Raw genomic sequence first — 55683 nt, forward strand, 5'->3', positions numbered from 1 at the left:
CGAGCAACCCCGGATGAGCCGCCGCGGGGCGACCACGCCGGAGCGCCCGGACCAGCCGCCCGGATGCAGTCCGCACCTCCCTCGGGAATTACGGATCAAGTCTTAGCTTCCGGCGCCATGACACCTGTGCGAAAGACACGACGCACGATGCCGACGAGGCTGGTGGGGGCGGCGCTTGCGCTGACCCCCACGACCCCCGCTCCCAGGCATGGGACCGGCTGGCATCTCACCCCGACCGGGACCGACGTCCGCATCCGGGGACTGGCCGCGGTGGGCCGCCGCACCGCCTGGGCGGCCGGCTCCCAGGGCACCGTTCTGCGCACCATCGCCACGGCCTCGCCCTGAGCGACCCCGTCGACGGAAGGTTCCGGATCCTCGCCACCCGCGACGGCGGCCGCTCCTGGGAGGTCCTGCCGGACTCCGGGATGCCGGCGGCCCTCCCCGGTGAGGCCGGTTTCGCCGCGAGCGGCCAGTGCCTGGTCTCCGCCGGGCCGCGGGAGGTCCGCTTCGCGACCGGCGGCGGGGCCACCGCCCGGGTGTTCCGCTCCGCCGACCGGGGCCGCACCTGGACCGTCACCGACACCCCGGTGCCGGCCGGCGAGCCGGCCCGCGGCGTCTTCGCCCTCGCCTTCCGCGACCGCGACCGCGACCACGGTCTCGCCGTCGGCGGCGACTACCGGACCGGACAGCCCTCGCCTCAGGCCGCCGCCGTCACCGCCGACGGCGGCCGCACCTGGACCCCGGCCGGCACGCCCCCGCCCGCCTACCGCTCCGGCGTCGCCTGGCTCCCGCACACCCGGGCCGCCGCCCTGGCCGTCGGCCCCACCGGCACCGACCTCACCCTGGACGGCGGCCGCACCTGGCGGACCGTGGACACCGGCTCGTACGACTCCGTGGACTGCGCGCCGGACGGCGGCTGCTGGGCCTCGGGCGAGAAGGGCAGGGTCGCGCGGCTCGCCCGCGGGTGAGGCGGGCGCCGGGTCAGGCCGGCGGCTGCTCGCGGTAGCCGGCCAGGCCCTCGACGGTCTTCGAGGCGTAGAACTCGGTGATCCGGTACGCGCACACGCCCTCGGCGCTGAAGGGGTCGGCCGCCGCGATCCGCTCGATCTCGGCCCGGTCGACCCCGGCCGCCAGGATCACCCCGCCGTCCCGCGGGTTCTTCCGCCCGGACGCGAGGAAGACGCCCGCGGCGTACTGCTCGTCGAGCCAGGCGATGTGCGCGTCCATCAGGGCGTCCGCCCGCTCGACGGGCGCGGTGTAGGTCAATTCCAGTACGAACATGGGCGCAAGGCTAACCGGCGGCGGGCGGAAGGGGGATGCCGCCCGCCGCCGTAGGGTGGCCCCATGGGGATCATCGGGGTTCCGGCGGGGTGGCCCGCCGACGAGGAGACGGCGCTGGACGTCCAACGGCGGCTGCGGGGGCGGCTCGTGCTCGGCGAGGAGGGGCCGCCGCCGGGGGAGGGGCACGTCACCGGGCTCGACGTGGCGTACGACGACGAGCGGGACCTGGTCGCCGCGGCGGCCGTGGTCCTCGACGCCGGGACCCTGGAGGTCGTGGAGGAGGCGACGGCCGTCGGCCGGGTCTCCTTCCCCTACGTGCCGGGGCTGCTCGCCTTCCGGGAGATCCCGACCGTGCTCGCCGCCCTGGACGCGCTCGCCGCCGACCCCGGGCTGCTGGTCTGCGACGGGTACGGCCTGGCCCATCCGCGCCGCTTCGGCCTCGCCGCCCACCTCGGCGTGCTCACCGGACGGCCCTCGATCGGCGTCGCCAAGAACCCCTTCACCTTCTCCTACGAGCAACCCGGCCAGGACCGGGGCGCGTTCGCACCGCTGCTCGCCGACGGCGAGGAGGTCGGCAGGGCGCTGCGCACCCGGAGCGGGATCAAACCGGTCTTCGTCTCCGTCGGGCACCGGATCTCCCTCCCCAACGCCTGCGCGCACACCCTCGTCCTCTCCCCGCGCTACCGGATCCCGGAGACCACCCGACACGCCGACGCCCTCTGCCGCCGCGCGCTCAAGGAGGCCCTGGGCGGCTGAACGGCGACCGGACGCCGGGGCCCCGCCGCGCGGAGGCCCGTTGTCAGACCCCCACGGCACAGTGGATCCCATGACAACCCCCGTCACCACGCCCTCGCGGCGCTCCTCCGCCGGCCGCGCACTGCCCGTCGTCCTCGCCGTCGCCGCGCTCTCCGCGCTCGCCTGGACCTGCGCCATCCTGTACGTCCTCGCCGACTGGGCCACCGGATGACCGGCCGCCCGCGAGGGCCCTCCCGCTCCAGGATTCGACCGCCCCGCGAGGCGGGAAGGAAGAGGAGATGGACCTGTACGCGACCCACCGAAAGCTCGTCTCCTCCGGCTCCCCGCTGGAACCGGAGATCGGCTTCTCCCGCGCGGTACGGCACGGCCCGTACGTCTCCGTCGCCGGCACCGCCCCGATCGCGCCCGACGGCACCACCACCGCGCCCGGCGACGTCTACGCCCAGACCGTGCGCTGCCTCGACATCGCCGAGGCCGCCCTGCGCGAGGCGGGCGCCCGCCCGGAGGACGTGGTCCGCACCCGCGTGATGCTCACCGACGTCACCACCTGGCGGGAGGCGGCCCGCGCCCACGGCGAGCGGTTCGCCGCCGTCCGCCCCGCCTGCACCTTCGTCGAGGTGTCCCGCTTCATCGACCCCGAGTGGCTGGTCGAGATCGAGATCGACGCGATCGTGGCCGACCACACCGCGCCCGACATGATCGGCTGGTGACCGCCGCACCCCGGCGGGCCTCCCTCACTCCGTGTGCGCCACCCGGAAGCGCAGCCCCGCCGCCCGCAGCCGGGTGATGAGCGCGTCGCCCATCGCCACCGCCGTCGTGACCTGGCCCGCCGTCGCCGGCAGCGGGTCCAGGGCGAGGCAGAGCGCCGACTCGGCGAGCATCTTCGCCGTCTCGTCGTAGCCGGGATCACCGCCCGCGACCTCGGTGAAGACCCGCCGCCCGCCGCCCTCGCCGACGAACCGGACCGTGAACCAGCTGCGGGCCCGGCGTTCGGCGGACGGGCCAGAGCCCGACTTGTAACGGCCCATCAACCATCGGCGTACGACTGGCACTTGGGCCGCCGTGACGGCCCCGCCGATCGCCGCCGTGCCGCCGATCGCCATCGGCAGGGTCTTCACCGAGGCGTAGTGGCGGTAGCGGAAGTCGGGGCCGTACCGTTCGAGGGCGGCGGCCGACCGGGCCACCACCTGGGGGTCCAGGGTGGGCAGCGGGAGAGCCCAGGTGCCCGTCTCGGTGCTGAACCGGGGCGCGCCGAGCGGCGCGTGGGCCCTCCGGCCGACCAACCGGGGCGCGTGCAGGCGCCGTTCGCGGGCCGCCCGCAGGATCTGCCGGCCGCGCCCGAAAGCGGTCAGCGCGGAGGCGAAGGTGCCGCCGGAGAAGACGGCTCCGGCGCGGACGAAGCCGTCGATCCGCAGCGGTACGCCCTCCGGGAGCTGCTCCACCGTGAACAGCACGCCGAGGTCGTGCGGGACGGAGTCGAAGCCGCAGGCGTGCACGATCCGGGCACCGGTCTCGCGGGCGCGGGCGTCGTGCCGGACATAGGTCCGGTCGACGAACTCGGCCTCGCCGGTGAGGTCCAGGTAGTCGGTGCCGGCCTCCGCGCAGGCGGCGACCAGGCCGTCGCCGTACCAGACGTAGGGGCCGACGGTGCTCGCCACCACCCGGGCCGACTCGGCGAGCGTCCGCAGCGAGGCGGGGTCGCCGGAGTCGGCGAGCAGCAGCGGCAGGCCGGCGCAGTGCGGCCGGCGGGCGGCGAGCCGGTCCCGCAGCGCCTCCAGTCTGGCGTGCGAGCGGCCGGCGAGGGCCCAGCGGAACCCGGCTGGGGCGTGCTCGGCCAGATACTCCGCGGTGAGCTCGCCCACGAACCCGGTCGCCCCGTAGAGGACCAGGTCGTACGGCCGCGCCGCCGTGTCCCGGCCGGGCCCCCGCCCCGTGACCGCCGCTGTCTCCATCGCGCCCCACTCCCGTCCCGCCCTGTCGCCGAGGCCCTTGAAGCCGCCGAAGCCGCCGAAGCCGCCGCAGCCGCCGAAGCCGCCGAAGCCGCCGAAGCCGCCGCAGCCGCCGAAGCCGCCGAAGCCGCCGAAGCCGCCGAAGCCGCCGAAGCCGTCGAAGCCGTCGAAGTCCTCGACGCCGTCGGCGGAGGATAGCGGACCCGCTCGGATCCTCGAATTTCCAAGCGCTTGCTCGGCCCGGGGCTTGTGCCGAGTGGAACACGTTCCTAGCATCGTCGGTGTTACATCATTGGTGTCACACACTCTGGGGGCTCGATGGAGACGAGGCAGACCGAGCGGACGGGCCCGCTCGCCGGGGTCCGGGTCGTGGAGCTCGCCGGCATCGGCCCCGGCCCCTTCGCCGCCATGCTCCTCGCCGACCTCGGCGCCGACGTCGTCCGCGTCGACCGGCCCGGCGGCCCCGGCCTCGGCGTCGACCCGGCCAAGGACCTCACCAACCGCAACAAGCGCTCGGTCCTCGTCGACCTCAAGGCCCCCGGAGGCCCGGCCGCCGTCCTCGACCTCGTGGAGCGCGCCGACGTCCTGATCGAGGGGTACCGCCCCGGCGTCGCCGAGCGCCTCGGCGTCGGCCCCGACGCCTGCCTCGCCCGCAACCCCCGGCTCGCCTACGGCCGGATGACCGGTTGGGGTCAGGAAGGACCGCTCGCCCCCACCGCGGGACACGACATCGGCTACATCGCCGTCACCGGCGCCCTCGGCATGATCGGCCCCGACCCGGACGGCCCGCCGACCGTCCCCGTCAACCTGCTCGGCGACTACGCGGGCGGCTCGCTCTACCTCGTCATCGGCGTCCTCGCCGCCCTCCAGCACGCCCGCGCCCACGGCGAGGGCCAGGTCGTGGACGCCGCCATCGTCGACGGCACCGCCCACCTCACCACCATGATCCACGCCATGCTCACGGCCGGCGGCTGGCAGGACCGGCGCGGGGTCAACCTCCTCGACGGCGGCTGCCCCTTCTACGGCGTCTACGCGACCTCCGACGGCGGCCACATGGCCGTCGGCGCGCTGGAAGAACGCTTCTACGACGAGTTCGCCCGCCTCCTCGGCCTCGACGAGGCCACCGCCCTGCGCCGCGACCTCGCCCGCTGGCCCGAGCTGCGCGAGGCCGTCGCCGCGCGCTTCCGGAGCCGTACCCGGACCGAGTGGACCGAGGTCTTCGAGGGCACCGACGCCTGCGTCGCCCCCGTCCTCTCGCTCCGTGAGGCCCCCGCCCACCCGCACCTCGCGGCCCGCGCCACCTTCGCCGAGCACGGCGGACTCGTCCAGCCCGCGCCCGCGCCCCGCTTCTCCGCCACCCCCGGCACGCTCCGCACCGGCCCCGCCCTGCCGGGCGCCGACACCGCCGAGGTCGCCCGCGACTGGGCCGTCCCCGCCCTGAACGCCCCGTCCCCCCAGGAGTCGAAGACCGCATGAAGCGCACCCTCTACACCGACGACCACGAGGCCTTCCGGGCGGTCGTCCGCACCTTCCTGGAGAAGGAGGTGCTGCCCCACTACGCGCAGTGGGAGAAGGACGGCATCGTCTCCCGCGAGGCGTGGCTCGCCGCCGGACGGCAGGGCCTCCTCGGCATCGCCGTCGACGAGGAGTACGGCGGTGGCGGCAACCCCGACTTCCGGTACGCCTCCGTCCTCGCCGAGGAGTTCACCAGGGCCGCCGCCCCCGGCCTCGCCATCGGCCTGCACAACGACATCATCGGCCCGTACCTCACCAAGCTCGCCACCGACGAGCAGAAGCGGCGCTGGCTGCCCGGCTTCTGCTCCGGCGAGACCGTCACCGCCATCGCGATGACCGAGCCCGGCGCCGGCTCCGACCTCCAGGGCATCCGCACCACCGCCGAGGACCGCGGCGACCACTGGGTGCTCAACGGCTCCAAGACCTTCATCTCCAACGGCATCCTCGCCGACCTGGTGATCGTCGTCGCCAGGACCACCCCCGAGGGCGGCGCCCACGGCCTCTCCCTCCTCGTCGTCGAACGCGGCATGGAAGGCTTCGAACGCGGCCGCAACCTCGACAAGATCGGCCAGAAGGCGCAGGACACCGCCGAACTCTTCTTCGAGGACGTCCGCGTCCCCAAGGAGAACCTCCTCGGCGAGCTCAACGGCGCCTTCGTCCACCTGATGACCAACCTCGCACAGGAGCGGCTCGCCATCGCCGTCGCGGGCATCGCCGGCGCCGAGCACCTCCTGGAGCTCACCACGCGGTACGTGAAGGAGCGCGAGGCCTTCGGCCGCCCGCTCGCCAAGCTCCAGCACGTGCGCTTCGAGATCGCCGAGATGGCCACCGAGTGCGCCGTGACACGGGCCTTCGTCGACCGGTGCATCGCCGAGCATGCCAATCCAGAGGGCTTCGGCCTCGACCCGGTCAACGCCTCCATGGCCAAGTGGTGGGCGACCGAGCTCCAGAAGCGGGTCGCCGACCGCTGTCTGCAACTGCACGGGGGATACGGCTACATGAGCGAATTCCCGGTGGCCCGCGCCTTCACCGACGGCCGCATCCAGACCATCTACGGCGGCACGACGGAGATCATGAAGGAGATCATCGGCCGGTCGCTGCTCGGCTGACCCAGACCCCGGCTTACCGAAAAACCCTCACCGCGAAAGGCTTCCCGTGAGCACCGAAGCGTACGTGTACGACGCGATCCGCACCCCGCGCGGACGCGGCAAGGCCAACGGCTCCCTGCACGGCACCAAGCCCATCGACCTCGTCACCGGCCTGATCCGCGAGATCCAGACCCGCAACCCCGGCCTGGACCCGGCCGCCATCGACGACATCGTCCTCGGCGTCGTCGGCCCGGTCGGCGACCAGGGCTCCGACATCGCCCGGATCGCCGCCATCGCCGCCGGACTGCCCGACACCGTCGCCGGCGTCCAGGAGAACCGCTTCTGCGCCTCCGGCCTCGAAGCGGTCAACATGGCCGCCATGAAGGTCCGCTCCGGCTGGGAGGACCTGGTCCTGGCCGGCGGCGTCGAGTCCATGTCCCGGGTGCCGATGGCCTCCGACGGCGGCGCCTGGTTCGCCGACCCGATGACCAACCTGGCGACCAACTTCGTCCCCCAGGGCATCGGCGCCGACCTCATCGCCACCATCGAGGGCTTCACCCGCCGCGACGTCGACGAGTACGCCGCCCTCTCCCAGGAGCGTGCCGCCACCGCCTGGAAGGAGGGCCGCTTCGCCCGCTCCGTCGTCCCCGTCGTCGACCGGGCGGGCCTGACCGTCCTCGACCACGACGAGCACATGCGCCCCGGCACCACCGCCGACTCCCTCGCCAGGCTCAAGCCGTCCTTCGCGGACATCGGCGAGCTCGGCGGCTTCGACGCCGTCGCGCTGCAGAAGTACCACTGGATCGAGGAGATCGACCACGTCCACCACGCCGGCAACTCCTCCGGCATCGTCGACGGCGCCTCCCTCGTCGCCATCGGCTCCAAGGAGACCGGCGAGCGGTACGGGCTCGCGCCGCGCGCCCGGATCGTCGCCGCGGCCGTCTCCGGATCCGAGCCCACCATCATGCTCACCGGCCCCGCCCCGGCCGCCCGCAAGGCGCTCGCCAAGGCCGGTCTCACCATCGACGACATCGACCTCATCGAGATCAACGAGGCCTTCGCCGCGGTCGTCCTCCGCTTCGCCAAGGACATGGGCGTCTCCCTGGACAAGGTCAACGTCAACGGCGGCGCCATCGCGCTCGGCCACCCGCTCGGCGCCACCGGCGCGATGATCCTCGGCACCCTCGTCGACGAGCTGGAGCGCCAGGACAAGCGCTACGGCCTCGCCACCCTCTGCGTCGGCGGCGGCATGGGCATCGCCACCATCGTCGAGCGCGTCTGACCTCCCCGTCCGCACCCCTCAACCGGAGAAGCAGCAGTCATGAGCGAGAGCACCACCATCCGCTGGGAGCAGGACGAGACGGGGATCGTCACCCTCGTCCTCGACGACCCGAACCAGTCCGCCAACACCATGAACCAGGCCTTCCGGGCGTCCATCGCGGCCGTCGCCGACCGCCTGGAGGCCGAGAAGGACTCGATCCGCGGCGTCATCTACACCTCCGCGAAGAAGACCTTCTTCGCCGGCGGCGACCTCAAGGACATGATCCAGGCGGGCCCCGAGCACGCGCAGCCCATCTTCGAGGCCGCCATGGAGATGAAGCGCGCCCTGCGCCGCATCGAGACCCTCGGCAAGCCGGTCGTCGCCGCGATCAACGGCGCGGCCCTGGGCGGCGGTTACGAGATCGCGCTCGCCTCCCACCACCGGATCGCGCTCGACGCGCCCGGTTCCAAGCTCGGCCTGCCCGAGGTCACCCTCGGCCTGCTGCCCGGCGGTGGCGGCGTCACCCGCACCGTACGGCTCATGGGCATCACCGACGCCCTCCTGAAGGTCCTCCTCCAGGGCACCCAGTACACCCCGAAGCGCGCCCTCGACAGCGGCCTCGTCCACGAACTGGCCGCCACCCCCGAGGAGATGATGGCCAAGGCCATCGCCTTCATCGACGCCCACCCCGAGTCGCGGCAGCCCTGGGACGTCCCCGGCTACCGCATCCCCGGCGGCACCCCGTCGAACCCGAAGTTCGCCGCCAACCTGCCGGCCTTCCCCGCCAACCTGCGCAAGCAGCTGAACGGCGCCCCCTACCCGGCGCCGCGCAACATCATGGCCGCCGCCGTCGAGGGCTCCCAGGTCGACTTCGAGACCGCGCAGGTCATCGAGTCCCGCTACTTCACCGAGCTGGTCACCGGCCAGACCGCGAAGAACATGATCCAGGCGTTCTTCTTCGACCTCCAGGCCGTCAACTCCGGCGCCAGCCGCCCCAGGGGCGTCGAGAAGCGCCAGGTCCGCAAGGCCGCCGTCCTCGGCGCCGGCATGATGGGCGCCGGCATCGCCTACTCCTGCGCCCGCGCCGGCATCGAGGTCGTCCTCAAGGACGTCACCGAGGAGGCCGCCGCCAAGGGCAAGGCGTACTCGGAGAAGCTCTGCGCCAAGGCCGTCGCCCGGGGCCGTACCACCCAGGAGAAGGCCGACGCCCTGCTCGCCCGCATCACTCCCACCGCCGACCCGCAGGCCCTGGCCGACTGCGACGCGGTCATCGAGGCCGTCTTCGAGGACACCGCCCTCAAGCACAAGGTCTTCCAGGAGATCCAGCACGTCGTCGCCCCCGACGCTCCCCCAAACTCCGTCCGGGGGTACCCCCTGCTCTGCTCCAACACCTCCACCCTCCCGATCACCGTCCTCGCCGAAGGCGTCGAGCGCCAGGACGACTTCATCGGCCTGCACTTCTTCTCGCCGGTCGACAAGATGCCGCTGGTCGAGATCATCAAGGGCGAGCGCACCGGCGACGAGGCCCTGGCCCGCGCCTTCGACCTGGTCCGCCAGATCAACAAGACGCCGATCGTCGTCAACGACTCGCGCGGCTTCTTCACCTCCCGCGTCATCGGTCATTTCCTCAACGAGGGCGTGGCGATGGTCGGCGAGGGCATCGAGCCCGCCTCGGTCGAGCAGGCCGCCGCACAGGCCGGCTACCCGGCGAAGGTCCTCTCCCTCATGGACGAGCTGACCCTCACACTGCCGCGCAAGATCCGCAACGAGACGAGGAAGGCGGTCGAGGAAGCGGGCGGCACCTGGACCACCCACCCCGGCGAGGCCGTCATCGACCGCATGGTCGACGAGTTCGACCGCCCGGGCCGCAGCGGCGGTGCCGGCTTCTACGAGTACGGCGAGGACGGCAAGCGCGGCAGGCTGTGGCCGGGCCTGCGCGAGCACTTCACGAAGCCCGGGTACGAGATCCCGTTCCGCGACATGCAGGAGCGGATGCTCTTCGCGGAGGCCCTGGATACCGTCCGCCTCCTGGAGGAGGGCGTCCTGACCTCGGTCGCCGACGCCAACATCGGCTCCATCATGGGCATCGGCTTCCCGGCGTGGACCGGCGGCATCCTCCAGTACGTCAACGGGTATGAAGGCGGCGTCGCCGGCTTCGTGGCCCGTGCCCGCGAGTTGGCGGAGACGTACGGCGAGCGCTTCGCCCCGCCGGCGCTGCTCGTGGCGAAGGCGGAGCGCGGCGAGACCTTCACGGACGCCTGAAGGCGGACCGCAACTCCTCGCTCAGGGACCGCTGAAAGGCGGTGACGAGGGCCTGGACCACCATCGGCTGCATGTGCGCCGAGAGCGACTTCATCGCGGTCAGGTGGTCCGGGTCCTCCCCGCTCTCCCGGTACGGGTTCCACACCTGCTCCTGGAAGAGCCGGGCCAACTCCTGTGCCGCGGACCGCGCGTGGTCGAGCAGCACGGTCCGCGAGGCCAGGATGGTGTCGTGCTCGATGGGCACGTCGAGCAGCTCGACCCCGAGCCGCAGCAGCGCCCCGTCGAGCCGGAACACATCGGCGTCGCCGGTCGCCTCCAACACCCCGAGGGCGACGAGCCGTTCGACGTCGCGGTCGGTCAACTCCCGCCCGGCGCGCCGCTCCAGCTCCCGCCGGGTGATCGTCTCGGCGGACTCCGGCGCCCAGGACGCCACGAGCGCCCGGTGCACCGCGAGGTCCTGCGCGCTCAGGTCGGCCGGCAGCTGCTCCAGGTACCGCTCGATCGCGGCGAGCGTCATGCCCTGCCGCTGCAGCTCCTCGATGAGCGCGAGCCGCGCCAGATGCTCCGCTCCGTACCGCCCCACCCGCCGGGGCCCGATCACCGGCGGCGGCAGCAGCCCCCGCGTCCCGTAGAACCGCACGGTCCGCACCGTGACCCCGGCCCGCGCGGCCAGCTCGTCGACGGTGTACCCGGGTCCCAGTTCCTCGCCGCTCGCGTCCTCCATGGTCCAACAGTATTGCTGTCTCACCACTGCTGTAAAAGCTGGAGGAGGGTCCGTCTCACGTGGCGCGGGCGAGAGCCGTGTCGACGGAGGAGAAGGTGACGCCGTGGTCGGCCAGGGTCTCGGCGACGACCCCGCCGGTGGTGGTGAGGGCCAGCAGGAGGTGCTCGTCGCCGATCTCGCGGTCCTTGCGGGCCAGGGCCACGCGGAGGGACTTCTCCAGGACGGTCTTCGCCTCGCGGGAGAAGGTGCGGCGGCCGGACGTCCTGCGGGTCCCGGCGAGGGCCCCGGCGCCGTGGGTCTCCTCGACGCGCTCGACGATCGCCCCGACGTCGATCCCGAGCCCCGCCAGAGCCTCCGCGTCCGCCCGCGAAAGACCGGCCCGGCGCCGCGCGTCGGCCAGCGCGGAGACGAGGGAGGGCCGACGCTCCGGCGGACACAACCGCCCGAGCACCACCGCCGCGCGGGTGCCCTCCCGATCGAGCAGGGCGAGGAGAAGGTGCTCAGGCGTGACGACCCCCGCCCCACCCCGCTCCGCGTGCTCGGTGGCCCCCCTCACCGTGGCGCGCGCCGCCTTGGTGAACCGTTCGAACATCACTGCCTCCCATGCTTCTTGTGGACGGCCTGCCGGCTGACCCCCAGCTCGGTGGCGATCTCCCGCCACGACCACCCCTGGTCACGCGCACTGCGCACCTGAACGGCCTCCAGCTGTTCCAACAGCCGCCGCAGAGCGGAAACGGCCCGGAGCCCCACCCGGGGGTCCCGGTCACCGGCCCGAGCGGCGAGATCGGTCGCATCGGTCATGTTGTCAATGTAGGTTGACGGGCGAAAGGTGTCAACTCTGGTTGACGAGGGGTAGTGGTGCTGCCGCCCTCGGCCCGCGCGTGCGAATCTCGTTGTCAGACCCACTCCTTACGGTGGCGGCATGAGCGAGATCGCGTATGTGCGGGGCGACGCCACCGCGCCGCAGGGGCGGGGTGTCCGGATCGTGGCCCATGTCTGCAACGACCTGGGCGGGTGGGGCAAGGGCTTCGTGCTGGCCGTCTCACGGCGCTGGCCGGAGCCCGAAGCGGCCTACCGCCGCTGGCACCGGGAGCGGGCGGCCAACGACTTCGGGCTCGGCGCCGCGCAGTTCGTCCAGGTCGCCCCGTACCTCTGGGTGGCGAACCTGGTGGGTCAGCGGGGGATCCGCACCGGCCGGAGCAGCGGTGTGCCCGTGCGGTACGAGGCGATCGACACGGCCCTCGGGCTGCTCGCGGACAAGGCCGTCGGGCTCGGGGCCTCGGTGCACATGCCCCGGATCGGCTGCGGTCTCGCCGGTGGCCGCTGGGAGCGGGTGGAGCCGCTGGTCCGGAAGCGGCTGGTGGAGCGGGGGATACCGGTCACCGTGTACGACTTCGGCGCGTAACGGGCGGTGGGCGGGGGTGTGTCCGGGGAAGGTGCGGGGTGGGGGTTAGAGTCGGCGGCCGGCTCGTGTCGGCGGGCGGGAACGAGGGGGAGGGCGGGATGTACGGGCAACTCAGGGAGACGGCCACGGAGCTGGCCGGAGTCCTGTGGCGGGAGCACACGGTGTACCGGGAGCGGGGCGGCGGTGTCGTGATCCGGGGGGAGCACGTGCGCCGCTGGATCAGCCTCGCGCCGACGGGCGGCAAGGACCAGGCGCTGCTGCGGGCCGGGCGGCTCCTCGACGGGGGGACCACGGCCCCGGCCCGTACCGAGGTGGTGGTGGACCTGACGGCGCCGGTCTCCGAGCTGGCCACCGTCTGCCGGCGGATGCTCGCCGAGGTCGCCGCGGCGGCCGAGCCCGCCACCGGACCCGGCGCCGGGCCGTCCCGGGCCGGGCGGCCCCCGAAAGAGCCGAAGAGGCGGAAGGGGCCGAAGAGACGGAAGGGGCCGAAGGCGCCGAAGGCCAGGAGCCGGCACACGGGTGCCGGCTCCTGGATGGTGCTGGTGCTGGTCGGCATAGCCGTGGCCGCCTGGGTCTACAGCGTCTTCGGCGGCCCCGGCTACTGACCGGCCCGGCTCCTGGTCAAGCGGTCAGAAGCCCGTCACCGGGTAGTGGTCCGACAGGTTGGTGTACGTGTACGACGTGCCCCAGCTGGAGACCGTCCACGGCGCGGTCGACTCCAGGACCACGTGGTTCGTCCAGTTCGCCGGGCGGGCGTTGCCGGCCCGGTACAGGACGTAGTCCAGGTCCTCGCGCGGATCGGTCGGGTAGCGGTCCGCCGCGATCGAGTTCAGCGCGGTGTCGAAGGAGTACGGGTGCCCGGTGCGCGCGTCGGCGCCGGCCAGGCCCGCGTCGGCGAGCATCGTGGCGTACTCGGGGGTCCGGGAGTCGACGTTCATGTCGCCCGCGACGATCACCTGCTCGCCCGCCGGGATGTTCTTCGCGTCGAGGAAGGCGTCCATCGCCTTGAACTGGCGGCTGCGCATCTGCGCCGCCTCGCCCGCCGAGCAGCCCGGGTCGGTCGACTGGGCGTGGGTGCCGACGACGTGCACGCGGGTGCCGTTCACATCGAGGACCACGTAGGCGAAGCCCTTGTTGGAGTACCAGTCCGCGCCGCAGGCGTCCTTGTAGACGTACTGCTCCTTGCGGACGATCGGCCACTTGCTGAGGATCGTCACCCCGCCGTCCTCGGGGGTCATCGTCGAGTAGGCCCCGCCCGTGGCGTCCCAGCCGCTCTTCGAGCGGCCCACGACGGGCGTCTGGTACGGGTAGGCGGCGGCGGCCTTCGCCTTGAGCGCGTCCGAGGAGGAGTTGTCGAAGGCCTCCTGGAGCACCACCACGTCCTGGCCCTGGAAGAACGGGGCCGCGGGGATCGTCCGGGCCCGGTGGTCCTGCCCCCAGTTCGGGTACAGGGTCTTCGAGAAAAGGAAGACGTTGTAGGTGAGCACCTTCAGTCGGGGTGCCTCCGAAGGGGCCGCGGAGGCGGCGGGCGCGGTCGCGGCCAGGGTGGCGGCGGCGAGCGCGAGGGACACGGCGGCGCCGGAGATACGGCGGAACGCGCTGAGGGACACGTGAACTCCCGTCGAGGGGTGGGGGGTTGGACTCGGCGCGGGACATACAATCAGCCGCGGTTACCTTCCGGTAGCCTTTGGGTGCCGGGAATCTTGCCCGCGTCGTACAAGCGCGCCAACGATCACCGGGGTGTACGATTCGCCGCTTCCGGGACCAGGTAGAATGCGCGCCATGACCCTCGCGAACTCGAAGATCTTCGACATGGACCTCGGTCCGCTCAACCCCGTCTGGGCCGAGCTCATCCTCGGCTTCGCCGTCTTCTTCCTCACCTTCTTCTTCATGGCGAAGGTGATCCTCCCGAAGATCAAGCGCACCATCGAGCAGCGCGAGGACGCCATCGAGGGCGGCACCGAGCGCGCCGACGACCTCCGCTCCGAGGCCGCCGACATCCGCGCCCAGTACGAGGCCGAGCTCGCCGAGGCCCGCCACGAGGCCGCCCGCATCCGCGCCAAGGCCGTCGAGGAGGGCTCCGCCGCCATCGCCGCCGCCCGCGCCGAGGGTCAGGCCGAGCGCGATGCCATCCTCGCCGCCGGCACCGCGAAGATCGCCGCCGAGCGCGAGGCCGCCGAGCGCGAGCTCAACGCCGACGTCGACGCCTGGGCCCGCGCCCTCGCCGACCGCATCGTCGGCGAGCCGGTCGGCGCCGACCGCGGCTGACCGCGCGCGACCCGCACACCACCACGTCGGGGCCGTTCCCGGGGCGAGAGCCCACGGGGACGGCCCCGACGTCGTCCGCCCGCCCGTCCCGGGGTGCACCCTGGAGGGGCGACGACCGAGACGAGAGGCAGGGGGACCTCCGTATGACCACCAGAAGCAGCGAAGCCAAGGGAAACCCGACAGGACCGGCAGGACAGGCGGGGCCGCCCGGCCCCGCGGAGCCTGCGCGACCCCTCCGGGCGCCCGCCGATCCCGCCCCGCCGCCCGTCGGCGGCGTCCTGTGGAGCGTCGCCGGCGACGTCCGCGCGCTGCTCATGCTGCCCGCCGCCCTCACCATGCAGGTCGCCCACCCCGCGATCGGCGCCGGTGTCGACGACCACTCCGTCTTCCGTACCGACCCCTGGGGCCGCGGCGAACGCTCGCTCCGCTCCGTCCAGCTCTGGGTGTACGGAGGGGAGCAGGCCGCCGCCGAAGGGCGCCGGCTGCGCGCGCTCCACCGGGACATCCAGGGCACCGACGCGCACGGGCGCCGCTACCACGCCCTCACCCCCGCCTACTACTCCTGGGTCCACGCCACCGGCTACCCCGTCTACCGGCACGGCCTCGCCCTGCTCCACCGGCCCCTCACCGAGGCCCAGGACCGCCGGCTCTACGCCGAATGGCTCCAGGTCGGCCGGATCCTCGGCATCCACGACCGGGACATGCCGCAGACCGTCGAGGAGTTCTGGCCTTACTACCGCAAGGTCCTCGCCGAGGAGCTGGAGGCGACCGTCGTCGTCCGCGAGCTCCTCGACCCCGACGCCCCCGTCCCCGCGCCCGACCGGGGCCCGCTGCTCCTCCGGCTCGCCCTCCGCCCCCTCTGGCCGCTGCTGCGCCGCCCCTTCCAGCGGGTGCGCGCCTTCCTCACCGTGGGCCTGATGCCGCCGGACGCCCGCGCCGCCATCGGCCTGGAGTGGACGCCGGAGCAGGAGCGCCGGCTGCGCCGTCTCGCGCGGATCGTGCGCGCCGTCGTCCCCGTCCTCCCCGAGCGGCTGCGCTACCTGCCGATCGCCCGCCGCGCCCGGCAGGCCGCCCGGAGCGCCGCACACTGACGGGCGGCGCCGACGGACGGCCCCCGGGGCGCGCGGCTCAGTGGTCCCGGTGCTCGTGGACCGTGTTCGTCGCCGCGATCTTCTCCCAGGACTTCGGCCGTACGGGCTCCGCCGTCGCCGCCCGCGTGAAAGCGGCCGCGGCGGGCCCGGTCGCCGGCTTGGACGGCTGGTAGAGCCAGGTGTCGAAGAGCTCCGCGAGCGGCTCGCCGGAGACCTGCTCCGCGTACCGGACGAAGTCCGCGACCCCCGCGTCGCCGTCCGCGAACCGTTGCGGCCAGCCCTTGAGGATCGCGAAGAAGTCCTCGTCGCCGATCTCGTTCCGCAGCTCTTGCAGCGCCATCGCTCCCCGGTCGTACACGGCGATGTGGAACTGGTTGTCCGGACCCGGGTCGCCCGGCTTCACCGTCCAGAACGGGTCCTCGGCCTTCCGCAGGGCGTACACGTAGTCCGCCAGCTCCTGGGCCGTGCCCTCGCCCTCCTTCTCCGACCACAGCCACTGGCTGTAGCGGGCGAAGCCCTCGTTGATCCAGATGTCCTTCCAGTCGTGCACCGAGACGCTGTCGCCGTACCACTGGTGGGCCAGCTCGTGCACGACCACCGACACGTTCGCGCCGTTCGCGAACTGGCGCGGGCTGTAGAACGGCCGGGTCTGCGTCTCAAGGGCGTAGCCGCTGGTCACATTGGGCACATAGCCGCCGAGCGCGTTGAACGGGTACGGTCCGAAGATCCCCTCCAGCCACTCCGCGACCTCGGAGCTCCGCTCGACCGAGGCGCGGGCCGCGCCCGCGTTGCCGCCGAGGTCCTTGCTGTACGCGTTGAGGACGGGCAGCCCGTTCGCGGTCGTGTCCGTCGTGATGTCGAACTTCCCGACCGCGAGCGTGGCCAGATACGTCGCCTGCGGCTTGTCGGAACGCCAGTGGAAGCGTGTCCGGCCGAGCAGGGACGACTGCGACCGGAGCACGCCGTTGCTGATCGCCTGGGTGCCGTCGGGCACCGAGACCGACACGTCGAAGGTGGCCTTGTCGCGCGGGTGGTCGTTGGACGGGAACCACCAGGCCGCCGCGTCCGGTTCCTGTGCGGCGACGCCGCCGTCCGGGGTGCGGTGCCAGGCGGACCAGCCGTCGACCTTGAACTCGGACGGTTTGCCCGCGTAGCGGACGACCACCGTGATCCGCTTGTTCTTCGGCAGCGGCACCGCCGGGGTGACCTCCAGCTCGTGCGCCCCGGTGGCGGCGAACCGCGCGAGCCGGCCGTCGACCCGTACCTCGCTCACCCGCAGACCCAGGTCCAGGTTGAACCGGGAGAGGTTCTGCGTGGTCGTGGCCAGGATCGTCGCCGTCCCCTCCAGGAGGTCCGTCGACGGCTCGTACCGCAGACGCAGGTCGTAGTGGGAGACGTCGTAGCCTCCGTTGCCGCTGGCGGGGTAGTAGGAGTCGCCGATGCCCGGCGCGCCCGGGGCGTAGTCGGCCGCCGATGCCGGGATCGCCAGCAGCAGAGAGGCCGCGAGGGCGCTCGGAACGATGATTCTGCGGTGCACGGGTGCTCCCCAAGTCGTAAGAAACGTCGGACGCGTGCGTGGGCGTCGATCTCTGTTCGTACGCTTTCGGACTCCATGAAGCACGCGACACAGCGTCACGTAAAGAGCGCGCCCTGTCACACCGGCGCCATTCGGCCGCCCTGGAACCACCGGTTCACCCGTTTCCCTCACGCGGTCTTCCGCCCCGCCCGGCACGGCGAGTACGTTCCCGCCCATGCCGACGCGATTCCGTGCCGCGCGCCGCGCCCTGGCCCTCGCCGCCGGGGCCGCCGTGCTCGGGCTGCCCCTCGTCACCTCCCCGGCGAAGGCGGAGGGCCCCGGCGGGCCGCACGCCCCGCCGCGTACCGGCTTCGAGACGAGCGGCGGCGCGCACTGGACGAGCGAGGCGGAGGAACGGGACTTCCTCGCCGCCGTCGAAGCCGCCGGGGAACGGGGCGGCGGCCGGGTCACGGTCACCGCCCTCGGCGCCACCGCGCAGGGCCGGCCGCTGCGGCTCGTCGCCCTCGGCCCCGCGCACGGCGCCGCCACCACCGTCCTGCTCGTCTGCGGCCAGCACGGCGACGAACCCGCCGGTCGCGAGGCCTGCCTCAGCACCGTCCGCGACCTCGCCCACGCCCGCGACGCCGCCACCCGGCGCCTCCTCGCCCGCACCACCGTCCTCGTCGTGCCCGACGCCAACCCCGACGGACGCGAGGCCGGGACCCGCGGCAACGGCGCAGGCATCGACATCAACCGCGACCACCTCGCGCTGCGCACCCCCGAGGCCCGCGCCCTCGCCGCCGTGCTCCGCGACCGGCGGCCCGACCTCGTCCTCGACCTCCACGAGTACGCCGCCACCCCCGGCTCCTACGACAAGGACCTGCTCACCCTCTGGCCGCGCAGCCTCGACGCCGACCCCCGCGTCCGCGCCGAGTCCCGCACCCTCTCCGAGGAGTACGTCGGCCCCGGCGCCGCCGTCGCCGGACGCACCCACGGCGTCTACGGCATCTGGACCGACCCTCTCACCGGCCGGCCGGTGAAGCAGGTCGCCGGCGACGGCCAGGAACGCATCCTGCGCAACACGGCCGGGATCAAGCACATGGCCGCCCTCCTCACCGAGAGCCGCGAGAACCCGCTCGGCGAGGCGGAGGAGCGCGACCCGGCGCTCGGCCGGCAGCGCCGCGTCGCCACCCACCTCACGGCCCTGAAGAGCGCCTTCGCGTACGTCTCCGAGCGCCGCGGCCCGCTCGCCGCCGCCACCTCCGCCGCCCGGCTCACCGGTCTCGCCGACCGCGGCCCCGTGTACCTCGGCGGCGCCGACGACGACCCGCCCGGACCTGACGAGACGATCACCGACCCGCCCTGCGGCTACCGCCTCGACCCCGCCCAATACGCCGAGGTGGGCGACGAACTCGCCCTGCACGGCGTGACGGTGAGCCCCGAGCCCGGCGGCGGCGCCTACGTACCGCTCCGCCAGTCGCAGCGGCTCCTGGTCCCGCTGCTCCTCGACGAGCGGGCGACCTATCACCTCGTCAGTGGGCGTCCTGTGGAGGAGTGTTGACGTTTCCGTGCATAGGGAGGGGCGTGTCCGGTCGGTCCCGTTGGGGCGGGTAAAGTTACCGGCCGGTACTGACCATGCCTCATACGGGCCGCCACGGCCCCGACTTGGAGAACCACATGTCCCACGCGACGCGTGCGCGCCGCACCCTGCCCGCCCTGTTCGCCACGATGCTGCTGGCCGGGGGCCTGCTGCTCGGACAGACCGCCGCCGCCCCGTCGGCCGAGGCCGCCTCCGGGGTCACCTGCAGCCCCAGCAAGCTGTACAAGCAGGCTCGCGCCGAGCGCGACCGGGCCGCCCAGCTCAAGCGCCTCAAGGCCTACGAGGAGTCGCGCCGCGCCTACGCCCGCGCCGACGCCCTGGAGCGCCGCGCCAAGCAGTGCGAGCGCGCCGACGAGGTCGTGGCCCCGCCGTTCGGGAAGTGACCCGGACGGGACGCCCTCCGTCCCGCTGACCCGAGTACGGCGAAGGCCCCGCTCCACCAGGGACGGGGCCTTCGCCGCACCCGCCGCCCACGTAGGATGCGTGGTCTGATGACTGCCACCCTCGTCGCCAAGGACCTCGCCGCCGGCCACGGCGAACGCACCCTCTTCGCCGGTCTCGACCTCGTCGTCGCCCCCGGCGACGTGATCGGCCTCGTCGGCGTCAACGGCGCCGGCAAGTCCAGCCTGCTGCGGCTGCTCGCCGGACTCGACACCCCGGAGGACGGGGAGGTCCGGCTCTCGCCGCCGACCGCGACGGTGGGGCACCTGCCGCAGGAGCCCGAGCGGCGCGCGGGGGAGACCGTACGGGAGTTCCTGGCCCGCCGCACCGGCGTCGCCGCCGCCCAGGCCGCCATGGACGAGGCCACCCAGGGCCTCGTCGACGGCACCCCCGGCGCCGACGACGCGTACGCCACCGCCCTGGAGCGCTGGCTGGACCTCGGCGGCGCCGACCTCGACGAACGCGCCGAGGAGGTCGCCTCCTCCCTCGGCCTCACCGTCGGCCTCGACCAGCCGATGACCGGCCTCTCCGGCGGCCAGGCCGCCCGCGCGGGACTCGCCTCCCTCCTCCTCTCCCGCTACGACGTCTTCCTCCTCGACGAGCCGACCAACGACCTCGACCTGGACGGCCTGGAACGCCTGGAGGCCTTCGTGAAGGGCCTGCGGGCCGGCACCGTCGTCGTCAGCCACGACCGCGAGTTCCTCACCCGCACCGTCACCAAGGTCCTCGAACTCGACCTCGCCCAGCAGCGGATCACCCTCTACGGCGGCGGCTACGACGCCTACCTGGAGGAACGGGCCACCGCCCGCCGGCACGCCCGCGAGGAGTACGAGGAGTACGCCGACAAGAAGTCCGCCCTGGAGAGCCGCGCGCTCATGCAGCGCAACTGGATGGACAAGGGCGTCCGCAACGCCCGCCGCAAGGCGAGCGACAACGACAAGATCGGCCGCAAGCTGCGCGGCGAGGCCAGCGAGAAGCAGGCCGCGAAGGCCCGCCAGACCCAGCGCATGATCGAGCGCCTGGACGTGGTCGAGGAGCCCCGCAAGGAATGGGAGCTGCGGATGGAGATCGCCGCCGCACCCCGCTCCGGCGCCGTCGTCGCCACCCTCCGCGAGGCCGAGGTCCGCCGCGGCGACTTCACCTTCGGGCCGGTCTCGCTCCAGATCGACTGGGCCGACCGGGTCGCCGTCACCGGCGCGAACGGCGCCGGCAAGTCCACCCTGCTCGCCGCCCTCCTCGGCCGTCTCCCGCTCGACTCCGGCCACGCCGCGCTCGGCTCCGGCGTCGTCGTCGGCGAGGTCGACCAGGCCCGCAGGCTCTTCCACGGCACCGAGACGCTCCTCGACGCCTTCTGCGCCGCCGTCCCGGAGACCGAACCGGCCGACGTCCGCACCCTGCTCGCCAAGTTCGGCCTCAAGGCCGACCACGTGCTGCGCCCCGCCACCACCCTCTCGCCCGGCGAGCGGACCCGCGCCGCGCTCGCCCTCCTCCAGGGCAGGGGCGTCAACCTGCTCGTCCTCGACGAGCCGACGAACCACCTCGACCTGCCGGCCATCGAGCAACTGGAGTCCGCCCTCGACTCCTACGACGGCACCCTGCTGCTCGTCACCCACGACCGGCGCATGCTCGACGCGGTCCGGGTCGACCGCCGGCTCGAGGTCGCCGACGGCAAGGTCACCGAACTCTGATGAGCGTCGCCTTCGGCTGGGGACCCGTCGAGGCACGGGCCCTCGTCCCGGACCCGACGGCCTGCCTGGTCGTCGTCGACGTGCTCTCCTTCACCACCGCCGCCGGCGTCTCCGAGGAGCGGCCCCTCGCCGTGATCGCCTCCGGCGAGCGGTGGCCGGACGGCTCGCTCCGCCCCGTCCTGGAGGACCACCTGGGGGCCGGCGCGGTCCTCGACGCCCTGCGCACCCTGGCGCCAGGGCACCACCTGACCCCGGAGGCGACCGCGGCGGCCACGCCGTGGGCGGCGACGGACGACCCGGTCGCCGCCTTGCACGGCTGCGACTCGGGCCGTGAACTGTACGAGTACGGCTATCCGCAGGACGTGGAGGTGGCCGCCGAGACCGACGCGTCGACCGCCGTCCCCGTCCTCGTGGACGGCGCATTCACGGAGGCACCATGACCGACGACAGCATGACCCGGCTCCTCGCGATGCTGGACGACCTCGACGCGGACGTCGACGCCACGATCGACCTCGCCGACGAGATCGCGGCGAGCGGCGACCGGGCGCTGCTGCCGCGCCTGGAGTCCGAACTGGACCGGGCCGTCGCCGAGCGCAACGGCTACGCCCGCGAACTCCTCGGCGGCGTCATCGCCGCCCTCGGCGGCCCGACCACCCTCCCGGTCCTCGTCCGCGCCTCGGCGGTCGACCTCGGCGACGACCAGGACGGCCTGGCCGCGGAGATCGTCGATCTGGTCCAGTCCGACCCGAAGACGGCGGAACGAGTCCTCCGCCCCCTGACCGAAGCGGAAGACCTCACGGTGGCCAACCGAGCCGACTGGGCCCTGCGCTTCCTGCCGTAGCCGCCGTCTCTGTGTGGGCAATCGTCCCGCTTGGGGGTCCCCCCTGGGCGAAGCCCTTGGGGGAGGGACGGGTGGGCACACAGGGACGGCGCCCTATGCGGGCGACTCCGCTCCCTGTGCCCCACCTGTCGAGCCTCAGCGCCGCTTGCGCCCCTCCCCGAGCAGCCCCGCCTTCCGCAGCGCATCCGCCATCGCGGAGTTCGCCGGCGCGGCGGCCTGGCCGCGACCCTGGCCCTGCCCCTGGCCGCGGCCCTGCCGCTGCTGGGGCGGCCGGCCGCCACGCTCGCGGCGCTGGCCGGAGGGGCCGCCGGGGGCCGCGTCGGACGCCGCCGCCGCGTCCTCCAGCCGCAACGTCAGCGAGATCCGCTTCCGCGGAATGTCGACGTCGAGCACCTTCACCTTCACCACGTCTCCCGGCTTCACCACGTCCCGCGGGTCCTTGACGAAGGTCTTCGACATCGCCGAGACGTGCACGAGACCGTCCTGGTGCACACCGACGTCCACGAACGCCCCGAACGCGGCCACGTTCGTCACCACGCCCTCCAGGACCATCCCCGGCGCGAGGTCGCCGATCTTCTCGACGCCTTCCTTGAAGGCGGCGGTCCTGAAGGCGGGACGCGGGTCGCGGCCGGGCTTCTCCAGCTCGCGCAGGATGTCGGTGACCGTCGGCAGACCGAAGGAGTCGTCGACGAAGTCGGCCGCGCGCAGCGAGCGCAGCGTCCCCGTGTCGCCGATCAGCGCGGCGACCTCGCCGCCGGTGGTCTTCGCCATCCGCCGCACCACCGGGTACGCCTCCGGGTGCACCGCCGAGGCGTCCAGCGGGTCGTCGCCGCCCCGGATGCGCAGGAAGCCCGCGCACTGCTCGTACGCCTTCGGGCCGAGCCTGGCCACATCCTTGAGCGCCTTGCGGGAGCGGAAGGGGCCGTTGGCGTCACGGTGCGCCACGATGTTCTCGGCGAGGCCGGCGCTGATCCCGGAGACCCGCGAAAGGAGCGGCGCGGAGGCGGTGTTGACGTCGACGCCGACACCGTTCACACAGTCCTCGACGACCGCGTCGAGCGAGCGGGAGAGCTTCGCCTCGGCGAGGTCGTGCTGGTACTGGCCGACGCCGATCGACTTCGGGTCGATCTTCACCAGCTCGGCCAGCGGGTCCTGGAGGCGGCGGGCGATCGACACCGCTCCGCGCAACGACACGTCCAGGCCGGGGAGTTCCTGCGAGGCGAAGGCGGAGGCCGAGTAGACCGAGGCGCCCGCCTCCGAGACCATCACCTTCGTCAGCTTCAACTCGGGGTGCTTGGCGAGGAGTTCACCGGCGAGCTTGTCGGTCTCACGGGAGGCCGTGCCGTTGCCGATGGCGATCAGCTCGACCGCGTGCTCCTTCGCGAGGCGCGCCAGCTTCGCCAGCGACTCGTCCCACTTGTTGGCCGGCACGTGCGGGTAGACGGTGTCGGTGGCGACGACCTTGCCGGTCGCGTCGACCACCGCCACCTTCACGCCGGTACGGAAACCGGGGTCGAGGCCCAGCGTCGCCCGGGTGCCCGCGGGGGCGGCGAGCAGCAGGTCCCGCAGGTTCGCCGCGAAGACCCGGACGGCCTCGTCCTCGGCGGCCGTCCGCAGCCGCAGCCGCAGGTCGATCCCCAGGTGCACGAGGATCCGGGTGCGCCAGGCCCAACGGACGGTGTCCTGGAGCCACTTGTCGGCGGGGCGGCCCCGGTCGGCGATGCCGAAGCGGTGCGCGACGATCGGCTCGTAGGAGGAGGGCCCTTCGGTGGGCTCCTCCGGCTCCAGGTCCAGGCTGAGCACGTCCTCCTTCTCGCCGCGCAGCATCGCGAGGACCCGGTGGGACGGCAGGGCGGTGAACGGCTCGGCGAAGTCGAAGTAGTCGGCGAACTTCGCGCCTTCCGTCTCCTTCCCCTCACGGACCTTCGCCACCAGCCGGCCCCGGCCCCACATCCGCTCGCGCAGCTCGCCGATGAGGTCGGCGTCCTCGGAGAACTTCTCGGTGAGGATCGCCCGCGCGCCCTCCAGGGCCGCCGCGGCGTCCGCGACGCCCTTGTCCGCGTCGACGAAGGCGGCCGCGGCGGCGGCCGGCTCCACCGACGGGTCGGCGAGCAGCCCCTCCGCCAGCGGTGCGAGCCCGGCCTCGCGGGCGATCTGGGCCTTGGTGCGCCGCTTCGGCTTGAACGGCAGGTAGATGTCCTCCAGGCGCGCCTTGGTGTCGGCGGCCAGGATCCGCGCCTGGAGCTCCTCCGTCAGCCTGCCCTGCTCGCGTACGGAGTCGAGGACCGCGGTCCGCCGGTCCTCCAGCTCCCGCAGGTAGCGCAGCCGCTCCTCCAGGGTGCGCAGCTGCGCGTCGTCGAGCATCTCGGTCGCTTCCTTGCGGTAGCGCGCGATGAACGGCACGGTGGAGCCGCCGTCGAGCAGCTCGACGGCCGCCTTCACCTGTCGCTCGCGTACGCCGAGCTCCTCGGCGATCCTTGCTTCGATGGACGTCGTCACGGTGTCCCGACTCGCCTTCTCGTGCCTGCTGCTTGCGAGTGCATTCTGCCGGGTCGGTCACCCGTGTGCGGCAACCGACCCGTCCCGTGCGCGCCGCGGCGCCCCGGCTCAGCCCTTGCCGATGAGGTCGGCGGGGTAGGCGCCCGCGCCCGCGGCGGCGACCAGGAAGCCGCGGCCCAGCTCGGTCAGCCGCTCCACGCCGGCCGCGCCCAGGTGCTCGTACGGGGCGGTGTCCAGGCGGTCCGTCGTCTCCTCCAGCTCCTCCCGCAGCCGGACGCCGTTCTCCGTCAGCTCGCCGTCCGCGTCGAGGAGCCCGCGCTCGCGCAGCCGCTCCCGGGCGGCCTCCCAGTCGGCGCGGCCCCAGCCCCGGGTGCCGAGGACCCAGCGTGGCGCCATGCCCTTGCCGGTGGCGGTGTGCGAGGCCAGCGCCTCGACGGGGTCGAGTCCGGCGGCGAGCAGGGCCGTCAGATGGCCGTCGCCGCGGTGCTCGCGCAGCAGGGTCGCCGCGTGCCAGTAGGCGAGGTGCGGTTCCGTGGGCACCGGCAGGTCGGCGTTGGCCGCGTACAGCGGGCGGGCGTGCCGGGTGCACGCCTCGGCGGCCCGCAGGGCGAGTACGGCGGCCTCGGCCATCTCCGGGGAGGTGACCGTCTCCTCGCCGAGCAGCCGGCGCAGGGTGGCGTCGACGGCCCGCAGCCGGGCGTCGAGGACGGTGCCGGGGGAGGCGGTCTCCCAGACGGCGGGCAGGTGCCGGGCCAGCAGCTCCCACTTGTAGTTGTAGAAGGTCGCGGCGACCGTGCCCGCGCCGACGGCGCCGAGCGGGGCGCTGCGGGCGGCGAGCCGCACGGCGGTGGGGTCGGTGAGGCCGAGCGCGCCGAACTCCCGGTCCAGGTCGGGGGAGAAGTACAGCGCGGAGTGGAGGGGGTTGAGGGCGTTGTGGCAGCGGCGCCCGGCCCGCGGCGGCAGCGAAGTCGTCATGGGAGCAGAACCTAACCGACTGCTTGGTACGGAGGGAATGCCCTTCTGCCCGCGATGGCGGGAAAGGTGGGGTTGTCGTCCTTGCGGCCACCCCGGCCGGGCCCGAAGGATGGAGGCATGACGCAGCGACCCGTCCTCGTCGTCCTCTTCGACGGCGTGCAGAGCCTCGACGTCACCGGCCCCGTCGAGGTCTTCCACGGCGCGGCCTGGGCCTCGGGCGCCGCCGAGGAGCCGTACCCGATCCGTACCGCCTCCCTGGACGGCGGTCCGGTCCGCACCGGCAGCGGTCTGCGGATCCTCCCCGACACCTCCCTGGAGGAGGCCGTCGCCGACGGGCCGCCGCACACCCTCCTCGTCCCCGGCGGCGAGGGTGCCCGGGAAGCCGACCCCGCCTTCGTCGACTGGCTGCGCGCCCACGGTCCGGACGCCGAGCGGCTGGTCTCGGTCTGCACCGGGGCGCTGCGGCTCGCCGAGGCGGGGCTTCTCGACGGGCACCGGGCCACCACCCACTGGATGGCCTGCGAGCACCTCGCCCGCCACCACCCCGGGGTCGACGTCGACCCCGATCCGATCTTCGTCAGGGACGGCCGGATCGCCACCTCCGCCGGGGTCACCGCGGGCATCGACCTGGCCCTCGCCCTGGTGGAGGAGGACCTGGGCCGGGAGGCGGCCCTCGCCATCGCCCGGATGCTCGTGGTCTTCCTCCGACGGCCGGGCAACCAGGCCCAGTTCAGCGTCCAGCTCGCCGCCCAGACCGCGCGCCGCGAACCGCTGCGCGACGTCCAGGCGTGGATCGCCGAGCATCCGGACGGCGATCTGTCGGTGGACCGGCTCGCCGCCCGTGCCCGGCTCTCGCCCCGCCACTTCGCCCGCGCCTTCCGCGCCGAGACCGGGGTCACCCCGGGCCGCTACGTCGACCGGATCCGCCTCGAACACGCCCGCAGGCTCCTGGAGGAGACCTCGCGCGGGGTCGAGGAGGTCTCCCGCGCGGCCGGCTACGGCACCCCCGAGGCGATGCGCCGCGCCTTCGTGAAGGCGCTCGGCACCGCCCCGGCCGACTACCGCCGCCGCTTCCACGCACCCGTCAGCTGAAAGGGATCGCCACCGTGCAGATCGCCGTCCTGCTCTTCGAGGGCTTCACCACGCTCGACGCCGTCGGCCCCTACGAACTCCTCGCCCGCCTCCCCGGCGCCCGGACCGTCTTCGTCGCGAAGGAGGCAGGACCGGTCCGCAACGACCAGGGCAGCCTCGCGCTCGTCGCCGACGCGTCCCTCGCCGAGATCCCGCACCCGGACATCGTGCTCGTCCCCGGCGGCCCGGAGACCCGCCGGGCGATGCACGACCCGGAGCTGCGGGAGTGGCTCCGTACCGCCGACTCCACCAGCACCTGGACCACCTCGGTCTGCACCGGCGCGCTGCTCCTCGGCGCCGCCGGGCTGCTCTCCGGCCGCCGGGCGGCCACCCACTGGCTGGCCCACGACGAGCTGCGCGCGCTGGGCGCCGAACCCACCGGCGAGCGGGTCGTCTTCGACGGCAAGTACGTGACGGCCGCCGGGGTCTCCTCCGGTATCGACATGGCCCTGCACCTGCTCGGCCGGATCGCCGGGGACGAGGCCGCCATGACCGTCCAGCTGCTCACCGAGTACGACCCCCAGCCCCCGTACGACGCCGGCTCCCCGCTCAAGGCCCCGGCCCACCTCGTGGAGCGGTGGCGGGGACAGCGGACCGAGGACCTCGCCCGGGGCTGAGCCCGGAGCCCGGCCGAGCCACGGAGCCCGTAGTACGAGGCGCGGAGCCCGTACGAGCCGCGGAGCCCGTACGAGCCGTGTGAAGCCCGTACGAGTCCCCAGCCCCGCCGAGCCTCAGAGCCCGTACGTGAAGCGGGGCGTCCGGCGCTCCAGGAAGGCGGCGACACCCTCCGCGGTGTCGCCGCTGCCGCGCGCCTGCGCGGCCCAGTGCGCGTCCCGGTCGAGGCGACCGTCGGCGAACTCCTTGGCCGCCGCCTGGGTGAGCAGCGAGCGGGAGGCCAGGATCCGGCAGAACTCCTCGACCCGCTTCGCCAGCCCCTCCGCCGGGTGGGCCTCGTCCACGAAGCCGGTCCGCAGCGCCCGCTCGGTGTCGATCAGCTCGCCGGAGAAGAGCAGGTACTTGGCGGTGGCCGGGCCCACCAGGGCGGCCAGCCGCCGGGTGGAGGAGGACGGGTAGACGATCCCGAGCTTCGCCGGGGTGATCCCGAAGAGGGCGCCCTCCGCCGCGAACCGCAGGTCGCAGGCGGCGGCGAGCTGGCTGCCGCCGCCGACGCAGTAGCCGCGGACGGCCGCGAGGGTCGGCTTGGGGAAGGCGGCGAGCGCCTCCTCGGCGCGGACCGCCAGCGTCTGCTGCTCGTCACCCGGTTCGCGCAGCGTCGAGATGTCGGCGCCGGCGCAGAAGGTGTCGCCCGCGCCGGTCAGCACCAGGACCCGGACGGCCGGGTCGGCGGCGAGGCGGTCGAGGACGCCGGGCAGCGACCGCCACATGCCGGCCGTCATCGCGTTGCGCTTGGCGGGGTTGCTGATGACGAGGGTGGCGATCCCGTCCCTGACGCCGTCGACGAGCCGCGGCTCCGTGGTCTCCATGGGCCGGATGCTATCCACCGGTGCCGAACGTACGATCAGGAAGGGGTCGTCAGGCAGCCGTACGAGGAGGCACGATGGTCAAGGAGACCGGGGACGACGGCCTCGACCCCGTCCAGGAGATGGCCCGCGAGGGCAAGAGGCTCGGCAGGAGTTTCGGCTGGCTGGCCGCGCTCGGCGTGATCCTGGTGATCTGCGGCGTCGTCGGCCTGTTCTACACCGGGTTCGCCACCCTGACCTCCATGTGGCTCTTCGGCTGGCTGCTGCTGATCGGCGGCCTGGTGGGCCTCCTCCAGGCGTTCCAGTCGCGGGGCACCAGCTACTTCTGGCTGGCGGCGGTGGTCGCGGCGGTGAACCTCGCGGCCGGATGCGTGGTCCTCCGTCACCCGGAGGCCACGGCCGAGGCGCTGACCATGTTCGCCGCCCTGCTCTTCCTCACCGGCGGCGTCTTCCGGCTGGTCGGCAGCGTGGTGGTGCGCGGCCCGCAGTTCGGCTGGACCCTGCTCCAGGGCGCCTTCGGGCTGCTCCTGGGGCTCCTGGTGCTCTTCGACTGGCCGGACAGCAGCCGGTACGTCCTCGGCTTCTTCTTCTCGCTGGCGCTGCTCTTCGACGGCCTCGGGCTGATCGCCATCGGCGTCGGCGGCCGGCGGATCGTCGGCCTGGTCACCCCGCAGCCGGAATCCGGGCCGGAGCCGGAGGCGGAACAGGTCACGGGAACACCCCCGGAGGCCCCCTCGGAAAACGCACAGGATCGGTCGGACACCTGAGGCAGGCATGCGGCACCGGTCAGAGGTGGTCGATAGGTGTCGACTTCTGGTCAGTAGGCCGGGAGACCCCTCCGGATTGCCAAGACTCGAAGCGTGGCGAGAATCGAGCACGAGGGTGGGAACCGGACCATGGAGACCCGCGGAGGTGTCCCCGCCCGGCCACCGTCCTATGAAGGAGTCTGGCGCTTCACCGCTCCCGCGGTCGACGTCTCCGTCCCCCAGGCCCGGCACGCGGTACGCGACCTGCTGGCCCGCCAGGGAGTTCCGGTCCACGAGGACATCCGGCACGGGCTGCTGCTGATCGTCTCCGAGCTGGTCACCAACGCCGTGCGGCACGCGGCGCTGCTCTCCCCGGAGATAGCGGTCGAGGTGGCGATCGGGCCGGAGTGGGTCAGGGTGTCCGTCGAGGACAACCACCCCTACCGGCCCAAGGCGCTGGAGGCGGACTACGGCCAGACCGGCGGACGGGGACTGCTCCTGGTGAAGGAGATCGCCCTGGAGTCGGGTGGCGCCTGCGACGTCGAGCACACCGCGGGCGGCGGAAAGATCATCTGGGCGGCGCTGCCCCTGACCCCGATGGCACCGGGGCCGGGGGCGGCGGAGGGCCGGGTCACCAGCCCCCGGCAGGACCCGTCAGCTCCCTGATCGCCGGACGCGCCGCGTCGAGCACCGTCATGAACCAGGCGGAGAACGGCGCGGTCGCGTGCCGCCCGGCCAGCTCGGCCGGGGTGACGAAGGCGTACTCCCCGATCTCCTCCGGGTCCGGCTCCGGCGTGGCCTGCACCAGGCCGACGAAGAGGTGGTTGAACTCCTGCTCCACCAGGCCCGACGCCGGGTCCGGGTGGTTGTAGCGGACCGTGCCGGCCTCGCCCATCAGGGTGGGGGAGACGCCCAGCTCCTCGAAGGTGCGCCGGGCGGCCGCCGCGAAGGGCGCCTCACCCGGATAGGGGTGGCCGCAGCAGGTGTTCGACCAGACGCCGGGGGAGTGGTACTTGCCGAGCGCCCGGCGCTGGAGCAGCAGCCGGCCCTCCTCGTCGAAGAGGAAGACCGAGAAGGCGCGGTGCAGCTGCCCGGGAGCCTGGTGGGCGGCGAGCTTCTCCGCCGTACCGATGGTGTTCCCGGCCTCGTCGACCAGCTCCAGCATGATCGGCTCCGGGGCGGCGGACGGCTCCGTGCCGTTCGACGAGAGCTTCGAGGCAAGCCCCGGCGCGATCTCGGCCGTGGTGCCCTGTGTGATCGGCATACCCATCCTTCGCTTCGGTCCTCGGCTCGTGGGGCCACCCCAGTCTGCCGTACAAAAGCGGCTTGTCCGCACTTCGGCGGCCGGAGCCCGCCGCTCCCACCGGACCGGAGTACACCGGCGCGAGGGAGCGGCGGGGGCCGTCAGGAGGGGGTCAGACCCCGAAAGCCGCCGGATAGGCGATCGTGCCCGCCGGAACCGGGCCGGAACCGTCCAGGACGAGCGCCATCATCGCCTCGTCCGGAACCTCGAAACCTGGCCTGATTCCATACTCGGACGCCCGTACGAAGCCGAACCGGGGGTAGTAATCCGGATGGCCGAGTACGAGCACGAGCCGCTCGCCGGCGAGCCGCGCCGCGTCGAGCACCGCCCGCGTGACCGCCTGCCCGGCCCCGGTCCGCCGGTGCTCCGGCGCCACCGAGACCGGCGCGAGCGCCGCCGCCGGCACCCCGCCCACCCGGCACCGGGTGATCAGGGCGTGCGCCGCGACCGAACCGTCCGGGGCCTGCGCCACCATCGAGAGCCCCGGCAGCCAGGCGTCCGGGTCGGCGCGCAGGGCGTCGACCAGCGCGGCCTCGGCCGGTGACCCGAAGGCCGCCGCGGTCAGGTCCCGTACGGCCGCGTGGTCGGCCTCCCGCTCCGGCCGGGTCGGCCAGCGGGGGTCGGCCGGGCGCAGCACGAAGCCCGCGTAGCCGTAGTCGCCGCCGTGGTCACGGCGGAGCGCGATCTCGGCGCGGGCGCCCGCCACGGCCTCCGCCATCCCCGGCACCGAGGTGTCGGCGGCGTCGGCGTGGGCGGCCAGCGGGACGTAGTACTCGTCCCAGTCGCCGTCGGGCTGGGTGAAGGTGCCGAGGACGTGGTACCCGGCCCCGACCGCCGCGGCGGAGAGCTCCGCGACCGTACGGAGCGGATAGTGCTCGTCCCAGAAGGCGCGGGCCTCCGGGGCGGGCGCGTCGGTGGTCCACACGCACTCGGTGAGGACCAGGACGCCTCCCGGCGCGAGGAGGCGGCGCCACTCGGCGAGCGCCCGGTCGAAGCCGAGCACGAAGACCGAGCTCTCGGCCCAGACCAGGTCGAAGGAGCCGTCGGGGAAGGGCAGCGCGCCCATGTCGCCCCGTACCGGGCGGACCGAGCCGGTGAGACCGCGCGCGGCGGCCGCCGCGCGCAGCTCGTCCAGGAACGGCTCGTGGGTGTCGACGGCCGTCACCTCGGCGTGCGCCTCGGCGGCCAGGAGCAGCGCGGAACGGCCGGGGCCGCAGCCCAGGTCGAGCACGCGCGGTCGCTCCGGGAGCCTCCCCGCGAGCGCGAGGAGACGGCGGGTGGTGGCGTCGGAGCCGGGACCCTGCCGCGGAAGACCGTGGTGCAGGGCGAAGAAGGCGTCGTGGGACGCGGTGGAAGCGGTGTCGGACAACGTGGAAACCCTTGTCGAGTGAAGTCGAGGAAGGGTCCCCGGCCGACGACGTGACGGGCCGGTGGAAGAACCGGGATCAGGTCAGCCGGAGACCCGGGAGCCGAAGCGGGACCGGGTGCGGCCGCGGGAAGCGGCCCTCGTCGCGACGGTCATCGACCTCAGCTCCTCTCGTACACGAGTCCGTACGGGGGAGGGTAACAGTCAGAGGCAGAGCTTGGCCTCGTGCGCGGCGTGCCCGGCCGGCTCCAGCTGGAAGGTGCAGTGCTCCACGTCGAAGTGGTCGCCCAGGCACCCCTGGAGGTCGTGGAGGATCTTCTCGTGGCCCACCGAGTCCAGCGCCTCGGCGTCCACCACCACGTGCGCGGAGAGGACCGGCATCCCGGAGGTGATCGTCCAGGCGTGCAGGTCGTGCACGTCCTCGACGCCCGGCAGGGCCAGGAGGTGCGCCCGTACCTCCGCCATGTCCACGCCCTTGGGCGCCGCCTCCAGGAGCACGTCCAGGGTCTCGCGCAGCAGCTTCACCGTGCGCGGCACGATCATCAGGCCGATGACCAGGGAGGCGATCGGGTCGGCGTACTGCCAGCCGGTCGTCAGGATGAGGACGGCGGCGACGATGACGGTCACCGAGCCGAGCGCGTCGGCCATCACCTCCAGATAGGCGCCCCGGACGTTCAGGCTCTCCTGCTGGCCCCGCATGAGCAGCGACAGCGAGACGATGTTGGCGACCAGACCGATCACGGCGAAGGTGATGGCGAGCCCGCCCTTGGTCTCGGCCGGCTCCATGAACCGCTGGATCGCCTCGTAGAGCACGTACCCGCCGACGCCGAGCAGCAGCAGACAGTTGGCGAGCGCCGCCAGGATCTCCGCCCGGGCGAAGCCGAAGGTGCGGTTGCCGGACGGGGGCCGGTTGGCGAAGTGGATCGCGAGCAGCGCCATCGCCAGACCGATCGCGTCCGTCGCCATGTGCGCCGCGTCGGCGATCAGCGCGAGCGAGTCGGCGAGCAGACCGCCGACGATCTCGATCACCATCACGGAGAGCGTGATCCCGAGCGCGATCCGCAACCGGTTGCGGTACGCGGCGCCCGCGGTACCGGTCGGCGGCGTCCCCCCGTGGCTGTGCCCGTGGTCGTGTCCAGCCCCCATGAGATGGCCTCCCAAGTCCTGTGTCGACGGTGCCCCGGGTCGCCAGTGAACTACGGGTGGGGGGTATGTGCAACACGGTACTGAACACCGTTGTCACTGTCCTGACCTGCAGTGATTCCCTTCCGGCCGCCATGTGGGCGATCACCTGCCGGAACGCCCGCCCAGGGGCCCGGTCCACCGGTTCGGAGGGCCGGGCGCCGATCACCGATGGTGATCACCCGGGAGCGCCGCGCACCCCGGCGGCGACGGGCGGGCCGGGGGGAGTCCGGCGGGCGAAGCCTCGGTGAACTCGTGCTCGGTTCATCCGATAGCCTCAGCCGACGTGTCGCCGCCCGGTGCCGGGGCGCACCGTCGCGCCCGGGGCCGTCAGGGCCCCGTCGGCCCTGCCCGTTCCAAGGAGTGAGTTCGTCTGTCGACCGCCATCCTCACCGGCCCGCCGGCACCCGGATCCTCGCTCGACGGTGATCTGCGGTCGCTCGGCTTCGACGTCCGCCGGGCCGCCGGCGCCGAGGAGGCCCGTACCCTCCTGGCCGCCGTCCCCGCGGGCGAGCGCGTCGCCCTCGTCGACTCCCGCTTCGTCGGGCACCTGCACGCCCTGCGCCTCGCGCTGACCGACCCCCGCTTCCCGGCCGGGGCCGTGCCCGGCGCGCTCACCGCGCAGCCCGAGGCCCGCCCGGCCCTCGCCCGCGCGCTGGCCGCCGCCCCGGCGCTCACCGCGCCGGGCGGCACCCCCGCGTCGGGACCGGACCTCACCGAGGCCGTCGCCGACGCCCTCGACGCCGACGGCGTCGCCGTGCACCGGCCGCAGCTCGGCACCCTCGTCGCCACCGTCCCCGCCGACGCCGAGGCCCGCCACGAGGCCCGCGCCGCCGTCGCCGCCGTCGACGACGAGGCCGTCCGCCTCCGCTCCGCCGTGAAGGCCCACGACGGCTTCTTCACCACCTTCTTCATCAGCCCCTACTCGCGGTACATCGCCCGCTGGTGCGCCCGCCGGGGTCTCACCCCCAACCAGGTCACCACCGCCTCGCTGCTCACCGCCCTGCTCGCGGCCGGCTGCGCGGCCACCGGAGAGCGCGGCGGCTACATCGCCGCCGGCGTCCTCCTGATCCTCTCCTTCGTCCTGGACTGCACCGACGGGCAGCTCGCCCGGTACGCGCTCAAGTACTCGACGATGGGCGCCTGGCTCGACGCCACCTTCGACCGCGCCAAGGAGTACGCCTTCTACGCCGGCCTCGCCCTCGGCGCGGCCCGGGGCGGCGACGACGTGTGGACGCTCGCGCTCGCCGCGATGATCCTCATGACCTGTCGCCACGTCGTGGACTTCTCCTTCAACGAGGCGAACGCCGAGAGCACGGGCGCCGCGGCGAAGACCAGCCTGGCCCTGTCCAGCCGGCTCGACAGCGTCGGCTGGACCGTCTGGGCCCGCCGCATGATCATCCTGCCGATCGGCGAGCGCTGGGCGATGATCGCCGTCCTCACCGCCGCCACCAGCCCCCGGACCGTCTTCTGGGCCCTGATCATCGGCTGCTCCTTCGCCGCCTGCTACACCACGGCGGGGCGCGTGCTGCGCTCGGTGAGGAGAAGGGGACCGCGTACCGACCGGGCCGCGCAGGCGCTGCACGACCTCACGGACGCGGGGCCGCTGTCCCGGCTCATGGCCCGGTTCTACGACTACAAGGGGCGCGGCGCCGGGAGCTTCTTCGCCGCCGTCGGTGCCGCGATGGTGCTCGCTTCGGCATGGCAGTGGCCGTTCGGTGACCGGCGGGTCGTGATCGCGGTCCTCGTCTACGCGGTCTTCTGGTCCGCCTTCGCCGTCTCCCGCCCCCTCAAGGGCGCGCTCGACTGGCTCGTCCCCCCGCTCTTCCGCGCCGCCGAGTACGGCACGATCCTGATCCTCGCGGTCAAGTCGGACGCCCCGCACGCCGTCCCCGCCGCATTCGGCCTGGTCGCGGCGGTCGCCTACCATCACTACGACACGGTGTACCGCATCCGCGGAGGCACCGGCGCGCCGCCCGCCTGGCTGGTGCGGACCACCGGCGGACACGAGGGGCGCACGCTCCTGGTGGCCGTCCTCGCCGCCCTCCTCGTGGACCGCGGCGACGACTTCACCCTGGCGCTCACCGCCCTGGCGTGCGCGCTCGCCCTCGTGGTGCTCGTGGAGTCCATCCGCTTCTGGGTCTCCTCCGGAGCACCCGCCGTTCACGACGAAGGAGAAACAGCATGATCGGCCTCGTTCTGGCAGCCGGTGCCGGACGGCGACTGCGCCCCTACACCGACACCCTCCCGAAGGCCCTCGTGCCCGTGGACGGCGACACCACCGTCCTCGACCTCACGCTGAAGAACTTCGCCGAGGTCGGCCTGACCGAGGTCGCGATCGTCGTCGGCTACCGCAAGGAGGCCGTCTACGCCCGCAAGGAGGCCCTGGAGGCGAAGTACGGCCTCTCTCTCACCCTGATCGACAACGACAAGGCCGAGGAGTGGAACAACGCCTACTCCCTGTGGTGCGCCCGTGAGGTCCTCAAGCGCGGTGTGATCCTCGCCAACGGCGACACCGTCCACCCGGTCTCCGTCGAGAAGACCCTCCTCGCCGCCCGCGGCAAGGGCCAGAAGATCATCCTCGCCCTCGACACGGTGAAGAAGCTCGCCGACGAGGAGATGAAGGTCGTCGTCGCCGAGGGCAAGGGCGTCCAGAAGATCACCAAGCTGATGGACCCGGCCGACGCCACCGGCGAGTACATCGGCGTCACCCTCATCGAGGCCGAGGCCGCCGAGGAGCTCGCCGACGCCCTGAAGGCCACCTTCGAGCGCGACCCCGACCTGTACTACGAGGACGGTTACCAGGAGCTCGTCAACCGCGGCTTCACCGTCGACGTCGAGCCCATCGGCGAGGTCTCCTGGGTGGAGATCGACAACCACGACGACCTCGCCAAGGGCCGGGAGATCGCGTGCCGGTACTGACCCGACTCATCCCGTCGCCGGTCGTCGTCGACATCCGCAGAGGAGCGCTGGACGACCTGTCCGCGCTCCTCGCGGACCAGCGGATCTCCAGCAACGGCAAGATCGCCGTCGCGATCAGCGGCGGCTCCGGCCTCAAGCTGCGCGACCAGTTCGCCCCCGAGCTGCCCGGCGCCGACTGGTACACCGTCTCCGGCGGCACCATCGACGAGGCGGTCAAGCTCGCCGACGCCATGCGCGGCAAGCGGTACGACGCCGTGGTCGCCCTCGGCGGCGGCAAGATCATCGACGTGACGAAGTACGCGGCGGCCCGGGTCGGGCTGCCGTTGGTGGCCATAGCCACCAACCTGTCGCACGACGGCATCTGCTCGCCGATCTCCACCCTGGACAACGACAACGGGCGCGGTTCCTACGGCGTTCCCACCCCGATCGCGCTGGTCATCGACCTCGACGTGATCCGGGACGCCCCGATCCGCTTCGTCCGCTCCGGCATCGGCGACGCGATCTCCAACGTCTCCGCCCTCGCGGACTGGGAGCTCTCCCACCGCGAGACCGGCGAGAAGATCGACGGGCTCGCCGCCGCCATGGCCCGCAGCGCGGGCGAGGCGGTCCTCCGGCACCCCGGCGGCGTCGGCGACGACGACTTCCTCGTCACCCTCTCCGAGGGGCTGGTGATGTCCGGCATCGCCATGTCCATCAGTGGCGACAGCCGCCCCTCCTCGGGCGCCTGCCACGAGATCAGCCACGCCTTCGACCTGCTCTTCCCGGCCCGCGCCGCCAGCCACGGCGAGCAGTGCGGCCTCGGCGCGGCCTTCGCGATGCACCTGCGCGGCGCCCAGGAGGAGTCCGTCGTCATCGTGGAGACCCTGCGCCGGCACGGGCTGCCCGTGCTGCCGGAGGAGATGGGCTTCACGGTCGACGAGTTCGTCCAGGCCGTGGAGTTCGCCCCGCAGACCCGGCCGGGCCGGTTCACCATCCTGGAACACCTCGACCTGTCCACCGACGAGATCAGGGACGCGTACGCCGACTATGCCAAAGCCATCGGTAGCTGAGCTCCGCCCGGTCGTCCACCCGCCGGGTGTGAAGGACCGGCGGAGCGGCGAGCACTGGGGCGGCCGCCTCTACATGCGGGAGATCTCCCTCAGGATCACCCGCCACCTGGCGAACACCCGGGTCACGCCCAACCAGCTGACGTACCTGATGACCCTGGCCGGCGTCCTCGCCGCCCCGGCCCTTCTGGTGCCGGGCGTGTGGGGCGCCGTGCTCGGCGTCGTCGCGGTGCAGCTGTACCTGCTGCTCGACTGTGTCGACGGCGAGCTGGCCCGCTGGAAGAAGCAGTACTCGTTGGCCGGCGTCTACCTGGACCGGGTCGGCGCCTACCTGTGCGACGCGGCCGTGCTCGTCGGCTTCGGCCTGCGCGCCGCCGACCCGTGGGGCGAGGGCGGCCCCGACTGGCTGTGGGCCTTCCTCGGCACCCTGGCCGCGCTCGGCGCCATCCTGATCAAGGCCGAGACCGACCTGGTCGGTGTCGCCCGCCACCAGAACGGCATGCCCCCGGTGCAGGAGGCGGCCTCCGAGCCCCGCTCCTCCGGCATGGCGCTGGCCCGCCGGGCCGCCGCCGCGCTCAAGTTCCACCGGCTGATCCTCGGGATCGAGGCCTCCCTGCTGATCCTGGTCCTGGCCTTCGTCGACCAGGCGCGGGGCGACCTCTTCTTCTCCCGGCTCGGCGTCGCCGTCCTCGCCGGCATCGCCCTGCTCCAGACCCTGCTGCACCTCGTCTCGGTCCTGGCGTCCAGCAGACTGAAGTAGAAGCACCGGGGCCCGCCGCCCGCCGGGAAGATCGCCCGGCGTCCCGGCGGGCCCCCCGGATGGCGTACGGTGAGGCGGCGGACCCGGTGCCGGGGGCCGCCCACCGGTCAGCTGACATCGCGGCACCCCCACGTGCCGCACATCGTGAACACGGAAGTTTCGACTGTGAGTGACATTCACCAGGGCGGGGCGGTCGCGACGAGCGCGCCTCCGACCTCCGTCGACGCGGGCCTGTCCCCGGGCGACCTCGCCGCCAAGTACGGCCTCGCGGTCAGCGGCGCCCGGCCCCGCCTGGGCGAGTACGTCCGCCAGCTGTGGGGCCACCGCCACTTCATCATGGCCTTCTCCTCGGCGAAGCTCACCGCCCAGTACAGCCAGGCCAAGCTCGGGCAGATCTGGCAGGTGGCGACCCCGCTGCTCAACGCCCTGATCTACTTCCTGATCTTCGGGGTGATCCTGGGCGCCAGCAGGGGCATGGAGAAGGACGTCTACATCCCCTTCCTGGTCACCGGCATCTTCGTGTTCACCTTCACGCAGAGCTCCGTCATGGCCGGCGTACGGGCGATCTCCGGCAACCTCGGACTGGTCCGCGCCCTGCACTTCCCGCGCGCCAGCCTCCCCATCAGCTTCTCGATCCAGCAGCTCCAGCAGCTGCTCTACTCGATGATCGTGCTCGTCGCGATCGTGATGGTCACCGGCAGCTACCCCTCGCTCAGCTGGCTGCTCGTGATCCCGGCGCTCCTCCTGCAGTTCGTGTTCAACGTGGGCCTCGCCCTGATCATGGCCCGGGCCGGCGCCAAGACCCCCGACCTCGCCCAGCTGATGCCCTTCGTCATGCGGACCTGGATGTACGCCTCCGGCGTCATGTTCTCGATCCCCGTGATGCTCTCGGACAAGCCGCAGTGGATCGCGGACATCCTCATGTACAACCCGGCGGCGGTCTACATGGACCTCATGCGCTTCGCCCTCATCGACGGCTACACCGCCGCGAACCTGCCCGACCACGTCTGGGCCACCGGCCTCGCCTGGGCCCTGCTCTTCGGCATCGGCGGCTTCGTCTACTTCTGGAAGGCAGAGGAGAGGTACGGCCGTGGCTGACACCGTCCAGGGCGCGCAGGTGCCCACCGTCATCTGCGACGACGTCCACATCGTCTACCGGGTCAACGCCGGCGGCGGAGGCAAGGGCAGCGCCACCGCGGCCCTCAGCCGGATCGTCGGCCGGGGCAAGGCCGAGATCAACCGGGGCGTCCGCAAGGTGCACGCCGTCCGCGGCGTCACCTTCACCGCCTACCGCGGCGAGGCCATCGGCCTCATCGGCACCAACGGCTCCGGCAAGTCCACCCTGCTGCGCGCCATCGCCGGCCTGCTCCCCACCGAGAGCGGCAAGGTCTACACCGACGGCCAGCCCTCGCTCCTCGGCGTCAACGCGGCCCTGATGAACGACCTCACCGGCGAGCGCAACGTCATCCTCGGCGGCCTCGCCATGGGCATGAGCCGCGAGGAGATCCACGCGCGGTATCAGGACATCGTCGACTTCTCCGGGATCAACGACAAGGGCGACTTCATCAGCCTGCCCATGCGCACCTACTCCTCCGGCATGGGCGCCCGGCTCCGCTTCGCCATCGCCGCTGCCAAGAACCACGACGTGCTCCTCATCGACGAGGCGCTCGCCACCGGCGACCGCAAGTTCCAGATCCGCTCCGAGGAGCGCATCCGCGAGCTGCGCAAGGAGGCCGGCACGGTCTTCCTGGTCAGTCACAGCAACAAGTCCATCCGGGACACCTGCGACCGGGTGCTCTGGCTGGAGAAGGGCCAGCTCCTGATGGACGGCCCGGCCGACGAGGTCCTCAAGGCGTACGAGCGCGAGACCGCCCGCTGACAGAGGCACCGAACGCCCCCCACCGCCCCGGTGGGGGGCGTTCCGGCCCACCCGTCTCCCACCACCGCCCTTGCCGGAAGGTGCTGCGCACCAGCCCCTCCTGACGCCTGTCCGGCTCCCCGCTGGAATGTTCATGCGGTCAACATCGGGCAGGATGTGCCCATGACGGCGATCTCGGGAGGAAAGACCTACCACCACGGCGATCTGCGCAACGCCCTGATCTGCGCGGCCGTCGACCTCGCCACCGAGGGCGGCCCCGAACGGGTCGTCCTGCGCGAGGCCGCCCGCCGGGTCGGCGTCTCGCCCACCGCCGCCTACCGGCACTTCGAGGGCCGCGGCGAACTGCTCCGTACCGTCCGCACCCACGCCAGGACCCGGCTCGCCGAGGCCATGGAGCGGGCCGCCGCCCGCGAGCCCGGCGCCGACGACCCCGCCCTCGCCGCCGAGCGCCGGCTCGCCGCCCTCTGCCGCGGCTACGTCGGCTTCGCCGTCGAGCACCCCGGCCTCTACCGCGCCGCCTTCGGCGCCGTCCGCCCCGCCGGGGACCCGCCGGCCGACGGCGCCGCGTCCCCGGAACCCGAGATCCGCGCCTTCACCCTCCTCAAGGAGGCCCTGGAAGCCCTCGACCGGGCCGGCGGGCGCAGGTCCGCCGCCGGGGCCGCCGCCTGGTCCGCCGTGCACGGCCTCTCACTGCTCCTCCTCGAAGGCCCGCTGCGCCGGCTCTCCGCCCGCCGCCGCGACGACGTGGTCGAGACGACCCTCGCCATGGTCGTCTCCGGCGCCCGCTGATTCCCCGGGCCGCATCGGCACAGGTCAGCCCCGCCCGCACACCCCGCGTGGCGGAAGACCCCCCGAATGGCGACATCCCTCCTACGACGTAAGCTGTACCGGTCTGATCAACATCGCCCTCGGCGCCCCCGGAATGTCCGGGGGGTGCGCGCTCCGCGTGCGGCGGCGTGTCCGAAATAGGATGGATTGGATCGGCAGTGTAGAACGGGAGACATGACGGCCATGACGCAGAATCTCCAGCTTCCCGTGGGTGTCGCCGTCTCCGCGCCGGGCGCCGCCCGGTGACGGCTCCCCGGCACGTGCGCGCCGACGATCCCTCGCGCACCACGCTCGACAAGGCCGCGGACGAGAACTTCCCCGTGGCCCCCTTCTTCCTGCCGCGCGCCTGGCGCGACGACCTCATGGCCGTCTACGGCTACGCCCGCCTCGTCGACGACATCGGCGACGGCGACCTCGCCCCCGGCGGCGCCGACGCCCGCCACCTGGGCGTCGGACCCGAGGAGGCCGCCGACCGGCTCGTCCTCCTCGACGCCTTCGAGGAGGACCTGCGCCGGGTCTTCGACGGGACCCCCCGCCACCCGCTGCTGCGCGCCCTCCAGCCCACCGTCCGGCGCCACGGCCTCACCCCCGGCCCCTTCCTCGGCCTGATCCAGGCCAACCGCCAGGACCAGCTCGTCCGCCGCTACGAGACGTACGACGACCTCCTCGCCTACTGCGAGCTCTCCGCCAACCCCGTCGGCCGGCTCGTCCTCGCCCTCACCGGCACCGCCACCCCCGAGCGGATCCGCCGCTCCGACGAGATCTGCACCGCCCTCCAGATCGTCGAACACCTCCAGGACGTCGCCGAGGACCTCGGCCGCGACCGGATCTACCTCCCCGCCGAGGACCTCAAGCGGTTCCACGTCACCGAGGACGACCTGGCCCGCCCCACCGCCGGCGCCGCCGTGCGCTCCCTCGTCGCCTTCCAGGCCGAGCGCGCCCGCGACCTGCTGCACGCCGGCACCCCGCTCGTCGGAAGCGTCCACGGCCGCCTCCGCCTGCTCCTCACCGGCTTCACCGCCGGCGGACTCGCCGCACTCGACGCCATCGCCGCCGCCGGCTTCGACGTCCTCGCCGGCCCGCCGAAGCCCACCAAGCCGAGCCTTGCGCGCCGGGCGGGAGCGGTCCTGCTCCGGGCGCGAAGAGAGGGGGGATCGTGACCACGGAGGAAACGTCCCGGCCGTCCGCGCCGGTGCGGGCCGCCTACAGCTACTGCGAGGCCGTCACCGGCCAGCAGGCCCGCAACTTCGCCTACGGCATCCGCCTCCTGCCCACCGACAAGCGGCAGGCCATGTCGGCGCTGTACGCCTTCTCCCGGCGCGTCGACGACATCGGCGACGGCACCCTCGCCCCCGAGGAGAAGCGCGAGCGCCTGGAGACCACCCGGGCCCTGCTCGACCGGATCCGCAAGGGCGACGTCGCCGAGGACGACACCGATCCCGTCGCGGTCGCCCTCGCCGACTCCGCCCTCCGCTTCCCGATCCCCCTCGAAGGGCTCGACGAGCTGATCGACGGCGTCCTCATGGACGTCCGAGGCGCCACCTACCGCACCTGGGACGAGCTCAAGGACTACTGCCGGTGCGTCGCCGGCGCCATCGGCCGGCTCTCCCTCGGCGTCTTCGGCACGCAGCCCGGCGCCGCCGACGCCGACCGGGCCCCCGAGTACGCCGACACCCTCGGCCTCGCGCTCCAGCTCACCAACATCCTCCGGGACGTCCGCGAGGACGCCGGCAACGGCCGCACCTACCTGCCCGCAGAGGACCTCGCCCGCTTCGGCTGCGAGGGCGGTTTCGGCGGGGAGGACGGTTTCGGCGACGGCGCCCTGCCGCCCGGCGCCGACTTCGCCGGACTCGTCCACTTCGAGGTGCGCCGCGCCCGCGCCCTCTTCGTCGAGGGCTACCGGCTCCTCCCGATGCTCGACCGGCGCAGCGGCGCCTGCGTCGCCGCCATGGCCGGCATCTACCGCCGCCTCCTCGACCGCATCGAGCGCGACCCCGGGGCCGTGCTCCGCGGCCGGGTCTCGCTGCCCGGCCGGGAGAAGGCGTACGTCGCCGTCCGGGGCCTCTCGGGACTCGACGCCCGCCACATCGCCCGCACGGTCAGGAGGGGCGGCTGATGACCCCCGTCCCCACCGGTCAGGCCGGGAACCCGGCCCCGAGCGCCGTCGTCGTCGGCGGCGGGCTCGCCGGCATCACCACGGCGCTCCAGCTCGCCGACGCGGGCGTCGCCGTCACCCTCCTCGAAGGCCGGCCCCGCCTCGGCGGCCTCGCCTTCTCCTTCCGCCGCGGCGAGCTCACCGTCGACAACGGCCAGCACGTCTACCTGCGCTGCTGCACCGCCTACCGCTGGTTCCTCGACCGGATCGACGGCGCCCGCCTCGCCCCCCTCCAGGACCGGCTCGACGTCCCCGTCCTCGACGTCGCCCACCCCCGCGGCCCCCGCCTCGGCCGGCTCCGCCGCGACCCGCTGCCGGTCCCCTTCCACCTGGCCCGCAGCCTCGCCACGTACCCCCACCTCTCCCTCGCCGAGCGGGCCTCCGTCGGGCGCGCCGCCCTCGCCCTGAAGAAGCTCGACCCCGCCGACCCGGCCCTCGACGGCATCGACTTCGCCACCTGGCTCGGCCGCCACGGACAGTCCGCCCGCAGCATCGAGGCCCTGTGGGACCTCGTCGGCATCCCCACCCTCAACGCCCCCGCCCCGGACGCCTCCATGGGGCTCGCCGCCATGGTCTTCAAGACCGGGCTGCTCACCGACCCCGGCGCCGCCGACATCGGCTGGGCCCACGTGCCGCTCGGCCACCTCCACGACACCCTCGCCGGCAAGGTCCTCGACGGGCTCGGCGTCCGGACCCTGCTGCGCACCAAGGCCGAGCGGATCTCCCGTACCGACGACGGCCGCTGGAGCGTCGAGGTCCCCGGCGAGACCCTCGACGCCGACGCCGTCGTCCTCGCCGTGCCCCAGACCGAGACCCACGGACTGCTCCCCGAGGGCGCGCTCGACGACGTCGACCGGCTCCTCGACATCGGCACCGCGCCCATCCTCGACCTGCACGTGGTCTACGACCGCAAGGTGCTGAAGCGGCCCTTCTTCACCGCCCTCGGCTCCCCGGTCCAGTGGGTCTTCGACCGCACCGAGGCTTCCGGACTCACCGGCGGGGGACAGTACCTCGCCGTCTCGCAGTCCGCCGCCCAGGACGAGATCGACCGGCCCGTCGCCGCGCTCCGCGAGCGCTACCTCCCGGAGCTGGAGCGGCTGCTGCCCGCCGCCCGCGGCGCCGGGGTCCGCGACTTCTTCGTCACCCGGGAACGGACCGCCACCTTCGACCCCGCACCGGGCGTCGGGCGCCTCCGCCCCGGCACCCGCACCCGTGCGCCCGGCCTCTACCTGGCCGGCGCCTGGACCGCCACCGGCTGGCCCGCGACCATGGAAGGTGCCGTCCGAAGCGGCTTCAGCGCCGCCGGCGCGGTGCTCTCCGCCTTCGGCCGCCGCCACGACCATCCGCTGCAGGAGGCGGCATGAGTGTGATCACAGGAACCAGAGGAGAGACCGTGCCGACCGTGCCCCCGGGGACCCCGGCCGTCGACACCGCCGACGTGAACGCCCTGCTGGAGAGGGGGCGGACCCTGTCCACCCCCGTCATGCGGGCGGCCGTCGGCCGTCTCGCCCCGCCCATGGACACCGTGGCCGCCTACCACTTCGGCTGGATCGACGCCCAGGGCAACCCCACCGACGCCGACAGCGGAAAGGCCGTGCGCCCCGCGCTCGCCCTGCTCTCCGCCGAGGCCGCGGGCGCCGCGCCCGAGGTCGGCGTCCCCGGTGCCGTCGCCGTCGAACTCGTGCACAACTTCTCGCTGCTCCACGACGACCTCATGGACGGCGACGAGCAGCGCCGTCACCGCGACACGGTGTGGAAGGTGCACGGCCCCGCCCAGGCCATCCTGGTCGGCGACGCCCTCTTCGCCCTCGCCAACGAACTCCTCCTGGAACTCGGCACCGTGGAGGCCGGCCGCGCCACCCGCCGCCTCACCACCGCCTCCCGCAAGCTGATCGACGGGCAGGCCCAGGACATCTCCTACGAGCACCGCGAGCGGGTCACCGTCGAGGAGTGCCTGGAGATGGAGGGCAACAAGACGGGCGCCCTCCTCGCCTGCGCCGTCTCCATCGGTGCCGTCCTCGGCGGCGCCGACGACCGCACCGCCGACAAGCTGGAGGAGTACGGCTACCACCTCGGCCTCGCCTTCCAGGCCGTCGACGACCTCCTCGGCATCTGGGGCGACCCGGACGCCACCGGCAAGCAGACCTGGAGCGACCTGCGGCAGCGGAAGAAGTCGCTGCCGGTCGTCGCCGCCCTCGCGGCCGGCGGGGAGGCGTCCGAGCGGCTCGGCCTGCTGCTCGCCGAGGACGCCAAGTCCACCGACTTCGACTCCTTCACCGAGGAGGACTTCGCCTACCGCGCCGCCCTCATCGAGGAGGCCGGCGGCCGCGAGTGGACCGCCGAGGAGGCCCGCCGCCAGCACGGAAAAGCGCTCCGTGCCCTGCACGAGGTCGACATGCCCGCCCGGGTGCGCGACCAGCTGATCGCCCTCGCCGACTTCGTCGTCGTACGGAAGAAATGATCACCCACCGCCGGATATGAGTGCTTGGTCGCCGGCCGGTGCCACCCGGCACCGGCCGACGGCAGACCCGCAGGAGCAGAAGGAACCGACTGCACGAAGGGGACGCCATGACAGCGACGACCGACGGAAACGCCGGGGCTCTCGGCCCCCTCGCGACCGCGGCCAGCACCGCACCACAGCACCGCACCACCCCGCCGGGCGGCCTCGCCGCCGCCCCCGACCGTCTCGACGAGGCCGCGGCCCGCGCCGTCCGCGCGGCCACCGACCACCTCCTCGCCCGCCAGGCCCCCGAGGGCTGGTGGAAGGGCGACCTGGAGACCAACGTCACCATGGACGCCGAGGACCTCCTGCTCCGCAGGTTCCTCGGCATCCTCGACCCGGACACCACTGCGGCCGCCGCCCGCCACATCCGCAGCAGGCAGTACGAGGACGGCACCTGGCCCACCTTCCACGGCGGCCCCGGCGAACTCTCCGCCACCGTCGAGGCCTACGTCGCCCTCCGGCTCGCCGGCGACGCGCCCGAGGCCCCGCACATGGCCCGCGCCGCCGCCTGGATCCGGGACCGCGGCGGCATCGCCGCCACCCGGGTCTTCACCCGCATCTGGCTGGCCCTCTTCGGCTGGTGGCGCTGGGAGGACCTGCCCGAGCTGCCGCCCGAGCTGATCTTCCTGCCGAAGTGGTTCCCGCTGAACATCTACGACTTCGGCTGCTGGGCCCGGCAGACCATCGTGCCGCTCACCGTCGTCTCCGCGAAGCGCCCGGTCCGCCCCGCGCCCTTCTCCCTCGACGAGCTGCACACCGACCCCGGCCGTCCGGCGCCGCCGAGGCCGCTCGCCCCGCTCACCGGCTTCGACGGGATCTTCCAGCGCCTCGACAAGGCCCTGCACGTCTACCACCGGTTCGCCCCGCGCGGACTGCGCCGGGCGGCGATGAACTCCGCCGCCCGCTGGATCGTCGAACGGCAGGAGAACGACGGCTGCTGGGGCGGCATCCAGCCGCCCGCCGTCTACTCGGTGATCGCCCTCCACCTCCTCGGCTACGACCTGGAGCACCCCGTCATGCGGGCCGGCCTGGAGTCCCTGGACCGGTTCGCCGTCTGGCGCGAAGAGCCCGAGGGCCCGGTCCGCATGGTCGAGGCCTGCCAGTCACCCGTCTGGGACACCTGCCTCGCCACCATCGCCCTCGCCGACGCGGGCCTGCCCGCCGACCACCCGGCGCTCGTGAAGGCCGCGGACTGGATGCTCGACGAGGAGATCACCAAGGCCGGCGACTGGGCGGTGCGCCGCCCCGGACTCCCTCCCGGTGGCTGGGCGTTCGAGTTCCACAACGACAACTACCCCGACATCGACGACACAGCGGAGGTGATCCTCGCCCTGCGCCGGGTCCGCCACCCCGACCCCGCCCGGGTCGACGCCGCCGTCGCCCGCGCCGCCCGCTGGACCGCCGGAATGCAGTCCGGCAACGGCGCCTGGGGCGCCTTCGACGCCGACAACACCAGCCCCCTCCCCAACAAGCTGCCCTTCTGCGACTTCGGCGAGGTCATCGACCCGCCCTCGGCCGACGTCACCGCCCACGTGGTGGAGATGCTGGCGTACGAGGGCCGGGCCGAACACCCCCGCACCCGCAGGGGAATCGACTGGCTGCTCGCCGAACAGGAGCCGAACGGCGCCTGGTTCGGCCGCTGGGGCGTCAACTACGTGTACGGAACCGGCTCGGTGGTCCCCGCCCTCACCGCCGCCGGGCTCCCCGCCTCCCACCCGGCGATCCGCCGGGCCGTCGCCTGGCTCGCCTCCGTGCAGAACCAGGACGGCGGCTGGGGCGAGGACATGCGCTCGTACGACGACCGGTCCTGGATCGGCCGCGGCACCTCCACCGCCTCGCAGACCGCCTGGGCCCTCCTCGCCCTCCTCGCCGCCGGGGAGCGCGACTCCGAGACCGTCCGGCGGGGCGTGGCCTGGCTGGTGGAGACCCAGCGCGAGGACGGCTCCTGGGACGAGCCGTACTTCACCGGCACCGGCTTCCCCTGGGACTTCTCCATCAACTACCACCTGTACCGGCAGGTCTTCCCGCTCACCGCGCTCGGCCGGTACGTGCACGGCGATCCGTCGCCCGGCGGGGCCCCGTGACGGCCCGCGACCACCCGCCCGGCGACCCGGGGGCCGCCGTCCCGCCGCTGCTCGTCGCCTGCGCCCTCGGCATCGAACGGTTCGCCCTGCGAGGAGGCGGCGGCGAGCGCGGCGGGGCGCCCGGCCCGGTCCGGGTGGTCCGGACGGGCATGGGACCCGCCCACGCGGCCCGCGGCGTCTCCCGGGCGCTGGCCCGCGACGGCTGGAGCGGGGCCGCCGTCATCGCCTCCGGCTTCTGCGCCGGGCTCGCCCCCGGGATGCACCCCGGGGACCTGGTCGTCGCAGGGGAGACCCGGGACCCCCACGGCGCCACCCCCTGCGACGGCACCGACCTCCTCGTCAAGGCGCTCGCCAGGGCGCTGCCCGGCAGGACCGTGCACACCGGCCCGCTGACCGGCTCCGACCACGTGGTGCGCGGCCCCGAGCGGGCCGCGCTGGCCGCCGGCGGGGCGATCGCCGTCGACATGGAGTCCGCCGCCACCCTCCGTACCGCACGGGCGGCCGGATCCCGCCCGGTTGCGGCCGTACGGGTGGTCGTGGACGCTCCAGAACACGAACTGGTCCGGATCGGCACGGTACGCGGGGGAATATCGGCCTTCCGCGTCCTTCGTGCCGTCCTTCCCGCTTTCTTCGAATGGCACCGTTCTCTGCTGCTCCCCAGGAGGTGAGCGAGTCATGGCCATGCCGCTCCGTCAGTCCGTCCGGGTCGGGACCTATCTGCTCGAACAGAAGCTCCGCAAGCGGGACAAGTTCCCCCTCATCGTCGAACTTGAGCCGCTCTACGCCTGCAACCTCAAGTGCGAGGGCTGCGGCAAGATCCAGCACCCGGCCGGCGTCCTCAAGCAGCGCATGCCGGTCGCCCAGGCGGTCGGCGCCGTCCTGGAGTCCGGCGCCCCGATGGTCTCCATCGCCGGCGGCGAACCCCTGATGCACCCCCAGATCCACGAGATCGTGCGCCAGCTGGTCGCCCGCCGGAAATACGTCTTCCTCTGCACCAACGCGCTGCTGCTCCGCAAGAAGCTCGCCGATTTCAAGCCGTCCCCGTACTTCGCCTTCGCCGTGCACATCGACGGACTGCGCGAACGCCACGACGAATCGGTGGCCAAGGAAGGCGTCTTCGACGAGGCCGTGGCCGCGATCAAGGAGGCCAAGCGGCGCGGATTCCGGGTCACCACCAATTCGACCTTCTTCAACACCGACACCCCGCAGACCATCATCGAGGTGCTGAATTTCCTCAACGACGACCTCCAGGTCGACGAAATGATGATCTCGCCCGCCTATGCCTACGAGAAGGCGCCCGACCAGGAACACTTCCTCGGCGTCGAACAGACCAGGGAACTCTTCAAGAAGGCGTTCGCCGGCGGCAACCGGAGCCGCTGGCGGCTCAACCACTCGCCGCTCTTCCTCGACTTCCTCGAAGGGAAGGCCGACTTCCCCTGCACCGCCTGGGCGATCCCCAACTACTCCCTCTTCGGGTGGCAGCGCCCCTGCTATCTGATGAGCGACGGCTACGTCCCCACCTACCGCGAACTCGTGGAGGAGACCGACTGGGACAAATACGGCCGCGGCAAGGACCCGCGCTGCGCCAACTGCATGGCGCACTGCGGCTACGAACCCACCGCCGTGCTCGCCACCATGGGCTCCCTCAAGGAGTCACTGCGGGCGGTCCGCGAGACCGTCTCCGGAAGCTGAGGGCGGGCCATGACCGACGGGTTCGACCTGCGGGCGCTGCTCGCGGAGCGCGGTGGCGAGCGGTACGAGCTGCACGCCCGCCACCTCAACCCGCAGCTGCCGCGGATGCTGCGCACCATCGGCTTCGACAAGGTCTACGAGCGGGCCGCCGGCGCCCACTTCTGGGACGCCGACGGCAACGACCACCTCGACATGCTCGCCGGCTTCGGCGTCATGGGCCTCGGCCGGCACCACCCCGTCGTCCGCAAGGCCCTGCACGACGTCCTCGACGCCGACCTCCCCGACCTCACCCGCTTCGACTGCCCGCCGCTGCCCGGACTGCTCGCCGAGCGGCTGCTCGCCCACAGCCCCCACCTCGACCGGGTCTTCTTCGGCAACAGCGGCACCGAGGCCGTCGAGACCGCCCTGAAATTCGCCCGGTACGCCACCGGCCGGCCCAGGATCGTCTACTGCGAGCACGCCTTCCACGGGCTCACCACCGGTGCCCTCTCCGTCAACGGCGAGAACGGGTTCCGGGCGGGCTTCGACCCGCTGCTCCCCGACACGCCGATCGCGCTCGGCGACCTCGACGCCCTGGAGCGCGAGCTCCGCAGGGGCGACGTGGCCGCCTTCGTCGTCGAGCCGATCCAGGGCAAGGGCGTCCACGAGAGCCCGCCCGGCTTCCTGGCCGCCGCCCAGGAGCTGCTGCGCCGGCACGGGGCGCTGCTGATCGCCGACGAGGTGCAGACCGGCCTCGGCAGGACCGGCGACTTCTACGCGTACCAGCACGAGGACGGCGTCGAGCCGGACCTGGTGTGCGTGGCGAAGGCGCTCTCCGGCGGCTACGTGCCGGTCGGCGCCACCCTCGGCAAGGACTGGATCTTCAAGAGGGTCTACTCCTCGATGGACCGGGTCCTGGTCCACTCGGCCAGCTTCGGCTCCAACGCCCAGGCGATGGCCGCCGGGCTCGCGGTCCTTTCGGTGATGGAGTCCGAGGGGACGGTCGCGCACGTGCGGCGCGTCGGCGGACTTCTCAGGAGCCGCCTGGAGGAGCTGGTGCCCCGGTACGAGCTGCTGCACGAGATCCGCGGCCGGGGGCTGATGATCGGCATCGAGTTCGGCCGGCCGACCTCGCTGGGGCTGCGCGGCCGGTGGACGATGCTCCAGACGGCCCGCAAGGGGCTCTTCGCGCAGATGGTGGTGGTCCCGCTGCTCCAGCGGCACCGGATCCTCACCCAGGTCTCCGGGGACCGCCTGGAGGTGATCAAGCTGATCCCGCCGCTGGTGATCGACGAGGCGGACGTGGACCGGTTCGTCACCGCCTTCACCGCCGTCATGGACGACGCCCACGGTGGCGGCGGACTGATGTGGGACTTCGGGAAGACGCTGGTCAAGCAGGCGGTCACCCAGCGCTGAGCCTGACGCGACCGCCGGTTTTTGCCTCTGGGGCAAGAAACTTGCCCCAGAGGCACGACCCTGGCGGAATGGACGCATGGACCACGTCCCCCGGGGCCCCGCCCCGGAAACCGCCGCGCCCGCCACGGTGCCCGACGTCGCCCCGCGGCTGCGGGCCCTGCGCCGACGCCGGGGGCTCACCCTGGAGGCCGCCGCCCAGCGGGCCGGACTCTCCCCGGCGCACCTCTCGCGCCTGGAGACCGGGAACCGGCAGCCCTCGCTGCCGATGCTGCTGGCCCTCGCCCGTATCTACGGTACGACCGTCGCCGAGCTGCTGGGGGAGGCCCCGCCCGAACGCGACCCGGTGATCAGGGCCGGCCGTTCGGAGCCGGTCGAGGCCGACGGCTGGATCTACCGGCAGGCCGGCGGGGCGGGGCGGGCCCTGCAGTGCCTGCGCGTCCACGTGCCCTCCGCGACCCGGGCCGACATCGTGCGGGTCCATCCCGGCGAGGAGTGGATCCACGTCCTGGAGGGGCGGGTGCGGCTCGCGCTCGGCGAGACCGTGCACCTCCTCGATCCCGGGGACAGCGCGCACTTCGACTCGCTCACCCCGCACCGGATCGGCGCCGTCGGCCCGGCCGGTGCCGAGCTCCTCTTCGTCCACACCCTGATGCAGAGCCCCACCGCCGAGCTGTGCCTCGGCGACGGGACCCCGCACCGGCGCTGACACCCCGAAAGGTGATGACATGTCCGACAAATCCGTATCGGTCACCGGTGAGGAGCGCGGCGAGGGCAGGTTCCCCAAGGGGCTGGCGCTCCGCCTCTTCGCCTACCTGGTCGCCGGACACCTCTTCGCCGGCTTCCTCTACCTGCTCTTCGTGCTCGGCGGGCAGAACGGCTGAGGTGCTCACCCCTCCGTGAGCAGCCGGTCCTTCAGCCGCTCCCGGGTCGCGGGCGCCAGCCTCAGCCCCTCCGTGAGGTAGGTGTCCACGGAGCCCCAGGTGGTGTCGATCGTGTCGAAGGCGGCCCGCAGGTACTCCACCCGCGCGTCGAAGAGCGGACTCAGCAGCTCCATCACCTCGGGCGCCGTTCCGTCAGGGGCGGTGGAGCTGCGGCGCACCCGGTACCGGCGGTGGGGCGCGCCGGACTTCACGTAGTCGGCCTCGATCGCCCCGCGCTCCACGTCAAGCGCGAGCAGGGTGACGGCGATCGAGAGCCCGGCGCGGTCCTTGCCGGCCGCGCAGTGCATCAGGGCCGGGACGGAGTCCTCGGCGAGGGAGTGCAGGACCCGGCTGTGCTCGGCGGTCCGCTCCACAACCATCCTGCGGTACGAGGAGGCCATCCGGGCCGCGGCCCTGCCCTCGCCCAGCAGGTCCCGCAGCGTGCCGAGGTCGCCCTCGTGGACCATCCGCCAGAACTCCTTGCCGTCGGCGGGGTCGCTCAGGGGTATGTTCACGTTCCGTACGCCCGGGAGCTCGACGTCCGGTCCCTCCACCTTGGCGTCGGCCGCGTTGCGGAAGTCGAAGACGGTGTGCAGGCCGAGGCCGGAGAGGAAGGCCGCGTCGGACTCGGTGGCGGCGGCGAGGTGGCCGCTGCGGAAGAGGGTGCCGGGCCGGACGGCCCGTCCGTCCGTCGTCGGCAGGCCGCCCACGTCCCGGAAGTTGCGGACCTCCGTGAGCTCGGGCTCACCGGGTTCGAGGGGCTGGACCTGCGGCGACTGCTGCGTCACGGATGCTCCTGGGGGTAGGCGTCCACGGGTGCGGTACGAGATCGGTTCCTCCCGCAATCATCCCGTCGCGCGGGGCGCGGCGCACCCCCCTGACCGGTAATGGGTGATCTGTCCGTATTGATAGCTCTTGGGGTAACGCGCCCTGGTTGAAGGGGAGATGGAATTCGGCGCGTGAGCAGCGTCATAAAAGTGACGGATCGTGGCCGACCGCCCGGCTCAACCACCGCCCCGGAAAAGGGGATCGAAGGACCGCCGTCGACGGAGGGTGACCGGAATTCCGGGCCCGAAGATCGCCCCGGAATGTCCGCTGAATTCCGCGGCTTGTTCACGCCGACCCCGCTCGTCTAGCGTCGCCGTCACTCCGGTCGGACCGCCGAATCCTGCCACCGTCCGGAATTCGACCCCATCCCATGCGCGGCAGGAGCGGGGGACCCAAGGAAGTACGCCGGTCCCGCGACGCAGGACGGCTCGGGGTGAAGCCGCGCGAGAAACGCGGCCGGACATCTCCAGTCCGAACCCGACAGCTCACCTCGCAGGCGCCGGAGAGGAATTCGCCATGCCCGCGAAGGGTAAGCACCGCCGCCAGAAGTCCAACCCGTTCACCCGCGGCCTGGTCGCCGCCGGCACCGGCGGCGCCGTCGTCGCCCTGCCGTTCATCGGCGCGACCGGCGCCCACGCCGCCGAGCAGGCCGCCCCGGCCGTCGTCCCCGGCGCCGTGGTGAGCGCCGCCGCCCAGGTCCAGGCGCAGGCCGCCGCGCCGAAGGCCGCCCCGAAGACGTACACCGTCGTCGTCGGCGACTACCTCTCCAAGATCGCCGCCGACCACGGCCTCGCCGGCGGCTGGCAGAAGCTCTACGCCGACAACCGCCAGGTCGTCGGCGAGAACCCCTCGCTGATCCTCCCGGGCATGGAGCTCACCCTCGGCGCCAAGAGCCCCGCCAAGGCCGCCGCCCCGAAGAAGGCCGCTCCGGCTCCGAAGAAGGCCGCCGTCAAGGCCGCTCCGAAGAAGGCCGCCCCGAAGGCCGAGCGCAAGGCCGCCCCGAAGGCGCAGCCCTCCGGTGAGCAGACCCGCGCCTCGCGCTCCGCCGAGCGCGCCGCCGCCCCGGTCACCGCCCCGCAGACCGCCTCCACCGGCTGGGTCGCCCCCGTCCCCGGCGGCGTCTCCACCCCCTACCGCGCCTCCGGCTCCATGTGGTCCTCCGGCTACCACACCGGTGCCGACTTCATCGCCTCCTCCGGCACCTCCGTCCGTGCCGTCGGCGCCGGCACGGTCGTCTCCGCCGGCTGGAGCGGCGCGTACGGCAACGAGGTCGTCATCCAGCACGCCGACGGCAACTACTCGCAGTACGCCCACCTCTCCTCCCTCGCCGTCTCGGCCGGCCAGTCGGTGAGCGGCGGCCAGCAGATCGGCCTCTCCGGCTCCACCGGCAACTCCACCGGCCCGCACCTGCACTTCGAGATCCGCACCACGCCGAGCTACGGCTCCGACATCGACCCGCTGGCCTACCTGCGCCAGCACGGCGTCTCGATCTGAGCCGTCCGGCGGACAGCGCTCCCGGAGGCCCGGCACCCTGGTGCCGGGCCTCCGCCCGTTCCGGGTATTCCGGTTTGGCACATTCTTTATCGGTGGCATATATCACCCACCGTCAACCCCTCCTTACGGTCGCGTAGGTCACATCCGGAACGGAAGGATGTGCTGCCGTGGCAGACGATTCGAGAGCAACAGACAAGAACGCGTTCGGGGCATTCCGGTCATTCGGGTCGTACGTGGCGATCGGTGACAGCTTCACCGAGGGCGTCGGAGACCCCGGACCCGACGGGGCCTACGTCGGCTGGGCGGACCGCTTCGCGGTGCTCCTCGCCGACCAGCTGCCGGAGTCCGAGGACTTCCGCTACGCCAACCTGGCGGTCCGCGGCCGCCTCCTCGACCAGATCGTGTCCGAGCAGGTGCCCCGGGCGAAGGAACTCGCCCCCCAGCTCGTGACCTTCTGCGCGGGCGGCAACGACATCATCCGCCCAGGCACCGACCCCGACGACGTCGCCGAGCGCTTCGAGCGGGCCGTGAAGGACCTCACCTCCGCCGTCGGCACCGTCATGGTGACCACCGGCTTCGACACCCGCGACGTGCCCGTGCTCAAGCACCTGCGCGGCAAGATCGCCACGTACACGGCCCACGTCCGCGCCATCGCCGACCGCTACGACTGCCCGGTCCTCGACCTGTGGTCGCTGAAGTCGGTCCAGGACCGCCGGGCCTGGGACGACGACCGGCTGCACCTCTCGCCCGAGGGCCACACCCGGGTCGCGCTGCGCGCCGCCCAGGTCCTCGGCCTGCCGGTCCCGGCCGACCCGGACCAGCCGTGGCCGCCGCTGCCCGCCCGGGGCACCCTGGAGGTCCGCCGCGACGACATCCTCTGGGCGCGCGAGTACCTGGTGCCGTGGATCGGGCGCCGGCTGCGCGGCGAGAGCTCCGGCGACCACGTCGAGGCCAAGCGCCCCGACCTCATGCCCCTGTGACTCCCGGACGTCCGGCGGGGATCCGCTCCAGGACCCCGCCGGCGAAGACGTCGTACAGCGGCAGCGTCTCCAGGTGGACGTAGCCGATGTGGCAGTCGCAGACGGCGAGCGGGCAGGGGCGCGGGCGCAGCGCGGCACGGTAGGAGCCGTCGTACAGGTTGCCGAGCTCGGCCCTGACGAAGTGGCAGCGCCGCACCGTGCCCCCGCCGTCCACCGACACCACCGACGCGCCGGTGCGGCACGGCAGCCCCGCCGAGCGGTGCGGATGCCGGCTGTACGGGAAGAGCGGGTCGACCGCCGTCCACGCCGCCGCCTCCGCGTCGGTGTACGTGTGCCCCTCGGCCGCGTTCACCCACAGGTAGACGTGGTCCGGCAGGGCCTCCCGCAGCCGCAGCGCCTCCCCGTGGTGCTCGGGCAGGCCCACGATCCCCACGCTGAACCGGACGCCCCGGTCCGCCAGGTCACGGGCCTTGCCGAGGAAGCGGTCGTACGGCGTCTGGCCCGGGTGGTACGTGCACCACAGGGCCAGCGTGTCCAGGTCGGCGCCGTCGAGCCACGAGGTCCGGCAGCTCAGATTGGTCTGGATCGCCACCCGCTCCACGTGCGGCAGCCGCGACAGCTCCACCATCGCCCGCCGGTACCAGGAGCGGACCAGGCCCTCGCCCCACGGGGTGAAGAGGATCCGCAGCCGGTCCCCGGTCTGCCCGGCCGCCCAGCCGGTGAACCGCTCCAGGGCCGCCCGGTCCGCCCGCAGCGTCTCCGGACCGTCACGCCGCTTGGCGAAGGGGCAGTACGGGCAGTCGTAGTCGCAGGAGGCCAGCGGCCCCCGGTACAGCAGCGTCAGCTCCACGACCGCCCCCTACTTCGGCTCGTACGCGGCCATCGCGGCCCGCACCGCCGGGGAGAACAGCTCGGGACCGAGCCCGTCCGAGTACGCGAGCCCCTCCGCCGACAGCCTCAGCAGCCCGTCAGGCGCCGCCCCGTCCAGCCAGCCGTACGCCGCGAACCTGCCGAGCTCCGCGCCGAAGTCCTCGTACACCGTCGAGCCGAACCGCTTCTCGTACCCGGCGAGTTCCATCCCCTCCGCCTGGAGCAGCGACTGCAGGAGGTGCCGGCGGCGGGCCTCCGCGCCGTCCACCCACCGACCGACCTCGGCCCGGGAGAAGTCCGCCGTCTCCGTGTAGGCGTCGATGATCGACCGTATCTCCCGCATCTCCACCGCGTAGTCGAAGGAATAGTGCAGCGCGGCGGTGTACGAGCGGGCACCGCAGCCCAGGCCGATCATGCCGTCCGTCTGGCAGGCGTGGTCGTCCGGACCGGCCGGGTCCGCGCCGGACCGGCGGAACATCCGCATCGACACCTGCTCGTAGCCGTGCGCGAGGAGGTGGTCCCGGCCCTGCCGGTAGAGCCGCAGCCGCCGCTCGTCCCACTCCCGGTCCGACTCGGCGGGGCCCGAGCGGCCGAGCCCGGTCAGCGGACGCACGTACAGCGGGTACAGGTACAGCTCCTCGGGCCGCCAGGCGAGCGCCGCGTCCAGCGAGTACCGCCAGGACTCCGGGGTCTGCCCGTCGATGCCGTAGATGAGGTCGATGTTGAGCACCGGCACGCCGGAGTCCCGGATCCGGCCGAGCGCCGCCTCCACGTCCGCGCGGCGCTGCGGCCGGACCGCCGCCCGCGCCTCGGCGTCGACGAAGCTCTGCACCCCGATGCTCAGCCGGGTCGCGCCCCGCCCGGCGAGGACCGCGAGCCGGTCGGCGGTGGCGGTGGCCGGCGAGGTCTCCACGGAGAGAGGTATCGCCCGCAGGTCAGCCCCCATGCGGTGCTCGGC

Annotated in this window: 55 protein-coding genes, 1 pseudogene and 1 riboswitch (1 of these 57 only partly in view); of the genes and pseudogenes, 40 read left to right on the forward strand and 16 right to left on the reverse strand. The window is 73.2% G+C overall.

What is annotated here, in order from left to right:
• The first annotated feature begins 117 nt into the window (after positions 1–117).
• Positions 118–968, forward strand: a pseudogene (locus tag QK442_RS22650) (oxidoreductase).
• Positions 969–981: 13 nt separating this feature from the next.
• On the opposite strand, the gene QK442_RS22655 reads toward QK442_RS22650, so the two are convergent.
• The gene (locus QK442_RS22655) at positions 982–1281 is read right to left on the reverse strand and encodes a YciI family protein (RefSeq protein WP_282695861.1); all 300 of its coding nucleotides are present in this window, start codon (positions 1279–1281) and stop codon (positions 982–984) included.
• A gap of 63 nt (positions 1282–1344) precedes the next feature.
• Between QK442_RS22655 and QK442_RS22660 the strand changes: the two genes are divergently transcribed.
• The 3 genes from QK442_RS22660 to QK442_RS22670 all read left to right on the forward strand — a co-directional run bounded on the left by QK442_RS22660 (position 1345) and on the right by QK442_RS22670 (position 2747).
• Entirely contained in the window at positions 1345–2037 is a 693-nt protein-coding gene (locus QK442_RS22660; RefSeq protein WP_282695862.1) for an endonuclease V, read from the forward strand.
• Between the two features lie 70 nt (positions 2038–2107).
• Positions 2108–2248 (forward strand): hypothetical protein, encoded by a 141-nt coding sequence (locus QK442_RS22665; protein WP_282695863.1) that lies wholly within the window; start codon positions 2108–2110, stop codon positions 2246–2248.
• Between the two features lie 67 nt (positions 2249–2315).
• Complete coding sequence (locus QK442_RS22670; RefSeq protein ID WP_282695864.1) at positions 2316–2747, forward strand: RidA family protein; 432 nt, start codon at positions 2316–2318, stop codon at positions 2745–2747.
• A 24-nt stretch (positions 2748–2771) separates the two neighbouring features.
• On the opposite strand, the gene QK442_RS22675 is transcribed toward QK442_RS22670, so the two are convergent.
• A complete protein-coding gene (locus QK442_RS22675) occupies positions 2772–3989 on the reverse strand; it encodes a saccharopine dehydrogenase NADP-binding domain-containing protein (RefSeq protein ID WP_282695968.1) in 1218 nt (405 codons plus the stop codon).
• A 315-nt stretch (positions 3990–4304) separates the two neighbouring features.
• Here QK442_RS22675 and QK442_RS22680 point away from each other — a divergent pair, with 315 nt between their 5' ends.
• Genes QK442_RS22680 through QK442_RS22695 form a run of 4 tightly spaced genes read left to right on the forward strand, consistent with a single transcriptional unit; the run spans position 4305 to position 10112 of the window.
• Positions 4305–5462 carry a CaiB/BaiF CoA-transferase family protein gene (locus QK442_RS22680; protein ID WP_282695865.1) on the forward strand — a complete coding sequence of 386 codons (1158 nt, stop codon included), beginning with the start codon at positions 4305–4307 and terminating at the stop codon, positions 5460–5462.
• On the forward strand, positions 5459–6610 hold the full coding sequence (locus QK442_RS22685) for an acyl-CoA dehydrogenase family protein (RefSeq protein ID WP_282695866.1): 1152 nt from the start codon (positions 5459–5461) through the stop codon (positions 6608–6610). The genes QK442_RS22680 and QK442_RS22685 overlap by 4 nt, the downstream gene beginning before the upstream one ends.
• A 46-nt stretch (positions 6611–6656) precedes the next feature.
• Positions 6657–7871 (forward strand): acetyl-CoA C-acetyltransferase, encoded by a 1215-nt coding sequence (locus tag QK442_RS22690; RefSeq protein ID WP_282695867.1) that lies wholly within the window; start codon positions 6657–6659, stop codon positions 7869–7871.
• Between the two features lie 39 nt (positions 7872–7910).
• On the forward strand, positions 7911–10112 hold the full coding sequence (locus QK442_RS22695; RefSeq protein ID WP_282695868.1) for a 3-hydroxyacyl-CoA dehydrogenase NAD-binding domain-containing protein: 2202 nt from the start codon (positions 7911–7913) through the stop codon (positions 10110–10112).
• Here the strand turns inward: QK442_RS22695 and QK442_RS22700 are convergent.
• From QK442_RS22700 to QK442_RS22710, 3 genes are read right to left on the reverse strand one after another with little or no spacing between them, the layout of a single operon-like run.
• A complete protein-coding gene (locus QK442_RS22700; RefSeq protein ID WP_282695869.1) occupies positions 10099–10836 on the reverse strand; it encodes a MerR family transcriptional regulator in 738 nt (245 codons plus the stop codon). The two genes, QK442_RS22695 and QK442_RS22700, sit on opposite strands and share 14 nt — an antisense overlap.
• A gap of 55 nt (positions 10837–10891) precedes the next feature.
• On the reverse strand, positions 10892–11428 hold the full coding sequence (locus QK442_RS22705; RefSeq protein ID WP_282695870.1) for a Clp protease N-terminal domain-containing protein: 537 nt from the start codon (positions 11426–11428) through the stop codon (positions 10892–10894).
• A complete protein-coding gene (locus tag QK442_RS22710; RefSeq protein ID WP_282695871.1) occupies positions 11428–11637 on the reverse strand; it encodes a helix-turn-helix domain-containing protein in 210 nt (69 codons plus the stop codon). The genes QK442_RS22705 and QK442_RS22710 overlap by 1 nt, the downstream gene beginning before the upstream one ends.
• A 121-nt stretch (positions 11638–11758) precedes the next feature.
• Here QK442_RS22710 and QK442_RS22715 point away from each other — a divergent pair, with 121 nt between their 5' ends.
• The gene (locus QK442_RS22715; RefSeq protein ID WP_282695872.1) at positions 11759–12241 is read left to right on the forward strand and encodes a macro domain-containing protein; all 483 of its coding nucleotides are present in this window, start codon (positions 11759–11761) and stop codon (positions 12239–12241) included.
• 98 nt (positions 12242–12339) lie between these two features.
• On the forward strand, positions 12340–12846 hold the full coding sequence (locus QK442_RS22720) for a hypothetical protein (protein ID WP_282695873.1): 507 nt from the start codon (positions 12340–12342) through the stop codon (positions 12844–12846).
• A 24-nt stretch (positions 12847–12870) separates the two neighbouring features.
• On the opposite strand, the gene sph is transcribed toward QK442_RS22720, so the two are convergent.
• Positions 12871–13851, reverse strand: a complete 981-nt coding sequence (gene sph, locus QK442_RS22725) for a sphingomyelin phosphodiesterase (protein WP_282695874.1) — start codon at positions 13849–13851, stop codon at positions 12871–12873.
• 172 nt (positions 13852–14023) lie between these two features.
• Between sph and QK442_RS22730 the strand changes: the two genes are divergently transcribed.
• The gene (locus QK442_RS22730) at positions 14024–14509 is read left to right on the forward strand and encodes a hypothetical protein (RefSeq protein WP_282695875.1); all 486 of its coding nucleotides are present in this window, start codon (positions 14024–14026) and stop codon (positions 14507–14509) included.
• Between the two features lie 143 nt (positions 14510–14652).
• On the forward strand, positions 14653–15600 hold the full coding sequence (locus QK442_RS22735; protein WP_282695876.1) for an oxygenase MpaB family protein: 948 nt from the start codon (positions 14653–14655) through the stop codon (positions 15598–15600).
• 37 nt (positions 15601–15637) lie between these two features.
• On the opposite strand, the gene QK442_RS22740 is transcribed toward QK442_RS22735, so the two are convergent.
• Entirely contained in the window at positions 15638–17137 is a 1500-nt protein-coding gene (locus QK442_RS22740; protein WP_282695877.1) for a M1 family metallopeptidase, read from the reverse strand.
• A 214-nt stretch (positions 17138–17351) separates the two neighbouring features.
• On the opposite strand from QK442_RS22740, the gene QK442_RS22745 reads away from it, so the two are divergent.
• From QK442_RS22745 to QK442_RS22765, 5 genes are all read left to right on the forward strand, one after another.
• Positions 17352–18677: a M14 family metallocarboxypeptidase gene (locus tag QK442_RS22745; protein WP_282695878.1), complete on the forward strand. Its 1326-nt coding sequence runs from the start codon at positions 17352–17354 to the stop codon at positions 18675–18677.
• Positions 18678–18793: 116 nt separating this feature from the next.
• The gene (locus tag QK442_RS22750; RefSeq protein ID WP_282695879.1) at positions 18794–19099 is read left to right on the forward strand and encodes a hypothetical protein; all 306 of its coding nucleotides are present in this window, start codon (positions 18794–18796) and stop codon (positions 19097–19099) included.
• A gap of 108 nt (positions 19100–19207) precedes the next feature.
• Complete coding sequence (locus tag QK442_RS22755; protein ID WP_282695880.1) at positions 19208–20845, forward strand: ABC-F family ATP-binding cassette domain-containing protein; 1638 nt, start codon at positions 19208–19210, stop codon at positions 20843–20845.
• Positions 20845–21285: a 2-phosphosulfolactate phosphatase gene (locus QK442_RS22760; protein ID WP_282695881.1), complete on the forward strand. Its 441-nt coding sequence runs from the start codon at positions 20845–20847 to the stop codon at positions 21283–21285. The genes QK442_RS22755 and QK442_RS22760 overlap by 1 nt, the downstream gene beginning before the upstream one ends.
• Positions 21282–21686, forward strand: a complete 405-nt coding sequence (locus QK442_RS22765; RefSeq protein ID WP_282695882.1) for a hypothetical protein — start codon at positions 21282–21284, stop codon at positions 21684–21686. The genes QK442_RS22760 and QK442_RS22765 overlap by 4 nt, the downstream gene beginning before the upstream one ends.
• A 135-nt stretch (positions 21687–21821) precedes the next feature.
• Here the strand turns inward: QK442_RS22765 and QK442_RS22770 are convergent, their stop codons facing one another.
• Together QK442_RS22770 and QK442_RS22775 are read right to left on the reverse strand one after the other, a co-directional pair.
• Complete coding sequence (locus QK442_RS22770; RefSeq protein ID WP_282695883.1) at positions 21822–24185, reverse strand: Tex family protein; 2364 nt, start codon at positions 24183–24185, stop codon at positions 21822–21824.
• A 108-nt stretch (positions 24186–24293) separates the two neighbouring features.
• Positions 24294–25160, reverse strand: a complete 867-nt coding sequence (locus QK442_RS22775) for a hypothetical protein (RefSeq protein ID WP_282695884.1) — start codon at positions 25158–25160, stop codon at positions 24294–24296.
• A 117-nt stretch (positions 25161–25277) separates the two neighbouring features.
• Here QK442_RS22775 and QK442_RS22780 point away from each other — a divergent pair, with 117 nt between their 5' ends.
• Positions 25278–26252: a GlxA family transcriptional regulator gene (locus tag QK442_RS22780; protein WP_282695885.1), complete on the forward strand. Its 975-nt coding sequence runs from the start codon at positions 25278–25280 to the stop codon at positions 26250–26252.
• 14 nt (positions 26253–26266) lie between these two features.
• Positions 26267–26908: a DJ-1/PfpI family protein gene (locus QK442_RS22785; RefSeq protein ID WP_282695886.1), complete on the forward strand. Its 642-nt coding sequence runs from the start codon at positions 26267–26269 to the stop codon at positions 26906–26908.
• A 114-nt stretch (positions 26909–27022) separates the two neighbouring features.
• Here QK442_RS22785 and QK442_RS22790 read toward each other — a convergent pair whose 3' ends face one another.
• Positions 27023–27775: an enoyl-CoA hydratase/isomerase family protein gene (locus QK442_RS22790; protein ID WP_282695887.1), complete on the reverse strand. Its 753-nt coding sequence runs from the start codon at positions 27773–27775 to the stop codon at positions 27023–27025.
• A 74-nt stretch (positions 27776–27849) separates the two neighbouring features.
• Between QK442_RS22790 and QK442_RS22795 the strand changes: the two genes are divergently transcribed.
• Together QK442_RS22795 and QK442_RS22800 are read left to right on the forward strand one after the other, a co-directional pair.
• Positions 27850–28539 (forward strand): DUF308 domain-containing protein, encoded by a 690-nt coding sequence (locus QK442_RS22795; protein WP_282695888.1) that lies wholly within the window; start codon positions 27850–27852, stop codon positions 28537–28539.
• A gap of 129 nt (positions 28540–28668) precedes the next feature.
• Positions 28669–29184: an ATP-binding protein gene (locus tag QK442_RS22800; protein ID WP_282695969.1), complete on the forward strand. Its 516-nt coding sequence runs from the start codon at positions 28669–28671 to the stop codon at positions 29182–29184.
• Here QK442_RS22800 and idi read toward each other — a convergent pair.
• The 3 genes from idi to QK442_RS22815 form a co-directional block, all read right to left on the reverse strand.
• Complete coding sequence (gene idi / locus QK442_RS22805; RefSeq protein ID WP_282695970.1) at positions 29150–29683, reverse strand: isopentenyl-diphosphate Delta-isomerase; 534 nt, start codon at positions 29681–29683, stop codon at positions 29150–29152. The two genes, QK442_RS22800 and idi, sit on opposite strands and share 35 nt — an antisense overlap.
• Before the next feature lie 250 nt (positions 29684–29933).
• On the reverse strand, positions 29934–31190 hold the full coding sequence (locus QK442_RS22810) for a bifunctional class I SAM-dependent methyltransferase/N-acetyltransferase (protein WP_282695889.1): 1257 nt from the start codon (positions 31188–31190) through the stop codon (positions 29934–29936).
• Positions 31191–31391: 201 nt separating this feature from the next.
• Entirely contained in the window at positions 31392–32333 is a 942-nt protein-coding gene (locus tag QK442_RS22815; protein WP_282695890.1) for a cation diffusion facilitator family transporter, read from the reverse strand.
• A gap of 409 nt (positions 32334–32742) precedes the next feature.
• Here QK442_RS22815 and QK442_RS22820 point away from each other — a divergent pair, with 409 nt between their 5' ends.
• The 17 genes from QK442_RS22820 (at position 32743) to QK442_RS22900 (ending at position 50514) form a co-directional block, all read left to right on the forward strand.
• Positions 32743–34557, forward strand: a complete 1815-nt coding sequence (locus tag QK442_RS22820; RefSeq protein ID WP_282695971.1) for a DUF5941 domain-containing protein — start codon at positions 32743–32745, stop codon at positions 34555–34557.
• Positions 34554–35291 carry a phosphocholine cytidylyltransferase family protein gene (locus QK442_RS22825; protein WP_282695891.1) on the forward strand — a complete coding sequence of 246 codons (738 nt, stop codon included), beginning with the start codon at positions 34554–34556 and terminating at the stop codon, positions 35289–35291. Before QK442_RS22820 ends, QK442_RS22825 begins: the two co-directional genes overlap by 4 nt.
• Complete coding sequence (locus QK442_RS22830; RefSeq protein ID WP_282695892.1) at positions 35279–36340, forward strand: iron-containing alcohol dehydrogenase family protein; 1062 nt, start codon at positions 35279–35281, stop codon at positions 36338–36340. Before QK442_RS22825 ends, QK442_RS22830 begins: the two co-directional genes overlap by 13 nt.
• A complete protein-coding gene (locus QK442_RS22835; protein ID WP_282695893.1) occupies positions 36318–37097 on the forward strand; it encodes a CDP-alcohol phosphatidyltransferase family protein in 780 nt (259 codons plus the stop codon). Before QK442_RS22830 ends, QK442_RS22835 begins: the two co-directional genes overlap by 23 nt.
• Before the next feature lie 231 nt (positions 37098–37328).
• Positions 37329–38195, forward strand: coding sequence for an ABC transporter permease (locus QK442_RS22840; RefSeq protein ID WP_282695972.1), 867 nt, complete (start codon positions 37329–37331; stop codon positions 38193–38195).
• Positions 38188–38976: an ABC transporter ATP-binding protein gene (locus tag QK442_RS22845; RefSeq protein WP_282695894.1), complete on the forward strand. Its 789-nt coding sequence runs from the start codon at positions 38188–38190 to the stop codon at positions 38974–38976. The genes QK442_RS22840 and QK442_RS22845 overlap by 8 nt, the downstream gene beginning before the upstream one ends.
• Before the next feature lie 162 nt (positions 38977–39138).
• Complete coding sequence (locus QK442_RS22850) at positions 39139–39765, forward strand: TetR/AcrR family transcriptional regulator (RefSeq protein WP_282695895.1); 627 nt, start codon at positions 39139–39141, stop codon at positions 39763–39765.
• Between the two features lie 299 nt (positions 39766–40064).
• Entirely contained in the window at positions 40065–40964 is a 900-nt protein-coding gene (hpnC, locus tag QK442_RS22855; protein WP_282695896.1) for a squalene synthase HpnC, read from the forward strand.
• Positions 40961–41920: a presqualene diphosphate synthase HpnD gene (gene hpnD / locus QK442_RS22860; protein ID WP_282695897.1), complete on the forward strand. Its 960-nt coding sequence runs from the start codon at positions 40961–40963 to the stop codon at positions 41918–41920. The genes hpnC and hpnD overlap by 4 nt, the downstream gene beginning before the upstream one ends.
• Positions 41920–43323 carry a hydroxysqualene dehydroxylase HpnE gene (gene hpnE, locus QK442_RS22865; protein WP_282695898.1) on the forward strand — a complete coding sequence of 468 codons (1404 nt, stop codon included), beginning with the start codon at positions 41920–41922 and terminating at the stop codon, positions 43321–43323. The genes hpnD and hpnE overlap by 1 nt, the downstream gene beginning before the upstream one ends.
• On the forward strand, positions 43320–44420 hold the full coding sequence (locus QK442_RS22870; protein WP_282695899.1) for a polyprenyl synthetase family protein: 1101 nt from the start codon (positions 43320–43322) through the stop codon (positions 44418–44420). Before hpnE ends, QK442_RS22870 begins: the two co-directional genes overlap by 4 nt.
• Positions 44421–44527: 107 nt before the next feature.
• The gene (gene shc, locus QK442_RS22875; RefSeq protein ID WP_282695900.1) at positions 44528–46546 is read left to right on the forward strand and encodes a squalene--hopene cyclase; all 2019 of its coding nucleotides are present in this window, start codon (positions 44528–44530) and stop codon (positions 46544–46546) included.
• The gene (locus QK442_RS22880; RefSeq protein ID WP_282695901.1) at positions 46543–47214 is read left to right on the forward strand and encodes a 1-hydroxy-2-methyl-2-butenyl 4-diphosphate reductase; all 672 of its coding nucleotides are present in this window, start codon (positions 46543–46545) and stop codon (positions 47212–47214) included. Before shc ends, QK442_RS22880 begins: the two co-directional genes overlap by 4 nt.
• Before the next feature lie 7 nt (positions 47215–47221).
• Positions 47222–48238, forward strand: coding sequence for an adenosyl-hopene transferase HpnH (gene hpnH / locus QK442_RS22885; protein ID WP_282695902.1), 1017 nt, complete (start codon positions 47222–47224; stop codon positions 48236–48238).
• A gap of 9 nt (positions 48239–48247) precedes the next feature.
• Entirely contained in the window at positions 48248–49633 is a 1386-nt protein-coding gene (locus QK442_RS22890) for an aspartate aminotransferase family protein (protein ID WP_282695903.1), read from the forward strand.
• Positions 49634–49709: 76 nt separating this feature from the next.
• Positions 49710–50339 (forward strand): helix-turn-helix domain-containing protein, encoded by a 630-nt coding sequence (locus QK442_RS22895; RefSeq protein WP_282695904.1) that lies wholly within the window; start codon positions 49710–49712, stop codon positions 50337–50339.
• Positions 50340–50358: 19 nt separating this feature from the next.
• Positions 50359–50514 carry a DUF6126 family protein gene (locus QK442_RS22900; RefSeq protein WP_282695905.1) on the forward strand — a complete coding sequence of 52 codons (156 nt, stop codon included), beginning with the start codon at positions 50359–50361 and terminating at the stop codon, positions 50512–50514.
• A gap of 5 nt (positions 50515–50519) precedes the next feature.
• Here QK442_RS22900 and QK442_RS22905 read toward each other — a convergent pair whose 3' ends face one another.
• A complete protein-coding gene (locus tag QK442_RS22905; protein WP_282695906.1) occupies positions 50520–51341 on the reverse strand; it encodes a tyrosine-protein phosphatase in 822 nt (273 codons plus the stop codon).
• A gap of 389 nt (positions 51342–51730) precedes the next feature.
• Positions 51731–51893: riboswitch (cyclic di-AMP (ydaO/yuaA leader) on the forward strand.
• Between the two features lie 4 nt (positions 51894–51897).
• Between QK442_RS22905 and QK442_RS22910 the strand changes: the two genes are divergently transcribed.
• Together QK442_RS22910 and QK442_RS22915 are read left to right on the forward strand one after the other, a co-directional pair.
• Positions 51898–52875 carry a LysM peptidoglycan-binding domain-containing M23 family metallopeptidase gene (locus QK442_RS22910; protein ID WP_282695907.1) on the forward strand — a complete coding sequence of 326 codons (978 nt, stop codon included), beginning with the start codon at positions 51898–51900 and terminating at the stop codon, positions 52873–52875.
• 167 nt (positions 52876–53042) lie between these two features.
• A complete protein-coding gene (locus QK442_RS22915; protein ID WP_282695908.1) occupies positions 53043–53855 on the forward strand; it encodes an SGNH/GDSL hydrolase family protein in 813 nt (270 codons plus the stop codon).
• Here the strand turns inward: QK442_RS22915 and QK442_RS22920 are convergent.
• Positions 53842–54705 carry an STM4011 family radical SAM protein gene (locus QK442_RS22920; protein WP_282695909.1) on the reverse strand — a complete coding sequence of 288 codons (864 nt, stop codon included), beginning with the start codon at positions 54703–54705 and terminating at the stop codon, positions 53842–53844. The genes QK442_RS22915 and QK442_RS22920 overlap by 14 nt on opposite strands.
• A 9-nt stretch (positions 54706–54714) precedes the next feature.
• Positions 54715–55683, reverse strand: partial view of an STM4012 family radical SAM protein gene (locus QK442_RS22925; RefSeq protein WP_282695910.1) — the 3' portion only. 369 nt of this gene lie beyond the right edge of the window; 969 of the gene's 1338 nt are visible here — the last part of the coding sequence; its start codon lies off the right edge, out of view; it ends in the stop codon at positions 54715–54717.

The sequence above is a fragment of the Streptomyces sp. CC208A genome (genome assembly GCF_030010625.1).
Classification (GTDB): Bacteria; Actinomycetota; Actinomycetes; order Streptomycetales; family Streptomycetaceae; genus Streptomyces.

Coding starts and splice junctions, on each gene's coding strand:
- QK442_RS22835 (WP_282695893.1), top strand. CDS start 36,318: ATGCCAAAGCCATCGGTAGCTGAGCTCCGCCCGGTCGTCCACCCGCCG.
- QK442_RS22895 (WP_282695904.1), top strand. CDS start 49,710: ATGGACCACGTCCCCCGGGGCCCCGCCCCGGAAACCGCCGCGCCCGCC.
- QK442_RS22760 (WP_282695881.1), top strand. CDS start 20,845: ATGAGCGTCGCCTTCGGCTGGGGACCCGTCGAGGCACGGGCCCTCGTC.
- QK442_RS22705 (WP_282695870.1), bottom strand. CDS start 11,428: ATGTTCGAACGGTTCACCAAGGCGGCGCGCGCCACGGTGAGGGGGGCC.
- QK442_RS22850 (WP_282695895.1), top strand. CDS start 39,139: ATGACGGCGATCTCGGGAGGAAAGACCTACCACCACGGCGATCTGCGC.
- QK442_RS22775 (WP_282695884.1), bottom strand. CDS start 25,160: ATGACGACTTCGCTGCCGCCGCGGGCCGGGCGCCGCTGCCACAACGCC.
- QK442_RS22750 (WP_282695879.1), top strand. CDS start 18,794: ATGTCCCACGCGACGCGTGCGCGCCGCACCCTGCCCGCCCTGTTCGCC.
- QK442_RS22700 (WP_282695869.1), bottom strand. CDS start 10,836: ATGGAGGACGCGAGCGGCGAGGAACTGGGACCCGGGTACACCGTCGAC.
- QK442_RS22910 (WP_282695907.1), top strand. CDS start 51,898: ATGCCCGCGAAGGGTAAGCACCGCCGCCAGAAGTCCAACCCGTTCACC.
- QK442_RS22800 (WP_282695969.1), top strand. CDS start 28,669: ATGGAGACCCGCGGAGGTGTCCCCGCCCGGCCACCGTCCTATGAAGGA.
- QK442_RS22870 (WP_282695899.1), top strand. CDS start 43,320: ATGAGTGTGATCACAGGAACCAGAGGAGAGACCGTGCCGACCGTGCCC.
- QK442_RS22890 (WP_282695903.1), top strand. CDS start 48,248: ATGACCGACGGGTTCGACCTGCGGGCGCTGCTCGCGGAGCGCGGTGGC.
- QK442_RS22675 (WP_282695968.1), bottom strand. CDS start 3,989: ATGGAGACAGCGGCGGTCACGGGGCGGGGGCCCGGCCGGGACACGGCG.
- QK442_RS22795 (WP_282695888.1), top strand. CDS start 27,850: ATGGTCAAGGAGACCGGGGACGACGGCCTCGACCCCGTCCAGGAGATG.
- idi (WP_282695970.1), bottom strand. CDS start 29,683: ATGCTGGAGCTGGTCGACGAGGCCGGGAACACCATCGGTACGGCGGAG.
- hpnE (WP_282695898.1), top strand. CDS start 41,920: ATGACCCCCGTCCCCACCGGTCAGGCCGGGAACCCGGCCCCGAGCGCC.
- QK442_RS22680 (WP_282695865.1), top strand. CDS start 4,305: ATGGAGACGAGGCAGACCGAGCGGACGGGCCCGCTCGCCGGGGTCCGG.
- QK442_RS22685 (WP_282695866.1), top strand. CDS start 5,459: ATGAAGCGCACCCTCTACACCGACGACCACGAGGCCTTCCGGGCGGTC.
- QK442_RS22670 (WP_282695864.1), top strand. CDS start 2,316: ATGGACCTGTACGCGACCCACCGAAAGCTCGTCTCCTCCGGCTCCCCG.
- QK442_RS22715 (WP_282695872.1), top strand. CDS start 11,759: ATGAGCGAGATCGCGTATGTGCGGGGCGACGCCACCGCGCCGCAGGGG.
- QK442_RS22735 (WP_282695876.1), top strand. CDS start 14,653: ATGACCACCAGAAGCAGCGAAGCCAAGGGAAACCCGACAGGACCGGCA.
- shc (WP_282695900.1), top strand. CDS start 44,528: ATGACAGCGACGACCGACGGAAACGCCGGGGCTCTCGGCCCCCTCGCG.
- QK442_RS22730 (WP_282695875.1), top strand. CDS start 14,024: ATGACCCTCGCGAACTCGAAGATCTTCGACATGGACCTCGGTCCGCTC.
- hpnH (WP_282695902.1), top strand. CDS start 47,222: ATGGCCATGCCGCTCCGTCAGTCCGTCCGGGTCGGGACCTATCTGCTC.
- QK442_RS22695 (WP_282695868.1), top strand. CDS start 7,911: ATGAGCGAGAGCACCACCATCCGCTGGGAGCAGGACGAGACGGGGATC.
- QK442_RS22710 (WP_282695871.1), bottom strand. CDS start 11,637: ATGACCGATGCGACCGATCTCGCCGCTCGGGCCGGTGACCGGGACCCC.
- QK442_RS22755 (WP_282695880.1), top strand. CDS start 19,208: ATGACTGCCACCCTCGTCGCCAAGGACCTCGCCGCCGGCCACGGCGAA.
- QK442_RS22900 (WP_282695905.1), top strand. CDS start 50,359: ATGTCCGACAAATCCGTATCGGTCACCGGTGAGGAGCGCGGCGAGGGC.
- QK442_RS22780 (WP_282695885.1), top strand. CDS start 25,278: ATGACGCAGCGACCCGTCCTCGTCGTCCTCTTCGACGGCGTGCAGAGC.
- QK442_RS22790 (WP_282695887.1), bottom strand. CDS start 27,775: ATGGAGACCACGGAGCCGCGGCTCGTCGACGGCGTCAGGGACGGGATC.
- QK442_RS22765 (WP_282695882.1), top strand. CDS start 21,282: ATGACCGACGACAGCATGACCCGGCTCCTCGCGATGCTGGACGACCTC.
- QK442_RS22655 (WP_282695861.1), bottom strand. CDS start 1,281: ATGTTCGTACTGGAATTGACCTACACCGCGCCCGTCGAGCGGGCGGAC.
- QK442_RS22720 (WP_282695873.1), top strand. CDS start 12,340: ATGTACGGGCAACTCAGGGAGACGGCCACGGAGCTGGCCGGAGTCCTG.
- QK442_RS22825 (WP_282695891.1), top strand. CDS start 34,554: ATGATCGGCCTCGTTCTGGCAGCCGGTGCCGGACGGCGACTGCGCCCC.
- QK442_RS22665 (WP_282695863.1), top strand. CDS start 2,108: ATGACAACCCCCGTCACCACGCCCTCGCGGCGCTCCTCCGCCGGCCGC.
- QK442_RS22660 (WP_282695862.1), top strand. CDS start 1,345: ATGGGGATCATCGGGGTTCCGGCGGGGTGGCCCGCCGACGAGGAGACG.
- QK442_RS22815 (WP_282695890.1), bottom strand. CDS start 32,333: ATGGGGGCTGGACACGACCACGGGCACAGCCACGGGGGGACGCCGCCG.
- QK442_RS22745 (WP_282695878.1), top strand. CDS start 17,352: ATGCCGACGCGATTCCGTGCCGCGCGCCGCGCCCTGGCCCTCGCCGCC.